The 57,671-nt window shown below is 43.1% G+C and carries 49 protein-coding genes, 1 tRNA gene and 1 riboswitch (2 of these 51 only partly in view); of the genes, 36 read left to right on the forward strand and 14 right to left on the reverse strand.

Features of this window, described 5'->3' with window-relative positions:
• Positions 1 to 487 carry the 5' end (the start) of a tetratricopeptide repeat protein gene (locus tag FO440_RS04735; RefSeq protein ID WP_144247066.1) on the reverse strand. 824 nt of this gene lie to the left of the window's left edge, so the window shows 487 of its 1,311 coding nt (coding positions 1-487); the start codon lies at positions 485 to 487; the stop codon falls past the left edge of the window.
• Positions 488 to 664: 177 nt separating this feature from the next.
• Here FO440_RS04735 and FO440_RS04740 point away from each other — a divergent pair, with 177 nt between their 5' ends.
• The 6 genes from FO440_RS04740 to FO440_RS04765 all read left to right on the forward strand — a co-directional run bounded on the left by FO440_RS04740 (position 665) and on the right by FO440_RS04765 (position 6,406).
• On the forward strand, positions 665 to 1,072 hold the full coding sequence (locus tag FO440_RS04740; protein WP_144247067.1) for a DUF4199 domain-containing protein: 408 nt from the start codon (positions 665 to 667) through the stop codon (positions 1,070 to 1,072).
• Positions 1,065 to 1,370 (forward strand): DUF2752 domain-containing protein, encoded by a 306-nt coding sequence (locus FO440_RS04745; RefSeq protein WP_246104173.1) that lies wholly within the window; start codon positions 1,065 to 1,067, stop codon positions 1,368 to 1,370. The genes FO440_RS04740 and FO440_RS04745 overlap by 8 nt, the downstream gene beginning before the upstream one ends.
• A 175-nt stretch (positions 1,371 to 1,545) precedes the next feature.
• Positions 1,546 to 1,908: a TM2 domain-containing protein gene (locus FO440_RS04750; RefSeq protein WP_246104174.1), complete on the forward strand. Its 363-nt coding sequence runs from the start codon at positions 1,546 to 1,548 to the stop codon at positions 1,906 to 1,908.
• A gap of 155 nt (positions 1,909 to 2,063) precedes the next feature.
• Positions 2,064 to 3,161, forward strand: coding sequence for a Nif3-like dinuclear metal center hexameric protein (locus FO440_RS04755; RefSeq protein ID WP_144247068.1), 1,098 nt, complete (start codon positions 2,064 to 2,066; stop codon positions 3,159 to 3,161).
• Positions 3,162 to 3,321: 160 nt separating this feature from the next.
• Positions 3,322 to 4,251: a ThuA domain-containing protein gene (locus FO440_RS04760; protein WP_144247069.1), complete on the forward strand. Its 930-nt coding sequence runs from the start codon at positions 3,322 to 3,324 to the stop codon at positions 4,249 to 4,251.
• Positions 4,252 to 4,861: 610 nt separating this feature from the next.
• The gene (locus tag FO440_RS04765) at positions 4,862 to 6,406 is read left to right on the forward strand and encodes a S10 family peptidase (protein WP_144247070.1); all 1,545 of its coding nucleotides are present in this window, start codon (positions 4,862 to 4,864) and stop codon (positions 6,404 to 6,406) included.
• Between the two features lie 18 nt (positions 6,407 to 6,424).
• On the opposite strand, the gene FO440_RS04770 is transcribed toward FO440_RS04765, so the two are convergent.
• Complete coding sequence (locus tag FO440_RS04770; RefSeq protein ID WP_144247071.1) at positions 6,425 to 7,750, reverse strand: sensor histidine kinase; 1,326 nt, start codon at positions 7,748 to 7,750, stop codon at positions 6,425 to 6,427.
• 207 nt (positions 7,751 to 7,957) lie between these two features.
• Entirely contained in the window at positions 7,958 to 8,863 is a 906-nt protein-coding gene (locus tag FO440_RS04775; RefSeq protein ID WP_144247072.1) for a VOC family protein, read from the reverse strand.
• 141 nt (positions 8,864 to 9,004) lie between these two features.
• On the opposite strand from FO440_RS04775, the gene FO440_RS04780 reads away from it, so the two are divergent.
• Together FO440_RS04780 and FO440_RS04785 are read left to right on the forward strand one after the other, a co-directional pair.
• The gene (locus FO440_RS04780; RefSeq protein ID WP_144247073.1) at positions 9,005 to 9,388 is read left to right on the forward strand and encodes a nuclear transport factor 2 family protein; all 384 of its coding nucleotides are present in this window, start codon (positions 9,005 to 9,007) and stop codon (positions 9,386 to 9,388) included.
• A gap of 36 nt (positions 9,389 to 9,424) precedes the next feature.
• Positions 9,425 to 9,712 carry a hypothetical protein gene (locus FO440_RS04785; protein ID WP_144247074.1) on the forward strand — a complete coding sequence of 96 codons (288 nt, stop codon included), beginning with the start codon at positions 9,425 to 9,427 and terminating at the stop codon, positions 9,710 to 9,712.
• Between the two features lie 361 nt (positions 9,713 to 10,073).
• Here the strand turns inward: FO440_RS04785 and FO440_RS04790 are convergent, their stop codons facing one another.
• Together FO440_RS04790 and FO440_RS04795 are read right to left on the reverse strand one after the other, a co-directional pair.
• A complete protein-coding gene (locus tag FO440_RS04790) occupies positions 10,074 to 10,697 on the reverse strand; it encodes a dihydrofolate reductase family protein (protein WP_144247075.1) in 624 nt (207 codons plus the stop codon).
• A 269-nt stretch (positions 10,698 to 10,966) separates the two neighbouring features.
• Positions 10,967 to 11,569 (reverse strand): peroxiredoxin, encoded by a 603-nt coding sequence (locus FO440_RS04795; protein ID WP_144247076.1) that lies wholly within the window; start codon positions 11,567 to 11,569, stop codon positions 10,967 to 10,969.
• A gap of 290 nt (positions 11,570 to 11,859) precedes the next feature.
• Between FO440_RS04795 and FO440_RS04800 the strand changes: the two genes are divergently transcribed.
• The 5 genes from FO440_RS04800 (at position 11,860) to FO440_RS04820 (ending at position 16,765) form a co-directional block, all read left to right on the forward strand.
• Positions 11,860 to 12,627 carry a hypothetical protein gene (locus tag FO440_RS04800; protein ID WP_144247077.1) on the forward strand — a complete coding sequence of 256 codons (768 nt, stop codon included), beginning with the start codon at positions 11,860 to 11,862 and terminating at the stop codon, positions 12,625 to 12,627.
• Between the two features lie 45 nt (positions 12,628 to 12,672).
• Entirely contained in the window at positions 12,673 to 13,374 is a 702-nt protein-coding gene (locus FO440_RS04805; protein ID WP_144247078.1) for a PspA/IM30 family protein, read from the forward strand.
• A gap of 14 nt (positions 13,375 to 13,388) precedes the next feature.
• Positions 13,389 to 14,138: a hypothetical protein gene (locus tag FO440_RS04810; RefSeq protein ID WP_144247079.1), complete on the forward strand. Its 750-nt coding sequence runs from the start codon at positions 13,389 to 13,391 to the stop codon at positions 14,136 to 14,138.
• Positions 14,139 to 14,306: 168 nt separating this feature from the next.
• Positions 14,307 to 15,920, forward strand: coding sequence for a hypothetical protein (locus FO440_RS04815; protein WP_144247080.1), 1,614 nt, complete (start codon positions 14,307 to 14,309; stop codon positions 15,918 to 15,920).
• Between the two features lie 269 nt (positions 15,921 to 16,189).
• Entirely contained in the window at positions 16,190 to 16,765 is a 576-nt protein-coding gene (locus tag FO440_RS04820) for a hypothetical protein (protein ID WP_144247081.1), read from the forward strand.
• Between the two features lie 76 nt (positions 16,766 to 16,841).
• Here FO440_RS04820 and FO440_RS04825 read toward each other — a convergent pair whose 3' ends face one another.
• Entirely contained in the window at positions 16,842 to 19,400 is a 2,559-nt protein-coding gene (locus FO440_RS04825; RefSeq protein ID WP_186292567.1) for a bifunctional YncE family protein/alkaline phosphatase family protein, read from the reverse strand.
• A gap of 241 nt (positions 19,401 to 19,641) precedes the next feature.
• Positions 19,642 to 19,714, reverse strand: a tRNA-Met gene (locus FO440_RS04830).
• 145 nt (positions 19,715 to 19,859) lie between these two features.
• On the opposite strand from FO440_RS04830, the gene era reads away from it, so the two are divergent.
• The gene (era, locus tag FO440_RS04835) at positions 19,860 to 20,735 is read left to right on the forward strand and encodes a GTPase Era (protein ID WP_144247083.1); all 876 of its coding nucleotides are present in this window, start codon (positions 19,860 to 19,862) and stop codon (positions 20,733 to 20,735) included.
• 128 nt (positions 20,736 to 20,863) lie between these two features.
• Entirely contained in the window at positions 20,864 to 22,165 is a 1,302-nt protein-coding gene (der, locus tag FO440_RS04840; RefSeq protein WP_144247084.1) for a ribosome biogenesis GTPase Der, read from the forward strand.
• A gap of 97 nt (positions 22,166 to 22,262) precedes the next feature.
• On the opposite strand, the gene FO440_RS04845 is transcribed toward der, so the two are convergent.
• The gene (locus FO440_RS04845) at positions 22,263 to 23,843 is read right to left on the reverse strand and encodes a S41 family peptidase (RefSeq protein ID WP_144247085.1); all 1,581 of its coding nucleotides are present in this window, start codon (positions 23,841 to 23,843) and stop codon (positions 22,263 to 22,265) included.
• A 132-nt stretch (positions 23,844 to 23,975) separates the two neighbouring features.
• Here FO440_RS04845 and murQ point away from each other — a divergent pair, with 132 nt between their 5' ends.
• From murQ to metF, 5 genes are all read left to right on the forward strand, one after another.
• Positions 23,976 to 24,788 carry an N-acetylmuramic acid 6-phosphate etherase gene (murQ, locus tag FO440_RS04850; protein ID WP_144247086.1) on the forward strand — a complete coding sequence of 271 codons (813 nt, stop codon included), beginning with the start codon at positions 23,976 to 23,978 and terminating at the stop codon, positions 24,786 to 24,788.
• A 46-nt stretch (positions 24,789 to 24,834) separates the two neighbouring features.
• Positions 24,835 to 25,401 carry a hypothetical protein gene (locus tag FO440_RS04855; RefSeq protein ID WP_144247087.1) on the forward strand — a complete coding sequence of 189 codons (567 nt, stop codon included), beginning with the start codon at positions 24,835 to 24,837 and terminating at the stop codon, positions 25,399 to 25,401.
• A 120-nt stretch (positions 25,402 to 25,521) separates the two neighbouring features.
• Positions 25,522 to 26,253, forward strand: coding sequence for a Bax inhibitor-1/YccA family protein (locus FO440_RS04860; protein ID WP_144247088.1), 732 nt, complete (start codon positions 25,522 to 25,524; stop codon positions 26,251 to 26,253).
• A 122-nt stretch (positions 26,254 to 26,375) separates the two neighbouring features.
• Positions 26,376 to 26,487, forward strand: a riboswitch (SAM riboswitch).
• 136 nt (positions 26,488 to 26,623) lie between these two features.
• Positions 26,624 to 30,310 carry a methionine synthase gene (metH, locus tag FO440_RS04865; RefSeq protein WP_144247089.1) on the forward strand — a complete coding sequence of 1,229 codons (3,687 nt, stop codon included), beginning with the start codon at positions 26,624 to 26,626 and terminating at the stop codon, positions 30,308 to 30,310.
• A gap of 92 nt (positions 30,311 to 30,402) precedes the next feature.
• Positions 30,403 to 31,356 carry a methylenetetrahydrofolate reductase [NAD(P)H] gene (metF, locus tag FO440_RS04870; protein WP_144247090.1) on the forward strand — a complete coding sequence of 318 codons (954 nt, stop codon included), beginning with the start codon at positions 30,403 to 30,405 and terminating at the stop codon, positions 31,354 to 31,356.
• Positions 31,357 to 31,462: 106 nt separating this feature from the next.
• Here the strand turns inward: metF and FO440_RS04875 are convergent, their stop codons facing one another.
• The 3 genes from FO440_RS04875 to mqnB all read right to left on the reverse strand — a co-directional run bounded on the left by FO440_RS04875 (position 31,463) and on the right by mqnB (position 33,522).
• Entirely contained in the window at positions 31,463 to 31,828 is a 366-nt protein-coding gene (locus tag FO440_RS04875; RefSeq protein ID WP_144247091.1) for a hypothetical protein, read from the reverse strand.
• A 102-nt stretch (positions 31,829 to 31,930) separates the two neighbouring features.
• Positions 31,931 to 32,782, reverse strand: a complete 852-nt coding sequence (locus FO440_RS04880) for a menaquinone biosynthesis family protein (protein ID WP_144247092.1) — start codon at positions 32,780 to 32,782, stop codon at positions 31,931 to 31,933.
• 74 nt (positions 32,783 to 32,856) lie between these two features.
• Complete coding sequence (gene mqnB / locus FO440_RS04885) at positions 32,857 to 33,522, reverse strand: futalosine hydrolase (protein ID WP_144247093.1); 666 nt, start codon at positions 33,520 to 33,522, stop codon at positions 32,857 to 32,859.
• A gap of 174 nt (positions 33,523 to 33,696) precedes the next feature.
• Here mqnB and FO440_RS04890 point away from each other — a divergent pair, with 174 nt between their 5' ends.
• The 8 genes from FO440_RS04890 to FO440_RS04925 all read left to right on the forward strand — a co-directional run bounded on the left by FO440_RS04890 (position 33,697) and on the right by FO440_RS04925 (position 45,421).
• Positions 33,697 to 34,113, forward strand: coding sequence for a 6-pyruvoyl trahydropterin synthase family protein (locus FO440_RS04890; protein ID WP_144248205.1), 417 nt, complete (start codon positions 33,697 to 33,699; stop codon positions 34,111 to 34,113).
• Positions 34,114 to 34,122: 9 nt separating this feature from the next.
• Positions 34,123 to 34,767 (forward strand): GTP cyclohydrolase I FolE, encoded by a 645-nt coding sequence (gene folE, locus FO440_RS04895; RefSeq protein WP_144247094.1) that lies wholly within the window; start codon positions 34,123 to 34,125, stop codon positions 34,765 to 34,767.
• Between the two features lie 92 nt (positions 34,768 to 34,859).
• On the forward strand, positions 34,860 to 35,744 hold the full coding sequence (gene fabD / locus FO440_RS04900; protein WP_144247095.1) for an ACP S-malonyltransferase: 885 nt from the start codon (positions 34,860 to 34,862) through the stop codon (positions 35,742 to 35,744).
• 66 nt (positions 35,745 to 35,810) lie between these two features.
• Complete coding sequence (locus FO440_RS04905) at positions 35,811 to 39,557, forward strand: ATP-binding protein (RefSeq protein ID WP_144247096.1); 3,747 nt, start codon at positions 35,811 to 35,813, stop codon at positions 39,555 to 39,557.
• Between the two features lie 97 nt (positions 39,558 to 39,654).
• Positions 39,655 to 40,287, forward strand: a complete 633-nt coding sequence (locus FO440_RS04910) for a hypothetical protein (protein WP_144247097.1) — start codon at positions 39,655 to 39,657, stop codon at positions 40,285 to 40,287.
• Between the two features lie 204 nt (positions 40,288 to 40,491).
• Entirely contained in the window at positions 40,492 to 42,636 is a 2,145-nt protein-coding gene (locus FO440_RS04915; protein ID WP_144247098.1) for a carboxy terminal-processing peptidase, read from the forward strand.
• 89 nt (positions 42,637 to 42,725) lie between these two features.
• On the forward strand, positions 42,726 to 43,805 hold the full coding sequence (locus tag FO440_RS04920; protein ID WP_144247099.1) for a ligase-associated DNA damage response exonuclease: 1,080 nt from the start codon (positions 42,726 to 42,728) through the stop codon (positions 43,803 to 43,805).
• Positions 43,802 to 45,421 (forward strand): ATP-dependent DNA ligase, encoded by a 1,620-nt coding sequence (locus tag FO440_RS04925; protein WP_144247100.1) that lies wholly within the window; start codon positions 43,802 to 43,804, stop codon positions 45,419 to 45,421. Before FO440_RS04920 ends, FO440_RS04925 begins: the two co-directional genes overlap by 4 nt.
• A gap of 286 nt (positions 45,422 to 45,707) precedes the next feature.
• Here FO440_RS04925 and FO440_RS04930 read toward each other — a convergent pair whose 3' ends face one another.
• Positions 45,708 to 47,210 (reverse strand): Gfo/Idh/MocA family oxidoreductase, encoded by a 1,503-nt coding sequence (locus FO440_RS04930; protein WP_144247101.1) that lies wholly within the window; start codon positions 47,208 to 47,210, stop codon positions 45,708 to 45,710.
• Between the two features lie 530 nt (positions 47,211 to 47,740).
• Between FO440_RS04930 and FO440_RS04935 the strand changes: the two genes are divergently transcribed.
• The 8 genes from FO440_RS04935 (at position 47,741) to pgl (ending at position 56,984) form a co-directional block, all read left to right on the forward strand.
• On the forward strand, positions 47,741 to 48,514 hold the full coding sequence (locus FO440_RS04935; RefSeq protein ID WP_144247102.1) for an ROK family protein: 774 nt from the start codon (positions 47,741 to 47,743) through the stop codon (positions 48,512 to 48,514).
• Between the two features lie 12 nt (positions 48,515 to 48,526).
• Complete coding sequence (gene tkt / locus FO440_RS04940; RefSeq protein ID WP_144247103.1) at positions 48,527 to 50,533, forward strand: transketolase; 2,007 nt, start codon at positions 48,527 to 48,529, stop codon at positions 50,531 to 50,533.
• A 96-nt stretch (positions 50,534 to 50,629) separates the two neighbouring features.
• A complete protein-coding gene (gene rpiA / locus FO440_RS04945) occupies positions 50,630 to 51,340 on the forward strand; it encodes a ribose 5-phosphate isomerase A (RefSeq protein ID WP_144247104.1) in 711 nt (236 codons plus the stop codon).
• Between the two features lie 102 nt (positions 51,341 to 51,442).
• The gene (tal, locus tag FO440_RS04950) at positions 51,443 to 52,534 is read left to right on the forward strand and encodes a transaldolase (RefSeq protein ID WP_144247105.1); all 1,092 of its coding nucleotides are present in this window, start codon (positions 51,443 to 51,445) and stop codon (positions 52,532 to 52,534) included.
• Positions 52,535 to 52,543: 9 nt separating this feature from the next.
• Positions 52,544 to 53,167, forward strand: a complete 624-nt coding sequence (locus FO440_RS04955; RefSeq protein WP_144247106.1) for an HAD family hydrolase — start codon at positions 52,544 to 52,546, stop codon at positions 53,165 to 53,167.
• Positions 53,168 to 53,169: 2 nt separating this feature from the next.
• Positions 53,170 to 54,591, forward strand: a complete 1,422-nt coding sequence (gene gndA / locus FO440_RS04960) for an NADP-dependent phosphogluconate dehydrogenase (protein ID WP_144247107.1) — start codon at positions 53,170 to 53,172, stop codon at positions 54,589 to 54,591.
• 32 nt (positions 54,592 to 54,623) lie between these two features.
• The gene (gene zwf, locus FO440_RS04965; RefSeq protein ID WP_144247108.1) at positions 54,624 to 56,138 is read left to right on the forward strand and encodes a glucose-6-phosphate dehydrogenase; all 1,515 of its coding nucleotides are present in this window, start codon (positions 54,624 to 54,626) and stop codon (positions 56,136 to 56,138) included.
• Between the two features lie 114 nt (positions 56,139 to 56,252).
• On the forward strand, positions 56,253 to 56,984 hold the full coding sequence (gene pgl, locus FO440_RS04970) for a 6-phosphogluconolactonase (RefSeq protein WP_144247109.1): 732 nt from the start codon (positions 56,253 to 56,255) through the stop codon (positions 56,982 to 56,984).
• 76 nt (positions 56,985 to 57,060) lie between these two features.
• Here the strand turns inward: pgl and FO440_RS04975 are convergent, their stop codons facing one another.
• Positions 57,061 to 57,624: a DUF922 domain-containing protein gene (locus tag FO440_RS04975; RefSeq protein WP_144247110.1), complete on the reverse strand. Its 564-nt coding sequence runs from the start codon at positions 57,622 to 57,624 to the stop codon at positions 57,061 to 57,063.
• Between the two features lie 14 nt (positions 57,625 to 57,638).
• Positions 57,639 to 57,671, reverse strand: partial view of an SPFH domain-containing protein gene (locus FO440_RS04980; RefSeq protein WP_144247111.1) — the 3' portion only. 915 nt of this gene lie beyond the right edge of the window; the window shows 33 of its 948 coding nt (coding positions 916-948); the start codon falls outside the window, past its right edge; its stop codon occupies positions 57,639 to 57,641.

Genomic DNA, 57,671 nt, shown 5'->3' on the forward strand with positions numbered 1-57,671 from the left:
CGCGGTTAAAATAAGCATCGACAAAATCCGGATTAATTTTGATAGCATGATCGTAATCCTTAATAGCATCGCTGTAGTTTTTAATTGCCGCTTTTGTTGTCCCCCGGTTATAATATGCTACCGAATTGGTTGAATCTAATGCTATTGCTTTATCATAATCTGCAATAGCGCCGGGTATGTCATTAGCGTAACGCTTTGCGCTACCTCTGTGGTCAAACATGATCGAGTTGTCATTTTTAATTGAAATGGCCGACGTATAGTCTTTTATAGCGCCCTGGTAATCTTTCAGTTCAAAACGGGCAAGGCCGCGGTGATAATAACTGTCACCGAATGACTTGTCGAGCGCAACTGCCTGGTCATATAATTTTATGGCTTCTGTATAGTCTTGTTTATCAAACTTTTCGTTTCCCTGCCTGACGTAATCTTCAGCTTTTTGGGCGGATGACAATAGGGGCAGAATTAGCAGTAAGAACAGTATTTTCTTCATGGGGATAACCTTATTAGATTCAATAAATTTAAAAGCCTTTTCTTATACCACCAAAAATATCGGCAGGTTAAAACAATATGCTGCTTTAATTCCTTTTTATGATAGTTTAAACAACGTATCATCATACGGGTACGTATTTAGATTAAACTCACAACTTTTAACCTAAATATTAATAAGATGAAAAATGCATTAACATGGGGCGTGGTAATTGGCGTCCTGAGTGCCATCTGGCTATTTGTTACACACGCGCTGGGCTATGATACTGTAACCGAAAAAACAGCGCCGTTTGAGTACATTTCAATACTGATACCAATAATAGGTTTGTTTTTGGGGATTAGCAACTACCGCGCTGTTGATTGCAAAGGAAATATGGGATTTTTAGAAGCGCTGATACAAAGCTTTAAAATATTGTTATTCGGTGGTATCCTGGCGGTTTTTGCGGGGATAGTTTACATTAACTATATACAGGTGGCCAATAATTTTGCCGTATTCTCCGGCCGTATGTTCGCTGCTTTGTTAATTGGATTATTATCGGCTTTAGCAGTATCTTTGATACTGGCAACAAAGTCAAACAAAGTTGATTAAGTTTTTAAGAGCAAATTTCGAGCTTATATTCTGGGTAACGGCCATCATAGCGCTGGCCGTTGCCGATCCTTCTATTGAATCGCAATACACCCTATGCCCGTTAAAATTGATGGGTATAACCTGGTGCCCGGGCTGCGGCATAGGGCATGCCATATCGTGGTTGCTGCATGGTAATCTTGCCAAGTCATGGCATGCGCACTGGCTGGGCGTACCGGCGTTGGGTATAATTGGTTACCGTATTTTTGTTTTGGGGCGACGTTTGTTTGTGCCAAAGCAGGAGTATAAATTTGATGTATAACGGCTAATTCACCGATACCTCTAAATAATCTAACCGTTTTCACCGTCCAAATTCCTTTCCTTACCGATTTGTTAGCTCACCCTGCCCATTTTGCGTAGGCCGATATTTAATACTATCTTAGTTTTGGGGTATAAATAATAAACAAATCACTCAAAAAAACTAAACTATAGAAATCATGGATATGAATCAAAACCCGTATATGAGCCTTTCAGGCATTTCATCTGAAGAATTAGCTCTGTTACAACAGGCTACTGCCGGACTTAATGACGAACAAAAAAAATATTTTTACATGGTTTACTCCGGTAAACGTAAAAGCCCCCAGGATATGCTGATATTCTGTATCATCGGCCTGTGTTTGGTACCGGGCCTGCAAAGGTTCATTACCGGCCAGATAGGAATGGGTATACTTTACTTGTTCACTGCAGGCTTATGTTTTATCGGTTCAATTGTCGACCTGGTAAACCATAAGAAACTGGCTTTGGAATATAACCAAAAACAAGCCTTTAACAGCTACAACATTGCCAAAATGAGCAGCTAATAACCTGTAGGGGCGCATGCCTGCGCTTCGATCTATCATATATTCGAAACTGTAAAGACGCAAAAAGACCTTGCGTCTTTTACTTGTTTAAGGATTTTTGATACTTTTATAAAACCATCTATGCAATCAAAAATCAGTCTTTTTAATCCTTTCAAATGAAACTATCCCAGCTCATCGCTCACCTTGAAACTATCGCCCCGCCTGCTTACCAGGAAGATTATGATAACGCGGGCCTGATCGTAGGTAATCCCGACCAGGATATCCACCAGGTACTGATCTCGCTGGATTGTATCGAGGCCGTAGTTGATGAGGCCATTGCCACCAATTGCCGGGTGATTGTATCGCACCACCCAATAGTTTTTAAAGGCTTGAAACGTTTTAACGGCAAAACCTATGTGGAACGGGTGGTTGAAAAAGCTATCAGGAATAACATAGCGTTATATGCTATACATACTAACCTGGACAGCGTGCTTGATGGTGTAAATGCTAAAATTGGCGAGACTTTAGGATTAGAGAACCTTCGCATATTATCGCCAAAACACGGTATTTTAAAGAAACTGGTTACCTATGTACCTACCAGCCATGTAGACCAGGTACGCAACGCTTTGTTTCATGCCGGGGCGGGCAATATTGGCAACTACAGCGAATGTAGCTTTAACGGCGATGGTACCGGCACATTTAAAGGCAATGAAAACAGCGACCCCTACGTTGGCGTACCCGGCGTGCGCCATACCGAAGAGGAAACCCGGATAGAAACCGTTTATCCCGCCAACCTGGAGAGCAAGATCCTGGTAGCGCTGGTATTGGCGCATCCGTATGAGGAAGTAGCTTATGACCTGTATAACTTGACCAACCAGCACCAGCAGGTGGGTTCGGGCATGATAGGCGAACTGGAACACGCCATGGATGCCGAAGAGTTTTTGTATCACTTAAAAGAAAAGATGCATGCCCATGTGATCAGGCATACCACGTTTACCGGCAGGCAGATAAAACGTGTCGCAGTTTGCGGCGGGGCGGGCGGCTTTTTGTTAAAGCAAGCCATCAGCGCGGGCGCGGATATTTTTGTTACAGCCGACTATAAATACCACGAGTTTTTTGATGCTGAAGGCAAAACCATCATAGCTGACATAGGCCATTATGAAAGCGAGCAGTTTACCCAGCAATTGTTATATGATCTGATCCGCAAAAAGTTTACTGATCTGCCCATGCGTTTAACCAGTGTTAACACCAACCCGGTTAAGTATTTTATGTAATGTTTTGATCGAGCAGGACTGTTGTTTTGATATTGGGTACGATTCTAAAGCAAATTGTTAACAAGGGTAATAACGTCATATCTGAACTTCACATTTGTAATATTTTTGTACGGCCGACCATCTCCCTACGCATTCCTGATCAATTAATTTACCTTTAGCCATGCGGATAAAGATCTGGTACGTATTGTTTGTAATACTCGGTTGCAGTTTCTATGCTGCAGCGCAGCGACATAAAAAACTGATCCGTGTGCTTATCGTCGATGGGTTTAGTAATCACGACTGGAAACAAACCAGCGCGTTAACCAAACAGATCCTCGAAGAATCAAAGCTTTTTACCGTGTCTGTATCCACAACTCCGGGCACTCCCGATGATCCCGCCTGGGAAAATTGGGATCCGCAGTTTGAAAACTATGACGTGGTGATTCAAAATACCAATAATATTCAAAGCCCTGCATTAAAATGGCCGGTGCGGGTACAACAGCACCTGGAGCGATATGTACGGGATGGCGGCGGCCTTTATGTGCTTCATTCTGCCAACAATGCCTTTCCGGACTGGCCGGCTTATAACGACATGATCGGCCTTGGCTGGCGATCAAAAGATGTTGGGTATGCTTTGCAATTTGATGCTAATAACCATATTGATTCCATCGCGCCCGGACAGGGCGAGGGCACCAACCACGGTGAACGGTTTAATGCTGTCATCAATATAATCAACAGGCATCCCATCAACATGGACTATCCGCAAAAATGGAAAACTGTTTCTATGGAAGTGTACAGGTACGCGCGTGGGCCTGCAAAAAACTTAACCGTACTGTCTGTAGCTACCGATAGTGTAACACATAAAATATGGCCGGTTGAATGGATTGTTAAATATGGCAAGGGCCGGGTTTATGCGTCCAGCATGGGGCATTTATGGCCCGGTGACGTATACCCGCCGGCATACCGTTGCGTCGGCTTTGAAACTACCATGATCCGCGTAGCGGAATGGCTGGCAACTAAAAAAGTTACCTATGCTGTCCCGGCTAATTTCCCAACTGCAGCAAATATAAGCTTGCGCCCTGAAACCGATTTCCCGCTAAAGAAAAACTAGTCTGACGGGATGCTTGTCTTTGCGATGGGCGCAAAACTTAACAAAGGCTTAGGTATAAACCGGGCGATGCACCGCTTGCATTGGGCCATAAAAATAATGTTTTGTTTCACTCGAGTGTGAAACAAATGAAACATGTGAAACAAGATGTTAAGCTAATCGTTTGGTTATTAGTCTTTTAAAAAAAGACAGTGAAACAAAATGAAACAACTTATAAGTCAGTAAAATGTAAGTTAAATGCCGATAAATATCTGATAATAAAAGCATTATAATGAAAACTCTTGCTTTGCGGATCTCTCGGATAGGAACTGCGGGACAGCAATATAGTCCGTTGGTATGGATAAATGTTGGTCATCCCCATCCTTTACTAGCATATTTAAATAATTACGGAAAGTTTTCTTTGTTAAATATTTATCTATATTTGCATTGTCTATAAGAACTATAGATTTAATATAAATTGATAAACGTATTATTAAATAGAACGCTGTTCACTACCCGAATGTCCTTTTCTCAAAAGGTCATGTGTAGCTGTTGTTGTTAAATTTTTAAGCAAGGCTATACCCTATCAGCCCTGCTGCAATAACAATCGAGTTTTCTATTTAATAAAGTTTCCATGTCAACGTCACATCGTCAACCATCAAAACGGTTGATATCGCTCATAAATCACCCCCACAATAGCTTAAAAAGCAACCTGGTATTGTTAGTGTTCATCGCAGCTGTCACCCTATTATTTAGCTCGTGGGGCAATGCCAGGTATAGCATGGGGGGCTATAATGCCGGGCAGTTGGCTATAACTGATCATGTGCTGCATACAGGCAAAAACGTTTTAAATTATAAGGCAACAACAGGCTATATGCCACTTGTTGATAAGCAAAGTAAACCGCTGGCCAATATATTTTATGTGGCTTACACGGCAGGTAACGCTACAGATAATACCCGCCCGGTAACCTTTGTTTTTAATGGCGGCCCTGGTTCTGCGGCTATCTGGTTACATATGGGATCCTTTGGGCCGGTGCGCGTATTGTTTAAGAATGATAAAGGCGATGCGCCCGAAAAATCAGAGGCCTATGCCGATAATCCGTATTCGTGGCTGGGCTTTACCGACCTGGTTTTTATTGATCCGGTGGCTACCGGTTACAGCCGCGCGCAGGAAGATGTAAACGTTAAACAGTTTTATAGCTATAAAAATGACGTGGCATCTATAGGTGAATTTATCAGGCTATACTTAGAAAAAAACAACAGACAAAACAGCCCTAAGTTTTTAGCCGGCGAAAGCTATGGTGCCGTACGCGCTATTGGCCTGGCCGAATATTTACAGGATAATTATAAGGTAACATTAAACGGCATTACGCTTATTTCGCCGGCGCTTAACTACCAGCTCATTAAATTTAATGATACCAATCAGCAACCTTATAGTTATTACCTGCCATCATACGCGGCAGCGGCACAATACCATCACCGATTAGCACCGGCACTACAACAATTGCCTGTTCAACAATTGGTTGCCAAAGTAACGGCGTTTGCCCGGGGTTCTTACAGTTTGTTTTTAAGTGAGGGTAATTCTGCGCCGGAAAGCCTAACCAATAAAGTGATCGATTCGCTTCATTATTTTACCGGGTTATCTGAAGAAACACTTCGCCGTGCACACGGTCGAATTACTGATAACCAGTTTTGCCGGGCATTATTAAGGTCAGACAGTTTGACGATAGGCACATTTGATAGCCGCTTTACAGGTGCTGCCGCTAACGCAGACCCCAGCGAAAATAACTTGCGCGGTTTATTTACCCACGCGTTTAACAATTACATTGTCAACGGCCTGCAGTATCAAAATAACCTGCCCTACAAAGCAACGGTCGCAATTGGCGACTGGGATTATGGTACCCGCAAAACAAACAGTTACCTGGATATTTCTGAGACATTAAAAAAGGTGATGGTCCAAAATCCCCTGCTTAAAATAAATATAGCTGCCGGTTATTATGACCTGGCAACACCGGTTAACACAACCGCTTATGTGATAGATCACCTGGGGTTGTCGCCTCAACTACGCGGCAATATCAGCATAGATCACTATGAATCGGGGCACATGATCTACATCAGCAAAACGGCTAATCATCAGTTCAGGCAAAATGCCGAAAAGTTTTATCAGACCGCCTTATAAATAGCTAAGCAAATCATCTTAAACAGCCGACGGTATATACACAAAGAAACTTGAACCCTGTCCCGGTGTGCTTTCAAAGCCTATACTACCGTTTTGCCGCTCTATAAACTCTTTGCATAAGGTAAGGCCCAGGCCAACCCCTTTTTCGTTATCTGTACCAAAGTCGGGCTGGGCAGTTAAAGAAAATATTTTGTCCTGTTTATCAAGTGCTATCCCCTTGCCGTTATCGCTGACGGTTATCTTACAAATCTGCCCCTCCGGTTGCGCGGTAATGTTGATCATGCCATTGTTGTGGGTAAATTTAATGGCATTACTGATCAGGTTACGTACTACCAGTTGCAGCATATTTACATCAGCAACTACCACCAGCGCCGGGTCAATTTCGTAGTTCAATGCAATGCCTTTTTTGTTAGCCTGCATAATACCCATGTCTAATGTGCTTTTCATGATTTGCAGCAGATTTGTAGGTGCCAGGTTAACCATCGGGCCTTCCATTTGCGATTTAGACCATTGCAGCAAATTGGTAAGCATATCCATTGTGCTGTTGGTGGCGGCAAGCAGGTCCTGTTCTATCGCTACGCGTATTTTGCTGTCTAAATGATTTCCGTTAAGCAATTGCAGGTAACTTTGAATGTTATGCAGCGGTGCCCGCATATCATGCGATATGATGGACATCAGTTTATTCTTTTCGGCATCGCTTGTTTCTATCTGCTCTTTTTGAAGTAATATTTGCCGGTTCTGGGTTTCAATAGCTATGGCTTTTTCTTCGGCTGCTACGCGCTCTTTATCGTAGTTTTTGCGCAGGTATTTAATAACGATGTAGATGGTTATCACCGGCATCGGGAAAGCTGTGATCCTGTCAATCAGTTCCCCTTTTCCGGCAGTGAACGGGTGCTTTACCCACATAGGGTTACAGTAAGCCACCAGGTGTAAAACCAGGAAAAGCACAATGTAAGCAAGTAACCACGCCAGGTGCTGACGGTAAGGTGAAATGGCAAACACCAGCAGCAAATAGGCCGGCCATATAATATCAGTTGAGCCATTAATGCCCGAATTAGCAAAATAATTAATTGAAAATATGACTATCGCTGTTATGCCGAATAAAATGCTGCTGTGGGGGTTTTGCTTAAAACGCGAATTGTAGTATTGATACAAAAAGATCAAACTAACCAAAAGCGCGGACAAGGCAGCCACATAAAGACCGGCGAAAAGATTATAAGGAATATAGAGCGCAGCCAGCACCATTAAACCCATGCTAATGGAGTGAAAGATCCTGCTTTCTAAAGAAAAAACCGACGAATTACCTATTAGCTTAGCCCAGGCCCCATTTATTGTTTCAATCATAGTCTAATAGAAGCGTCTAAATTAATGATTTCATTTTTAAACACGCTCCTTATGCACTACGCAGATATGAATATATTAATTGCCTCGAATGAAGAAAATAATTCCATCGCCTGCCCTTGATTATAGAAAACAGGTAACCATATACAAAACAGGCCTTTCAGATCATCTCTGAAAGGCCTGTTGGTTTAAAGCGATTAAAAAGATGCTTTAAGCCTTATCATAAGCCTGTTGCAGCGCGCCGGCATCAACCTTTGTCATGCTCATAAAGACTTTCAGGACACTTTCTACCTGCTCACGGTTGCCATTTTTCAGCGCATCAAACATTACTGTGGATGCAACCTGCCATGATACACCATATTTATCTTTCAGCCAGCCGCATTGACCGGGTTTACCCCCTTCTGTAAGCGCCGACCAGTAGTGATCTATCTCTTCCTGTGTTTCGCAGGGTATCAATAGCGATACTGCATCGCTAAATGCAAAACCGTGTGGGTGAGCGCTATCCATAGCGGCAAGCCATGTACCGTTTACATAAAAATCAGCATACATGAGTGTTCCGGCTTTGTCAGGCCCCATGTCTTCAGGGCGCGGAGCGGTGGTGCCGCGCTTGCCGTCTTTAAATACCGAGCAATAAAAGTCCATTGCCTTGCCTGCATCGCCGGCTACGTCGCCTGTAAACATCATACATGGAACTATCACCGGCCTTTCCTCGCCCGTTGGGTTGGTAAGAATCAATTGCCATGATACGCCGTATTTATCAGCCACCCAGCCATAACGTTCGCTAAATGGATAGCGGTCAAGCGGCATCATTATATTTCCGCCTTCGGTTAATTTATTCCATACTTCATCGATGCGTTTTGCGGCATCAGGATCGCGCGAGGGGTCGAAGTTGATCATGAATGAGATAGAAGGATCTATTTTTAGCCCCTGTCCGGCACTTATCCCCAGAAAAGGCTGGCCCGCAAGGGTAAATTCCACTATTTCGCATTCTACGCCGGGTCCCGGGAAATGGTTAACATAGTCAACCGCCGAGCCGGGCATTAGCGATGTATAAAATTCAGCTGCTTCTTTAGCTTTGTCCTGGTCGAACCAGATGTGTGGTTTAATGACTGCCATAAGTAATTGATTTATTATTCAAATTTAAACGAATAAGCAGAAAGCAGTCGGGGGTATACGGGACATTTAAAGGGTTAATTGCGACAAATGCAATAATTCATATCTGTATGGCTTAATTTAGATCTGGAAAAACAACAAGCCATGGAAGAAAAGCAAATACGCGAAGCCCTGAATGCACACTGGCATGCATCTGCAGCAGGAGATATAAACGCGGAACATGATATTTACGATGATGGCGTGATCTGTGATTACCCGCAATCGGGAGAGCGTATCATGGGAAGAAGCAATTTACAGGCATTACGGAGCCATCACCCGGGAAAGCCATCGGGTTTTAAGGTTAAGCGTATTGTGGGTCAGGGTGATGTTTGGATTACAGAGTATACCATCAATTATCAGGGTCAATCAGCATATACAGTAAGCATTATGGAGTTTAATAACGGTAAGGTGGTGCATGAAACACAATATTTTGCAGACGCTTTCGAGGCGCCAGCCTGGCGAAGCCAATGGGTTAAGCGGATGGATTGAGAAGATAAATTGTAATACAATAAACAGTAGTGCCTTATGAAAACATTGGCAAAATTTAAAGAATCATTGAGTTTGGCACAACCGGATAATGGCCTATCCGTACCGCTAAAAAGCCTTTGGTATGATGGCAAAGGCGATTGGCAACGGGCTCATGCCCAAGTTGATCATTTAACAGACCGCGAATCGGCATGGGTGCATGCCTACCTGCACCGTAAAGAAGGAGATATATGGAACGCTGATTATTGGTATAGCAAGGCACATAAAACCCGCCCTAATGTGTCTTTACAGGAAGAATGGGAGCAATTAGTGCTGCACTTTCTATGATCGGCTTTGGGCTTGTGTTTCTTTTCAGAAATACCTTGTCGCCATTTTTAGACAACAAGATAATTTCTGAAAAACTTGAAAAGGTTTAAGGTGATAATATCTATTTATAAGTGTACGTGTAGTTAAACGAGAAGTGCGTAGTAACAGCGGTAAAATAAGTTTCTTTTGATGGGCACAAAGAAACAGGAAGCGCCGAAAAAGTACTTACGATTTTGTTGCAAATGCTTTTGATTTTGTTGCATTTGAAGGTAATTTTTGGATGTTTTTATATACAAACCACCTTAACGCAAAAAGCCACCAATTGAAAGATTGATGGCTTTTGAATATCACTGTCCGTAAGTAATTTTAACGATAGTTGTTTTTACTTCCTGGTTAGTTTGTATCGCAGGTGCGTTGTCAGGTCAGACGGTATTACCTCTGCAATTTGAATGTCGTATTTGTCTTTGTCAATACCTTCAAACAACCGGATACCGATCCCTAAAAAAACAGGGGCAATGTGAATTAGAAATTCGTCCACAAGCCCGGCATTCAGGTATTGTTGAATAGTATCTGCACCACCCTGTATCCTGATGTCTTTGCCTTTGGCCGATTGTTTTGCTTTCTCTAATGCGCTTTCTATACCGTCATTAATAAAGTAGAAAGTTGTGGTTCCTTTCTGTACCCATGGTTCCCGTTCTTCGTGTGTTAGTACATAAACATCCGTTTTGTACAGATCTTCTGCCCAATGTACTTCGCCTTCTTCAAACATCCGTTTCCCCATAATGTATGCGCCTGTCCTTGCAAACACATCGTCAATTATTACGCTGTCCGCGCCGTATTCTTCACCGCGGCCATCCATATTAATATTTTTCCAGAATGCCTTTTGTTTAAACATCCACGTGTGGATTTTTGGCGAAACGCCGCCCATCGGGTTGTCCGGTCCCCTGTTATCACCTGCAAAAAAGCCATCAAGTGAAATTCCGCTGTCAAATATGATCTTGCTCATTATGTTACTATGGTTTATTAAAGTTAATGTTATTTGCCGGTATGGCTTTGAATGTTCTTGGTGCAAACTTAAATAATACCCCGTACAGATATGCGGGCCACGCGGGACAATGTGCAGGGGCTAACAGGACTTAGCAATATATGTTGGCAGAAACGGCACAAGTATCGTATCAGAATAAACAATCCACTTAATACGAAAAGCCTCTGATCTTTTGATCGGAGGCTTTTAATTTGGTAGGCGCAGGGCTACTGTATAAACTTGAATTGTCGTTATAACCCCTTTACAATTGCCAGGGATTTTCCAACATGGTCTGTAGGCGAAATGTGATCGGTTGCTGATGAAAACACAGCTATGATTTTACCGTCTTTGCCGATAACATAAGTAGTACGGGGGATAAAACCGTGATTAACCTCCAGGCCTTGAACATCTTTCATTCCAATTTTGGGCGGCGACATCACCAATCCATAGGTTTGTGCAATTTTGCCCCCCTCGTCTGATGCTACCGCGAACTTGCCTGCACAATAACTCGGGTCAGAAGAAAACTTATTCAGTCGTTGAATATCATCTCCGGATACACCGATAATGGTAGTTCCGGCAGCGGTGAATTTTTCTTTTTGTTCGGCAAATTCGTGCGCTTCGGCATCGCAGCCACCAGTATAAGCCGACGGATAGAAGTAAACTACAACCGGCCCTTTAGCAAGGGCTTTCTTTAATGAAAAGCTAAATTCGCTGCCGGCCAGGCTGGCCTTGGCGGTAAATACAGGTGCTGCATCTCCCTTTGTCAGCATCTTTGTTTGGGCAAAGCCGGATTGGGTAATCAGTAGTGAAAAGCCGATAACTAAAAGCAGCAGTTGATAATATTTTTTGATCATGGCAGATGGTTTTAATTTGTTAATGTTGTTGTTATCAAAGCTACGATACTCTGCAGGATTAGGTTGTCTGTCATTAAAATTTTACCGGGGGTAATACAATAGCATTGAATCCATGCAATTTACCGCCGGTTACCTCCGCGTCACCGTTTTTATGACGCATTTCGCCGATAATTTATTTGCTTATGATCTGGCTGTGTGTACATTTGGATCATAAACTCAAAACTATCGACCACGTTATCATCTGTAACATTAACCGCGTAAGCAACTCTAATATTCAATAAACACCTACCATGAAAAAAGCTATAGCAGCACTTTTAATCTCGGCAACAGTTTTTGCCGTTGGCTGTAACCAGGATCGCCCTGCACAAAACAACGTCACCGTAGAAAGCAGTAATACACCGGCTGGTTTTGACGTAAACAAACTGGCACAACTGGTAAAAACCAGCACCGACCCGCAAACTTTAGAAAAAGGTATTAACAACCCATCAAACCATATCAATAACCTTGACCTGGATAAAGACGGCAATGTGGATTATCTGAAAGTTGTAGAGGGCGACCGTAACCGTTTAGACGTAATTGATAATGTAAGCAATACAGATTCGGTAACCATTGCACGCATTAAAGTTGACCCAAGCGCCGACAATAATACGGCCGATCTGAGCGTACGAGGTAACCCTGATTATGTGGGCTATAATAACTACTACCACTCGTCATTTACCTTTACAGACTTTTTATTGTTAAGTTATTTGATGCGCCCGCATAGCTATTATATGCCGATGTATCATTACGGTTATTACCCATCCTATTATACCCGTACCCGTACCATTAGCACATTCAGGCCAACTACCTCATCTGCTATGTCAACAAGAAGTTTCCGTGGTAGCTTAAGCAACCCGGGCAGGTCGCAACGGTCGTTCGGTGTTCGCAGCAGCGGTTCCCCGGTACGCAGTGGTGGTTTTGGCAGCAGTTCAAGGCGTTCAAGCGGCTTTGGTAGCAGCAGTGGCTTTGGCCGCAGAAGCTTTGGCGGCAGCCGTGGCGGATTTGGCCGCAGAAGATAATTTTAATCAGCAGTAAACTTTAAAACACATATAAAAATTAACACAATGAGCATATTTGATAGACTATTCCGCATAGGCAAAGCAGAAGCTAACGCCGCGGTTGACAAAATTGAAGACCCTTCAAAAATGGCCGCGCAGATTTTACGCGAACTACGGGAAAACTACCAGCAGGCAATACAGGGCGAAGCCGAAATTAAAGCGCTTGCCTTACAACATCGCGCCAGCGAACTGCAATACTGTAACAGCGCTGCCGACTGGGAAAAGAAGGCAAACGATTTGTTAGACCGTGTTGAAAGCAAGCAATTGGATGAAGCAAAAGGTAACGAGCTGGCCATCAAAGCGGCCGAAGCACACCAAGCCGCTTTAAACGAAGCCGACCAGTTTGCAAAAATGGCCGAGAAAGAAGAAAGCGCCGTAGCGGTAATGGATCTGAAGATAAAACAAATTAAAGACCAGATAGCCGAAACCGAAAACCGCGCTCAATTGATCAACTCAAGGGCAAAAACTGCCGAGGTATCTGAAAAGATAAACAAAACGCTTTCTGATGTAGACACCGATGGCTTAATGGCAACCTTGAACCGAATGGATGAAAAGGCATCGGCGCAAGAATTCCGCGCGGCTGCTTACGCACAGATAGATGATTCAACTTTATCTACTGAGCAGGAGATCAATAAAGTTTTAAATAACAGCAGTTCATCAAGCGCGCTTGATGCAATTAAAGCTAAAAGAGCTCAGGCACAGAATTAATATACAGCACCATCATGTTTTTAACAGACGATAATAAAAAGTCATTTAAGGCCATTATCCTTTTAAATGAGATGATCAATGGCTCGCATAAATTCCAGACGGTAGGCAACGGCGATGACAGCGTACTGGAGCCCTTGTTTATTGAATTGATGAGTAAGGGGTATGTACAAACATCGGGCATGTATTACCAGCCTACAGCCAAAGGCCAGGATGTCTTTGACGTTTTTATGAAACGTTATACAGAGTATCTGAAGGTATATGATATCTATTCGTACGTTGACCTTGAAAAAGGCGAGTTTGCTTTTGCCCGTTTTTTTGATTTTGACACCGACGAGGCCTGGTTTGATTTTGCCGGCGCAGAGCGTTTTGACGATCTGCGTATAGCAGTTGCCTTGTTTAAAAAAGTTGACCCGGCCGAGATCGTGTTTATGTCGTTCATTAATGAGAATAGGTTTGACACCACATCAAACGGGTGGCAAATGGACCTAATATCAGACAATGGATGGGACGAGATAGAAGAGATTTGCAGAACTGCCATCAAACCCGATGAAGTTGGCGAGGATGCCATGGTTGACATGATAAGCCAGGGATCAGACCTGATGATAAAACTACTGGAAGAGGAAAGGCAACAACAGCAAAATGACGCTAATTACAATAATAACAGCGGCGAAATAATAGAAGAAGAAACCGTTGAATATTACCAACCGTATTACGACCCCTATTATGTATCGCCAATATGGTTGCTGCCATTGTTTTTGTGGTAGAGTGATTCATCGTTTTGAATATAATCACAAAGCCTCAGTCGTAAGATTTGAGGCTTTGTGATTTTAGTGTGCCAATACTGATCGAGGTTTTTAAACTTTGACCAGTTGAAGCGATTATTTTTATTGGAAATACTAATATATTTATTGACCAAGCCCGGAATACTAAATTTGAAACGAATATCCTTTTTATCGGCTATACAAAGACTAAAAATTAGCATAACCTGTTTTTTTGGTACAGTTCTTCTTTCGATAGGTTTAAAAGTTAATGCACAACAAATAAATAATCGCATAAATCTTCCGGACTCATTAATCGTAGAGGCTTATGAAAAAGCGGCAGATCAAAACATTTTGGCCGCGGTTAATCCAAAAATTTTCTTCGGATATTTTTCTGTTTGTGCGGATGGACAGGGCTTTGGTTATGGTAATACTTATCCTTCGCTTGATGGTCACCAAATGAGCGATGCATTATTGTGGTTAAACCGCCCCGATGTTGTAAAAGCCAACTGGGCCTACGTCAAATCGTTTCAGAAAGCAAAGGGGGAATTGCCTATCGCGATCATGCCAACTATGGCCGGAAAAGAGATAGGGCCAAAAGGTTTTGAAACCAAGGTTGACGGCAATGGCGGGCTTTATAAACATTGGGTGCCGGGCAATCCGCTTAGGGCCCTGGCAGGAACAACTTATATTCAAAATGCTGATGTGATTTATCGTTTCACACAAGATAAAAATTGGTTAAAGAAACAAATTTCATCGGTCAATCTATCGGCCGATTATTTGAGCAAAATGGTCACCAAAGAAGGCCTCGTCGGGGGAGCGGGGTATTATTTGGAACGGCCGACGAGGATAGAATTTGACGGCGTAGCGCAATGTCATGTGGCCGATGCGTTTTTTCGTTTGTCTGTGCTGAATAAAGTTGTAAAAGATGATAAGAGCGCTTTTAAATATAAACGGATAAGTGATTTGATACGAGCCAATTTTAGAAAAAGATTTTGGGTTGGAGATCATTTTGCGGAATATATCAACCCGGATAAAGGCATTGTGTCAAATCATGGCCTGACAGATTGCGATTGGAGTGCAGTGGCATTTGGACTTGCATCAAAGCAACAGCAGCAAATTTTATGGAAGCTATTACAGCACGAGAAACAATTTTATTATGACGAAATGCCTACTGGTATTGCGACAAAACCGGATAGCTATGAAAAGTGGGAAAGCACTTATTCCGACAATCAGGATTTGGCAGCTATGGGCAGGGTTTGGTACATTGAAGCTTGTGCAAGAGCAGCTATGAACGATCCGGAGGGGTTGATCGAAACATTACTTATGGTAAGTAAAAAAGGCGAGGCTAACAATTGGTATTGGCGAGAGCGTTATAATAAAACCGGGGGATACGGTGCTGAGAAATACAATGAATATCCTGCTAACCTGGTAAGAATTATTCAGCGATTTGTTTTTGGTGTAAACTTTGATGTTAATGGTACTTTAATTATGGCACCAATTGCACCGGAACGATATTGGCAAAAAGGGTTTGGCCAAACATTATCATGGAATAATAGATCCATTACTTATATGCTTTCCAAAGACAAGATCCAAGGGTCATACGTTGGATCGCAACCACAAAAAATAACGATAAGGTTAAGAAAAAATATAACTGCTGACAAACGGGTATATGTTGTTATAAATAAAATAAAACACTTAACCGAGGTCAAAAACGGCTGTATTTCTTTCAAGCTTCCCGGCGGAACATCCGGTAAGCCATCTTACTTTTATGTTATTCGTTCTTAGACGCGCTTGGCATCAGGTTGCATAATCGGTGCAAAATATACCTCCGATCTTCGAAGTTTTTAATAATTCGGATTAAAATAAACCTTTAGTGGCCGCAAGTCCAGGAAATAGATAAATCCGAAAAGGTACTTCTCTTTCCAAACGGTTGGGTTTTTGGTAAGAAGCATTATGTCAATATTTTATTTACAAAGTTTACATTAACATTTACAATCCAGATTCGTCAGGCTGAAAGGTATCAAAGTAGATTCGCTAAATAAATTTTAATAGATATGAAAAATAAAAGAAATGTTTTGTATAGCCTGGTTATCATGCTGGTTGGCGTAATTTATTTTCCCGTAAAGGCTCAGCAAAAAAAGGATACTCATCGCGCTAACTTTTCCGGCGAATGGAAAGCTAAAGAGTCGATAAGCATGGGCGGAAATATTGTTTGCACATACGTCGAGGGGGATCGTATGCTATATAAAACGATGAAGATAGCACAGCAGGCAAATTTTCTAAATATACAGGTATCTGATCCGTCTCCCCGCTATGGTCCGGCTACAAGCCAGGAAAAAATTATCTTTAACAGTAAAGCAAGCGACATAGATCGTGGCCACAGTTTCGGAAAAAAGTATACCGTAAACTGGTCAGATGATGGCCAAACCATGACCGTGAACTCAATTGTACGTTTGGTGGCTGCTCAAAAACCAGCATTTATTTACGTAACAGAGGTTTGGAAGTTGATCAATAATGGCAATTCTATTGCTGTTCAAACCAATGCAAGATCTGGCTTATTGGGCCGTGACCGTGAACGTTCCTGGACGACCGTATTCGAGAAAGCCAGCTGGTATTCAAAGTTTTTGTAAAAGCCGGACCTGGTTAGGGCATAGCCGTTGTTTGGTGTTATTTACATACTAGTATTAAAGCCTATGCAAAATGTTTTTAATCGTCGTCATCCTTGAACTGCGGGTCAATTTTCAGGCCGAGCGCTTTTAAACCTTTTCCATGCGGCCCAAAATACGCTTTTGGAAATGGCAGATCGCCATGGACCGTCGACCATAGATACTCGCTAAATATCAACGCGTCTTTATCATTAAGATCGGGTTTTGAAAAGTCCATTCTCGCTGTTAACGGCGCCAATTTTAAAGTGTTTTTACTTGTTATTTTCTTCTTTGGCAGATTCATCTCGTTTATGGCAATAGCCGGCGTTAAAGAAGTATAACCAGTATAATCTGGGGAGTCTTTAAAGCACTCTGTCATTAAAGGCGCCATTGCCACTAACTGATTCATGGGCTGTACGCCAAAAATCTGGCAGATTGTATGCAGCACAGACGATTGGTTATAAAATTTGTTAATAACGGTATGGCGTTTTACATAAGGCCCCGCCACAAAACAAACCGACCTGTGTCCATCTACATGGTCAGTTCCGCTTTGCGGGTCATCTTCATTTACAAATATGGCCATGTCTTTCCAAAAAGGGCTTTTTGAAAGCGCCTGGATGACCCTGCCCGTTGCCTGGTCATTATCTGCTACATAGGCGCGTGGAACAGGCAGATGCTCGTCATACCCGCTGGTGTGATCGTTAGGCAGATAGATGATGGTAAAATCAGGAAAACTGCCTTTTGCTTCGTACTCATTCAGCGCTTTAACAAATACATCGGCCCTTATCTGGTCGGGGATAGTTAAGTTCCAACCCGGGAAACGCAAGTCGCTGTATTTTTCCAGGCTTTTTACCTGGTATCCACACTTATACCATGTAGAATCAGTTTGATCTTTCCATCCGTTGTATAAGTCCGTCCAAGTTTTACCTTTTGTTACATCTGCCAGATCAAACTCCCCAAAATTTCTGAAAGATATCCCTTTACGCAACAGGTGATTCCAGATAAAACCACAACCTGCATAACATAAAGGATCTGTACCAAAGTCATACGCGCACCGCCCGTTTGAAAAATCTTTTTCGTGATAGGGCGAAGATATGCCCTGGGTTGCCCATTGATGGCCGTCACTTGAGTTAACCCCATTACAATAATAATTGTCCAGTAACACAAATTGTTCTGCAAGGCTGTGCGCGTTGGGAGTTACCGGTTTGGCATATTCAACGAGTGCCGAGTCGCAATTTCCTTTACCAAAATCGCCTAATTCCTGGTCAAATTTTTTATTTTCCCTGATGATGTATACAATATGCTTGATTGCAGAAGGCTCACCTACGTTTACCGGAACCGGCTTTGGCCTGGCGTTTAAATTCGCTTCAGCCTGCGCTCTCAGCATTTCGATAAAATGAAAGCCTTTCTCTGCTTTTGCAGTATAGTTGTCTAATTGAGTTTTATTGGCGGGCAGTACAACCTTTTGTAAAGAACCCTGCTTCAGCGGAGTTACATTACCAATAAACAGGTCATGCGTTGTAACACACACCGCGCCCGGAAATCCGCCACCGGCAATAAACCCATACGGACCTTTTTGCGGCTGCTTAGGGTCAATAAGGGCAATTGAATTATTACCGGCATTGGCTGCATATAACACTTTGCCGTTTGGGCTAAATGCTAACCCTGTTGTAAGGCTTCCGTAAGGAAGTGATGGATCAGGTTTGGTATCGATGGTATGTAACACGCTGAATTTTTGGGCATCTATAACACTTATACCGTCACCGCTATCGTCGGTTACATAAAGTAAGTTGCCGTCCGGCGACAAAACCATTGATTCAGGGTAAATGCGGGTTTTTATCTCATGGATTACTTTTCTTGATTGAATATCTATTACCGTAACAGACCCTCGCAAAGCTACAGAACAGTCATCAACGGCAACTTTTGTTCCGGCAGATTCTTCAGTTCTGTCTTCTTTTTTAGGGTTGGGGCCGCCGAAATTGCTAACAAACGCGTACCTTTTGTCCTTGCTGATAACGATAGCGTAAGGGCAAACGCCTACCGGTATTTTGTCCAGCACTTTACCCTTATCAATAGCCACAACAGCAACCTGGTTTGGAATTGCAAGCGCTACATAAGCAATATGATCATCAACTAATCCTATTCCTAAAGGTGTTGTTGTTTTCTTGTCAACAGATAAATCAATTTCTTTTGTCAGTTTAAATCCGCCGGATCTGCTAATGTTTCCTATATATAAATTTCTTTGTGCACCGGTGAAGTAAACTGTCGAATCGTCGCTGCCAACAGCCAGGCCGTACATTGAACCCGATTCGCCTTTTTCATATTCAAACTGATTAAGTACCTTAAAGTTGTCGGCATTGATAACAGCCAGGCCTTTGTTGCTTTTTGAAATGAGCAATTTATTTTGGTAAGCTAATTCCAGATTCAATATTCGGGTTCCTTTGGCTAAATCCAGGCTTAAACCTGCCGGATTGAAGATCTGGCTGTTCACAAACATTTTATCACCTGCAGAAAGTTGGTTCCATGAGGTGTCAGCCGGTGCTTTAACGTCTTTTCTTCGCTCTGGTGTTGCTGGCGCCTGGGCTGCCAGGTATTGACTAAACAAAAGTAAAAAAGGCAAGCATAAGCTTTTTGTCAAAAAAGATTGTGGAACTTTCATATCTATCAGATGAATACATAAATGTAGGTAGTAATTTCTACAATCAAATAATTGTAAATACGTGGATTAAAATTTATCGGTAATGCGTTTTCTACGTGATGCCCGCAATTATAAATTGGGGACGAATATGCCGGCACTTTTCCACTAAAGAATATAAACAAAAAAGCCTCAAATCGAAAGATTTGAGGCTTTTTTGTTTCGGTAGCGGGAGCAGGACTCGAACCTACGACCTTCGGGTTATGAGCCCGACGAGCTACCAACTGCTCCATCCCGCACTATTTTTGTTGGTATTACATAACGGTCATAACATCCGAAATGTTGTTTCCAATTGTAAAAAAGCAATTTGTGCCTCCTTTTAATTGGACTGCAAAGATATAATTCGTTTCTTTGCAGTCCAAATATTATTTTAATTATTTTTCAATGGGTCATAAAGCAGGTTTTGTAAGCATAATTGGTAAGCCAAACGCGGGTAAGTCAACTTTGATGAACGCGCTTGTAGGCGAAAAAATGTCTATCATTACCCCTAAGGCCCAAACTACCCGTCACCGTATCCTGGGTATTGTTAATACAGACGATTACCAGATCGTTTTCTCAGATACCCCCGGCATCATCAAACCGCATTATGAACTGCATGAGCGCATGATGCACCAGGTGGAAGGCTCGATTGAAGATGCCGACCTGATTTTACTGGTTACCGACATTTACGAGGAATATGACGAAGAGGATGTAATTAAAAAACTGGCCGGATCACAAGCGCCGCTGTTGGTACTGATCAATAAGATCGATCAAAGCGACGAAGAGACAGTTAAGAAAAAGATAGAGTACTGGCAGGAAAAACTAAACCCTAAAGCGGTTTTTGCCATATCTGCCCTGCATGGCCATAATGTTATAGCGGTAATGAACTTCGTGATCGAGCACCTGCCTGAGCATCCGGCTTATTATGAAAAGGACGCGCTGACAGACCGTAACGACAGGTTCTTTGCTTCAGAAATGATCCGTGCGCAGATACTGAAACAATATAAAAAAGAGATCCCGTACAGTGCCGAGGTAATTGTGACCGCTTTTGTTGAGGGCGAAAAACTACACCGCATCAGCGCCGAGATCATTGTTGAGCGCGATAGCCAAAAGAACATTATTATTGGCGAAGGCGGTAAAATGCTCAAGATAGTAGGCACTTATGCCCGCAGGGATATGGAAGATTTTTTTCAGCGGAAGATCTTCCTGGAGATGTTTGTAAAGGTTATACCCGACTGGCGCAGCAAGAAAAATTATCTTAAAAAATTCGGGTACGAGTAAGAGAGTCAAGAATCAGGATTTAAGATTCAAGACACAATAATTTATAATAAACGTATATTAGAATTAAGAAATATCAGGGCGGCAAATGTCTTGGTCCTTGTCTCTTGATTCTTGCATCTAATAAAAACATGAGTAACATAGTAGCCATAGTTGGCCGCCCCAATGTAGGCAAGTCGACCTTATATAACCGTTTAACCGAAACCCGCAAAGCCATTGTGGACGATTTTAGCGGCGTAACCCGCGACCGTCATTACGGCACATCCGAGTGGACACACCATGAGTTTACCGTTATTGATACCGGTGGCTACGTAGCAAACTCAAACGATGTGTTTGAGGCCGCTATCCGCGAGCAGGTGGTTATAGCCATTGAAGAAGCCTCTGTTATTTTGTTTTTGGTGGATGTTACTACCGGTATTACTGATCTTGATGATGAGATAGCGACCATATTACGAAAAGGCAACAAGCCTGTATTTGTGGTGGTTAACAAGGTTGATAACAACAGCCAACAGTCGGACGCTACGGTATTTTACAGCTTGGGGTTAGGAGAGATCTATAATATCTCATCTATGACCGGCTCGGGAACTGGAGAGTTGCTGGACGAAGTAGTAAAACATTTCGACGAAGAAAAACTGGAAGAAAACACCCGCCCAAAATATGCTATTGTGGGCAGGCCTAATGTGGGTAAATCATCCATCATCAACTCTTTAATTGGTAAAGACCGTAACATTGTAACGCCTATAGCAGGTACCACGCGCGATTCTATCCATATCCATTATAATCAGTACGGTCATGATTTTATGCTGATAGATACTGCCGGGATGCGTAAAAAAACCAAGGTTAAAGAAAATATCGAGTTTTACTCGGTAATGCGTACCATTAAGGCTTTGGAAGAAGCCGATGTGGTTATCCTGATGATCGACGCGGTTGAAGGGATTGAGTCGCAGGACATCAATATTTTCCACCTGGCCGAGAAGAATAAAAAAGGCGTCATGATCGTGGTGAACAAATGGGATCTGATCGAAAAAAACAATAAAACCACCAAGGTTTTTGAGGACATGATTCGCCAAAAGATAGCGCCGTTTACAGATGTGCCTATCATCTTTACATCAGTTACCGAAAAACAACGGGTACTAAAAGTGATTGACGTGGCAAACCAGGTTTATGAAAACCGCGCCCGTAAAATTTCTACCTCTAAACTAAACGAGGTGATGCTGCCTATCATCGAGCATTATCCGCCGCCATCGTTAAAAGGCAAATACGTTAAAATAAAATATATCACACAAATTGCAGGCTCATCGCCCATGTTCGCATTCTTTTGCAACCTGCCGCAATACGTTAAAGAACCGTACTATCGCTTTATAGAAAATAAACTAAGAGAAAACTTTGACTTCAGCGGCGCGCCAATACAGGTGTGGTTTAGGCAGAAGTAGGTTGATGTGCGGATATGCAGATGTGAAAATGTGCAGATGAGATTTGTAAATAGATGCTTAGATGACTTGATTGACAGGTTAATTTATCATCTGCACATTAATTAACCGCCTCTATTGCTTTTTTCAACGCGGGGTCATTGGCGTTTACGGTTTTAAAGTAGGCTTCGTCGCCCCATTTAAAACGTGCGGCATAGGCTTTAAGCAGCGTTTTGATGTTCTCTTTGGCTACAAATATCTCTTTCGCATCCATATCTTTTACAGTATGTGACGAGTATAGAATAAAGTTGCCAAAGTCGGCATCAGTAACTGTGTAATGATTACAAAAATCATCGGCATTGTACTTGCCCAGCACGGGTTGCATATGGTCGATCACGTAGGCCGAAAAAAGCTGTTTGCTGCTTAATACGCGTGCCACATACGTATTTTGTACGGTATCCTCAGGTACAAAAATGTCCGGCATTATGCCGCCACCACTAAATACTTTGCGGCCCTGCGCGGTATGAAAATTGGTCGGCTTGTTAAAAGCGCTATCCTTTAAGTTACTTTCTTCAGAAAACAACTCGCCTTTTTGCATCCGTTGTGCAAGTTCATTACGGTAGCTCTCTGCGCCCTGGCTGTATGATTTCTGGATTGACCGTCCTGATGGGGTGTAATACCTCGCCACGGTTAGGTTTATCGCGGAGCCATCACCAAACGGAAACTGCTCTTGCACCAAGCCTTTACCAAACGACCGTCGGCCGACGATAACCGCGCGGTCAAGGTCTTGCAGGGCACCTGCCAGGATCTCACTTGCCGATGCCGAATATTCATCTATCAGCAAAGCCAGTTTGCCTTGTTGAAAATTACCAGAGTCGGTAGCAAAATAATCGGTTCGTGGTTCGTGTACGCCTTTGGTATAAACTATCAGTTGTTTTTTGGTTAAAAACTCATCAGCAAGCGCTGTTGCAGTATTCAGATACCCGCCGCCGTTGCCACGGATATCAAGCACCAGTTTTTTCAGGCCGTTTGTTTTTAGTTTGCCTAATGATTTCCTGAAATCGGCATCAGTGGTTGATGCGAATTTGCTTATTTTGATATAACCCGTGGTTGGATTAAGCATATATGCCGCGTCAAGGCTGCTCAGGTCAACGTGGTCGCGTTTTACATTATAAAATTTGGTGATCTTGCTGCCAGCCGGGATAATGGCCATCAACAATTGCGAATCTTTCGCGCCCCTGAACGCTTTGCCCACCTTTGCGACGGTCAGGTGTGTGCCGGCAAAATTTTGATGGTCCACCCCTATCACCTTATCTCCCGGCCGTATGCCGGCTTTATAAGCCGGTCCGTCATAATTAGCCTGGGTGATAACCAGCGTATCGCGCAGCAAAATATATTCTACACCAATGCCGGTAAAACCACCTTCAAGGCGTTCGTTGATAGATGTTGCCTGTTGCGCAGGCAGGTAAACAGAATGCGGATCAAGGTTTTGCAGCAGGTTGTTAACCGTTGAGCCTTCAATGCTATCTACATTTACCGAGTCGACATAGTTATGCCTAACCAGGTCTAAAACCTTGGATACCTTACTTTGGTCAAAATCGATATGCTCGCCAATATGATCACCACTTATGACCAAGCCAATGGTGATACCTGCCAAAACAAGTATAACAGACCTGAAGATTATAGCCGTCGCTTTTTTCATAAATTATGATCACACAAAGTTACTGATTTGCTGCGAGAGCTTTACGCCATTTTGTAAATGTTGTTAAGAGTAACAACCAATAATTAATCACTCTCAAATATTTTACCGATTTTTGCCAAAAATTAATTAAAAATGCAAACCACTACCGAAAAAGAGTCGCATTACAACCACCTGGAGCAGATGAGCGTATTGGAGATCCTTCAAAATATTAATAAGGAAGACCAGACGGTTGCGGTATCAGTAAATAAAGCCCTGCCGCAGATAGAAAAGCTGGCCACGGTAGTTGCCGAACGCATGAAAGCCGGCGGGCGCTTGTTTTACATAGGCGCCGGCACCAGCGGTCGTTTAGGCGTAGTTGACGCCTCAGAATGTCCGCCTACATTTGGTGTGCCGTTTGACTGGGTAGTTGGCATTATTGCCGGTGGCGATGGGGCTATCCGCAAGGCGGTAGAGTTTGCGGAGGACGATACCGAACAAGCCTGGAAAGACCTTTCGGCATTTGATATTAATGATAAAGATGTGGTGGTAGCCATAGCTGCATCGGGCACTACGCCATACGTTATTGGCGGATTAAAGGCAGCCAATCAAAATAAAATAGTTACCGGCTGCGTTGTTTGTAATAGTGGCAGCCCTGTAGCCGCCGAAGCCAATTATCCCGTAGAAGTAGTTACCGGCCCTGAGTTTTTAACCGGCAGTACCCGTATGAAAGCCGGTACCGCGCAAAAACTGGTATTGAATATGTTAACCACCGCGGTTATGATCAGGCTGGGCAGGGTTAAGGGTAATAAAATGGTGGACATGCAGCTGTCAAACAATAAACTGGTTGATCGCGGCACCAAAATGGTAATGGCCGAAATTGGGGTTGACGAAGCTACCGCCGCCGACCTGCTGAAGAAAAACGGCAGCGTAAGGAAAGCCGTAGATTTTTACAATCAAAATAGATAGCCTTAACGGCTTTTTAATTTTGACTTTTTAATTTTGAATTGAGAAAATGCACGAAATAGAACCATATTATAAGTGGCGGGATGACTACATAGCAGCAGAGGACGAGTACTCGCCTTTTTATGCTACGCAGTACAGTGAGTTTGAATTTGATAAACAGGTTTATAATTTTCTGCTGCACCCGCAATGGGATTCGTTCGGCTCAAATACTTTATACATGAAAGTATTGTATGCCGACTACGACCGGTCGTACGCCATTATTGAGTTTATAGGCGAGTGGAACGACGCGATCAATAATGACATTATGCTGTTAAAGCGCGAGATCATTGAATTGATGGTTGACAACGGGATCACCCAATTTATCCTGATAGGTGAAAATGTGCTGAACTTCCACTCATCCGACGATTGTTACTACGAAGAGTGGTTCCAGGATGTAGAGGATGGCTGGATTGCCGGCATTAATTTCAGGCCGCATGTTATCGAGGAGTTTAAGCGCAACAATATTGATTATTATATCAATTTTGGCGGCGAGCTGGACGATCTGAACTGGCGGGCCTTAAAACCTTTACAGCTATTTAAAAAAGTTGAAGAGCAGTTAACAAAGAGGTTGAATTAGTTTTGAGATTCAGGATATAGGTTTGAATTTGTAACATTTAAACTATTTCTCAAGTCTCATGTCACAAATCTCATATCTATAAAGTAAATTCGTATAATTATTAAATTGAATAAATAAAAAATGGAAAATAATAATCCAAACTACGTTTACGAAAACGTAATACAAATCAATGAGGCCGATTCGTCTCGTAAATTTCTTGCCAATGTATTTTTATGGATGTTTATAGCTTTAGGTGTATCTGCATTTTGCGCTTATGCTTTTGCTACCACGCCATCATTACTACAACTAATGATTGATACTACCACAAACCAACTTTCTACATTTGCATACGTTGTTATGTTTGCACCACTGGCGTTTGTGCTTTTAATTCGTTTTGGCCTTAATAAAATATCTTACCCAATTCTTGCGCTGTTATTTGTGGCTTATGCAGCCGTAACAGGTATGAGCTTAAGCTTTATCCTGTTAATTTACACAGCGGGATCAGTAGTAAGCGTATTCTTAACCGCATCTTTATTATTTGGTGTAATGGCAGTTGCCGGTTATACAACACACCAGGACCTTACAAAATTTGGTTCGATCATGGTGATGTTACTGATAGGGATAGTAATTGCCAGCCTGGTGAACATGTTTATGCACAGCAGTGGTTTAGATATGATCATCGCTTATGTAGGTGTGGCGGTATTTGTGGGCCTTACAGCTTATGATGTGCAAAAGCTAAAACGTATTGGCGCCGGTATTGAATACGGAGACGCGTCATCTAAAAAAATGGCATTAATGGGTGGCTTAACCCTGTACCTTGATTTTATCAACCTGTTCTTAATGTTACTGCGCGTTTTCGGCAGAAGAAGATAATAATCAGATAACTCATTATTAAAAGCTGCCTCCAAAAAAGGCAGCTTTTTTTATTACATAAATAGGATATTAGGGCTTACATAAGCTATTGCACTTTACAACTTTATTACGCACCTTTGCACTGCTTATAGAGAAAGACGGAGGGATTAGACCCTGCGATGTCTTAGCAACCTGTTACTTAACAAGGTGCTACATTCTACTCGGGCCGCTACAGCCACCCGGGACAGATAAGTGAAAGTCAATACAACACCCGACTTTTCGAAATAAGCTTTTTTACAGTTTGCAGTTTTAAGTACGCAGTTTGCAGTTTTTTGCTATTTAAAAAGACGGTTGCTGCCAACTGAAAACTGGCTACTGCCAACTGATGCAAATGAACATAAAAGAAGAATTAAAAAAACGCATTCTTATTATTGACGGGGCAATGGGTACCATGATACAGCGGTACCAGTTAACCGAGAAGGATTTTCGTGGAGAGAGATTTAAAGATCATCCGTCAGACCTGCAGGGAAATAATGACCTGCTTAACCTGACGCGCCCCGACGTGATCAAGGCCATCCATGCCGAGTACCTTGATGCCGGCGCGGATATTATTGAAACCAATACATTCAGCACACAGGTAATTTCATTGGCCGATTACCACATGGAAGAACTGGCTTATGAAATGAGCTACGAAGGCGCGCGCATTGCCCGTGAGGTTGTAGACGAATATAATTTAAAAACACCTAATAAACCGCGTTTTGTGGCCGGCGCTGTTGGCCCTACTAATCGTACCGCTTCGTTATCGCCTGATGTGAATGACCCGGGTTACCGTGCCGTTACGTTTGATGATCTGGCCAATGCTTACTATGACCAGATCCGTGGTTTGGTTGATGGCGGATCTGACTTGTTACTGATCGAAACCATTTTTGATACGTTAAACGCCAAAGCAGCCTTGTTTGCTGCCGACAGGTATGCCCAGGAAAGCGGCAAGCACTTACCTATCATGATCTCGGGCACTATTACAGATGCATCAGGCCGTACCCTTTCAGGGCAAACGGTTGAAGCATTCTGGAACTCTATCCGTCATGCTAATTTATTGTCGGTAGGTTTAAACTGTGCCTTGGGTGCGCGCGAAATGCGCCCGCATATCCAGGAGCTTTCTGAAAAAGCCAATGTGTTTATTTCGGCTTACCCTAATGCCGGCTTGCCGAACGAGTTTGGCCAATACGACGAAACCGCGCACGAAACCGCGCACCAGGTTGACGATTTTATGAAAGCCGGACTGGTAAACATTGTAGGTGGTTGCTGCGGTACTACGCCTGATCATATCCAGTGTATTGCCGAAAAAGCCGCTAAATATCCGCCGCGCCCTGTCCCTGAAATTGAACCGTACATGCGTTTAAGCGGACTGGAAGCAATAACTATTACGCCCGAAAGTATTTTTGTGAACGTGGGTGAGCGTACCAACATTACCGGGTCGCCAAAATTCTCAAAGCTGATACTGGCCGAGAACTATGAAGAAGCCTTGACCGTTGCACGCCAGCAGGTGGAAGGTGGCGCACAGGTTATCGACATTAACATGGACGAGGGGATGATCGACTCGGAAGCGGTGATGGTGAAATTCCTGAACCTGGTAGCATCCGAGCCGGATATTTCAAAACTGCCCATCATGATCGACTCGTCAAAATGGACGGTTATAGAAGCAGGATTGAAATGTATCCAGGGAAAAGGTATAGTCAACTCCATCTCGTTAAAAGAAGGCGAAGAGAAATTTAAAGAATATGCCCGTAAAATATTAAGCTACGGCGCTGCCACAGTGGTAATGGCTTTTGACGAAACCGGCCAGGCCGATTCATTGGAACGCCGTAAAGAGATCTGCGAACGCTCCTACAGGATCCTGGTAGATGAAGTTGGTTTCCCTCCGCAGGATATCATTTTCGATCCGAATATCCTGACTGTAGCAACCGGGCTTGAGGAGCATAACAACTACGCGGTTGATTTTATTGAGGCAACCCGCTGGATAAAACAAAACCTGCCTTACGCTAAAGTAAGTGGCGGTGTAAGTAATATATCGTTCTCCTTTAGGGGGAATAATGTTGTTCGCGAAGCGATGCACTCGGCATTTTTATACCATGCCATTAAAGCAGGTATGGATATGGGTATTGTTAACGCCGGGATGCTGGAGGTTTACCAGGAAATTGACAAGCAACTACTTGAACTGGTTGAAGACGTATTGCTAAACCGCCGCGACGATGCTACCGAACGGCTGGTTGAATATGCCGATACTGTAAAGAGCAAAGGCAAAGAAATTGTGCGCGACGAAGAATGGCGCAAAGGGCCGGTTGCCGATCGTTTATCGCACGCGTTGGTAAAGGGTATCATTGAATACCTTGATGCTGATGTTGAAGAGGCTAGGCAGCAATACGCCAAACCGCTTGAGGTGATAGAAGGCCCGTTGATGGACGGGATGAACATTGTAGGCGATCTGTTTGGTGCGGGTAAGATGTTTTTGCCACAGGTGGTAAAATCTGCCCGGGTAATGAAAAAAGCGGTGGCTTACTTACTGCCATTTATCGAGCTGGAGAAACAACGTGTTATTGACGCAGGCGAAGATTCGAGCGGAAGCCGTGCCAATGCAGGTAAAGTGTTAATGGCGACTGTTAAAGGCGATGTGCATGATATCGGCAAAAATATAGTAGGCGTGGTACTGGCCTGTAACAATTTCGAGGTGATAGACCTTGGGGTGATGGTACCCGCGCAACGTATTATTGAAGAAGCAAAGAAACAGGAGGTAGATATCATAGGATTAAGTGGCTTGATCACACCATCCTTAGACGAAATGGTGCATTTTGCCAAAGAGATGGAACGCGAAGGTTTTACTATTCCGTTGATTATTGGCGGCGCTACCACGTCACGGATCCATGCCGCGGTTAAGGTTGCGCCAAACTATTCGGGCGCGGCAATACATGTGCTGGATGCTTCAAGAAGTGTTACCGTTTGCAGTAACCTGATGAACCGCGATACCCGCGATAGTTACATACAGGGCATTAAAGACGAATATGAAAGAGCCCGCGAGGCTCATGCCAATAAAAAATCAGATAAAAGATTTGTAACATTAGAGCAGGCCCGTGCTGATAAGTTTAAGATAGACCTGGATAAGATAGCGCAAAAACCTGCTTTTACCGGCACTAAGGTTTTTGAGGCCTATCCGCTAGCAGAATTGGTTCCATATATCGACTGGACACCTTTCTTCCACACTTGGGAACTGCGCGGCAGCTTTCCAAAAATATTTGACGATAAATTTGTAGGTGTTGAGGCTAAGAAGCTGTATGACGACGCGCAGGTACTGTTAAAAGAGATTGTAGATAATAACCTGTTGCAGGCAAACGGCGTTATCGGTTTCTGGCCGGCAAATGCGGTTGGCGATGATATTGAGTTATATACTGACGAGAGTCGCACGCAATTATTATCCCGCATTCATACCCTGCGCCAGCAATCAGAAAAAGTAAAAGGCGAGCCCTATTACGCTTTATCTGATTTTGTTGCTGATAAAGAAAGCGGCAAGGCTGATTATTTCGGCGGATTTGCCGTAACCACAGGCATTGGCTGCGATGAACTGGTTGCCCGGTTTGAAAAAGATTACGACGACTATAACAGCATTATGGCCAAAGCTTTAGCAGACAGGTTAGCCGAAGCATTCGCCGAAAAAATGCACGAACTGGTACGTAAAGAATACTGGGGATATTCAAGCAACGAAGCCTTAACGGTTGAAGAATTGGTGAAAGAAGAATACCAGGGCATCCGTCCGGCACCGGGTTATCCGGCTTGCCCTGAGCATACTGAGAAGATCACACTGTTTGACTTGTTGAAAGCCGAAGATAACGCGCATATGCACTTAACAGAAAGCCTGGCCATGACACCGGCAGCATCTGTTAGCGGGTTCTATTTCGCGCATCCCCAGGCAAGGTATTTCGGCCTGAACAAGATCAGCAAAGACCAGATAGAAGATTACGCGCACCGCAAGAGCATGAGTGTAGAAACAGTTGAGAGATGGTTGGGGCCAAATTTGAATTATTAGCCCTCGACCCCCTAAAGGGGGAGAAAAAGATCAAAAATTTTATAATATTTAACCATTAAACCAAAAATTCCCCCTTTAGGGGGTTAGGGGGCATGAAGATTACCGAACATATAGCAAACGCCAAAGGAAAACCTCTTTTCTCGTTTGAGTTATTACCACCAATTAAAGGCCAGGGCATCCAGGGGATTTATAACGCCATTGACCCATTGATGGAGTTTAAACCGCCGTTTATTGACGTTACCTCGTCGCGCGAGGAACCTGTTTATAAAGAGCATGCCAACGGTTTGCTTGAGAAAGTGAGCTACCGCAAGCGCCCCGGCACTGTTGCCCTTTGCGCCGCCATTATGAATAAGTATGGGGTCGACGCCGTACCGCATTTAATTTGCGGTGGCTTTACCAGGGAAGAAACAGAATATGCTTTAATAGACCTGCAGTTTTTAGGTATTGAAAATGTGTTAGTGCTACGTGGCGATGCCCGTAAAACAGAATCGTCTTTTGTGCCTACCCCCGGCGGCCATAGTTATGCAACAGACCTGTTAGAACAGGTAACCAACATGAACAAAGGTAAATACCTGCATGAAGACCATGAGGCTGTAAAGTCTGATTTTTGTATCGGTGTTGCGGGTTACCCCGAAAAACATTTTGAGGCGCCAAACCTGAAAACAGATTTTAAATACCTGAAACAGAAGATCGACAACGGTGCGGACTTTATTGTAACCCAAATGTTTTACGATAACAGCAAGTACATAGAGTTTGTTAAAAATTGCCGCGATAACGGCATCAACGTACCTATCATACCGGGACTTAAACCTATTACGTCATCAAAGCAATTGATCAACTTGCCGAAGATCTTCCACATAGATATTCCTGATGCTTTAAGCGATGCGGTGCATGCCTGCAAATCAGAAGCGGACGTAAAAGAGGTTGGTATTGAGTGGATGATCAGCCAATGCAAGGAACTGATCCAAGCCGGTGCACCGGTAATGCACTTTTACACCATGGGTAATCCCGGCCCGACGAAACGGATAGCAGAAGCGATATTTTAAAAAACAGTTATTTTGGGGTGTCACCCTGAGGCCCTCGAAGGGTAAGCGTAAAGGCCGGCGCACATACTTCGACAAAGCTCAGTATGACACCCTTTTCTTTGCGCCTCTACTTTTTATCGGTATGCTCGTAGATCTCAAACTTTGTAACCACTGAGTCTTTGCTGAAATATACGATCAGGCTTTTCTTGTGAGCCGGTTTCTTACGGTTAAAGTCAAAGCTGTCATCCAGGATCTGGTAGGTAAACTGTAGTGAATCCCGTCTTTGCGGTCTGCCCAACGAATCGATCACCTGCCTGTAAGTAAGCCCTTTGATATGATGGTTTTTCATTAGATCGTCTACAATATCATCGCGCAGCGGGTAAGTAAGGCCATCGCCATAACTCCATTTCTGGCGGTCAAACTTACTCCCGCTTAAACTGCAGCCGGCTAAGGCTATAAACAACAGAAATAGTAAATATGGCTTCTTCATCATGGCGCTAATTTAAGCCAAAACTAACAAAGCCTTTTGGATGGCTCAAAAATTAATTTTGAATCACCTTGTTGTACTGTTTATGGGACTTTGTGCTTAGAGGGATTAAAGCGCAAGAAAGATCTCATTTTTAATTTCCGGTATTATCCTCTTCTCCAAAGCGGTGTCAAATAATAGCTGTATAGCTTTCCGGCCCTCGTCGCCTAAGTCAACCGAGTATTTGTTTACATACAACTCAATGTGTTTATACATCACTTCTTCGCTCATTTCCTGCGCATGCTGACGGATAAAGTCGAGGCCTGATTTAGGGTTGGCAAAGGCAAATTCTACAGATCTGCGTAATACCCGGTTGATCTTATGCTGAATATCCAACGGTAAATTACGATTGGCTACGATACCACCCAGCGGGATGGCGCAGCCGGTTTCTTTCTCCCAGTAATCGCCCAGGTCGATGATCTTCTTCAGGCCCTTATCCTGGTAAGTGAAACGGTTTTCGTGGATGATGAGCCCTACATCCACCCTGCCCTCTAAAACCGCGTTCTCAATATCAGAGAACATAAGCTCTACCTTGTTGGTAGCGTTAGGGAATGCCAGTCCCAGTAAAAAATTGGCTGTAGTGTATTTGCCGGGGATACCGATCTTCAGCTTGCAGTTTTCAGTTTTTAGTTGTTCCTGTAATTTTTCGGGATCGTCCTTGCAGATCAGCATCGGACCCACACCGAAGCCCAGCGCGCTGCCGGCACCCAGTAAAACATATTTATCTACAATGTAGGCAAAGGCGTGATAGCTTAGCTTGGTAATATCCAGTTCGCCGCGAAATGCCTTTTGATTAAGCGTTTCCACATCATCATAAAACACCTCGAAATCCAGTCCTTCGGTATCAATTTTATGGTGAATTAAAGCGTCGAAAATAAAGGTATCATTAGGGCATGGCGAAAAGCCGAGGGTTAGTTTCATTGGGTCAGAGATTAGTGGCTGGTTGATCAGAGATTAGGCTTAAACATTCACTAATTCGCTCATTAATAAACGACCTATAACTCCCTGATCAGTTCCTGCGCAAATGTATTCAGATTTTTAACAGCAAGCCCTATCTGCCAGTTATCGCGGTTGCGTTTTTCTACATAATTTGACACTGCCCTGATCTGCACACAAGGCACTTTAAGGGTATGGCAGGCATAAAAGAAAGCCGCGCCTTCCATACTTTCCAATTGCGGATTAAGGCGGTTGGTAATTGCCGCTATATTGGCCTCATTGCCATGCACTGTATTTACAGTAATGGCTGATACCTTATTCAAATTTATTTTTCTGGTAAAATGTGCAAGGCTGCCGGTGGGTGCAAAGATCCCTGCGCCTAAACCTAATTGTTCAATGCTGATAAAACGGGTATCGTCTTCGGCCCCAAGTTCGGCAAAGGTGTCTTTGGTTATCTCTACCACGTCGCCCAGTTTGATATTATGGTCAAAACTGCCAGCAATACCCAGGTTGATCACCAGGTTATACACGTTATGCGGTAAATGCCTGCCCAAGGCGAAAGCCGTAGGTACCATTCCTGCCCCGGTTATCAAGACCGAGCAGTTAGCTACCGACGCATGCCGCGGTACAAACAGGTTATCGTCTTCGTCAGACTTTTGCATACCCAACGCATCCATTAAAGGCTGTACTTCGGGCTGGGTAGCGGCAACAATTAGTATGCGCATGTCATTTTTTGTTTAGGCTAATATACTATTTTAAGTTTGCAGTGGGCAGTTTGCAGTTTACAGCAATGTTAACATTCAATCCTGCAAACTGTTTATTACCTTCTGCAAACTGATCCCTGCCAACTATTAACTGCAAACTTAAAATAAGTATATTTGCATCCATTAAATATTATGATGATACACATTACGCGCAAGGAACATTTTAATGCAGCCCATAAAATGTACCGTGATGAATGGAGCGCAGAGAAAAACGCCGAAGTATTTGGCAAATGCGCCAACCCCAATTGGCATGGCCATAACTATAACCTGTTTGTAACCGTAAAGGGCGAGGTTACACATGCCACCGGCTATTTGATCGATTTAAAAGAACTGAAAATTATCATAAACGATTACGTGATACAAAAGCTTGATCATAAAAACATTAACCTTGATGTTGAATTTATGAAAGGTAAAATGGCATCGACAGAACTGCTTTGTATTGAGATTTTTAACCAGCTAAAAGCACCTATTGAAGCCTATGAGGGCGTGTTTTTACACTCGGTAAGATTACATGAAACTGAAAACAACTCGGCAGAGTATTTTGGTGATTAAACCTGCACAATGATCTACGACGACGACGACAACATTCCGGACAGGAATGAAGACATTAACGGTTACGAAAAAGTTGACCGATACAATCCACAGCTTATTGAAAATCTGTCGGGACATTATAAAGAGGTACTGAAGCAACTAGGCGAAAATCCGGAACGCGAAGGTTTGTTAAAAACCCCCGAGCGTATTGCCAAAGCTATGTTGTACTTAACGCATGGTTATGACCTTAATCCCAAGGAAATATTAAACTCGGCTTTATTTAAAGAAGAATACAGCCAGATGGTGGTGGTTAAGGATATAGAGGTATATTCTATGTGCGAGCACCATATGCTGCCGTTTTTTGGCAAGGCGCACATTGCATACATCCCTAACGGGCATGTGGTTGGGCTAAGCAAGATCCCACGAGTAGTTGATGCTTACGCACGCCGTTTACAGGTTCAGGAACGTTTGACCAATGAGATCCGTGATTGTATCCAGGATGCACTGCAGCCCGTTGGCGTTGGTGTGGTAATTGAATGCAGGCACCTTTGCATGTGCATGCGTGGCGTACAAAAACAAAATTCGGTAACCACAACGTCCGCATTTTCGGGTGGGTTTTACCATGAAAAAACAAGAGCTGAGTTTTTACATTTAATTTCTTCGAAATTAAGTTAGGCCCCCCGGCCCCCTAAAGGGGGAGTAATGGTGGCTAAAAATATTTGATTATAAACTTTAAAAATTCCCCCTTTAGGGGGTTAGGGGGCAACATGAAAGCATACATTTTTCCAGGACAAGGCGCGCAGTTTGTAGGTATGGGTAAAGACCTGTACGAACAGTCTGACAAAGCACGCCAATTATTTGAGCAGGCAAATGATATTTTAGGTTTCCGTATTACCGACATAATGTTTAACGGTACCGACGAAGATCTTAAGCAAACCAACGTAACCCAACCGGCTATTTTTTTACACTCGGTTATATTGGCTAAAGTACTGCCTGATTTTGCGCCGGATATGGCGGCAGGCCATTCTTTAGGCGAGTTTTCGGCTTTAACAGCTGCAGGTGCTTTATCTTTTGAGGATGGTTTACGCCTGGTTGCGGCGCGTGCCAATGCTATGCAAAAAGCCTGCGAGATCCAACCGTCAACTATGGCTGCAATTTTAGGTTTGGATGATTTTACTGTCGAGGATATTTGTCACCGCATAAGCGACGTAGTAGTACCTGCAAATTACAACTGTCCGGGGCAACTGGTTATCTCGGGTACCATATCAGGTATCGATCAAGCCTGCGAATTAATGACTGCGGCCGGCGCTAAAAGAGCCTTAAAGCTGAATGTTGGCGGCGCGTTCCATTCTCCTTTAATGGAGTCGGCCCGTGTTGAGCTTGAGCATGCCATTGTGCATACCACCATTAACCAGCCTGTTTGCCGCATTTACCAGAATATTGATGCCAAACCTTATACAGATCCTGAGCAGATAAAACACAACCTGATAGCGCAGCTTACAGGCCCGGTAAGGTGGACCCAAACCGTGATGCATATGTTAGAAGATGGTGCTACATCATTCACCGAAGTTGGCCCGGGTAATGTTTTACAGGGGCTAGTTAAAAAGGTAGACCGGGCAATGCCCACGGCGAGCGCCTCACTACAACAATAATTTTTAAAGCCGCAAACTAAAGCGGCTTTTTTTTATTGTAAGTTTACATAAGTCTATTATACACATTTGAGTTACGCAGGAAAAATACGTATAATGCTGGCGTTACTGGGCGCCAGTTTATTATTAACGGCAATAATTGTACGTTCAACTTACACACCTGCTAACAACCTGGCCCAAACTGCAAAAATCCTCGAAGACAATCTTCAAAAAAAAGAAAGCTACGTTGGCCGTGCCATCGGTACCCCTGAGGGCCTTTACCGTTTCAGAAGCCTGGATAATAATGATGAAGAGGCGCTAAAGTGCATTGAAGAATTTACGGTTGACCATAACATTAAGGTATTAACCTATAAAAAGGATACCCTTAAATTTTGGAGCGACATATCTTATATCCCTGATAACCCCAAAGCAATAAAGCTTGGGTATTCATTTATTAGAGGCAACAATGGCTATTATGAGGCTATCAAGCAGGTAAAGGATAACTTCTGTGTGATCTTTCTCATCCCGGTAAAGATCAATTACAGCGTCAAAAACCAATACCTGCAAAACACTTTTGCCAAGGACCTGCTTGAGGATAACAATATTGAGATAGCAGACTTTACCGATAAAAATACCTACGCTGTTCACAGCGTTGCAGATACCTATCTTTTTTCTGTTAAGGTAAAGTATAATGAGGTTAATTTTCGGTTCTTTTATTTCGAGCTTGTTTTATGGATCTTAACGCTGATAGTTACCTGTACCCTGGTACAAAACATATCCAACTATTTAGCCAATAAGGGGCAAATAGTTTTGTCACTCCTTTTACTTGCTTTTTTTATAGTAGGTGTACGGTTTGTTAACCTGTATTATAACTGGCCCAATTTTACTTACAAGCTGGCTGTTTTTAAACCAGAGATCTATAAAGCAAGTGATGTATTTCCGTCATTAGGAGATCTTTGCATCAACATACTGGCGGTAAGTTGGTTTGTGGCATGTCTTTACCGGCAGCGTTTTAAGCTGCTTAAATATGCGCCGGGCCGGGTTGCAAGCTATACTATTGTTATTTCTTGCATAGTGATGCTTATTGCTACATCAACAGCCTTGCTAAATGTGTTTTACGGGCTTGTGGTTAAGTCGCAGATCAATTTTGATGTAAATAATGTTTTAAACCTGTCGGGCTACAGCTTATGCGGCATTTTAATGCTCTGTTTTAGCTTCCTGATATTCTATTTACTTGACGAGGTTTTTTTAACCTTTTGCAGTAAGCTGGCAGTATCCGCCAGGCACCAGTTTTTATTACTGGGCGCTGGTGTTTTACTGGCAACAGTTTATTACACCTTTTATCGTGGCGAACTTATCCTTTTTTATATATTGTGGTTTTTCATAGTCCTGATTAGAGGGTATGCTTATTTTTACACCAACGCCCGCATCACCACATTAAAATTTGCTGCCATCCTTTTTATTTGCTCGGTGATATCTTCAGTAAATCTCAATCACTTTGAGGATATTAAAGAGCGAAAGATCCGCAAATTGCTGATAACCAAACTGGAAAAGCCTGACGATAAAACGGCTGATAGCTTATTTAGAGAACTGGAAGACCAGATTGCTAAAGACCCGCTTGCTATCAGGTACTTTAATGATACTGTACACAATGATGATTACCTGAAAAACCATTTCCAAAAGCTTTATTTTGATGGTTACTTGTCTAAATACAATTTAACGATCCATGAGTTTAACAGCTTCGGAAAGTCCATCTCAAACGATAAAAATGACTTGTTGGACAACTTTAAAGCCATGGTGCTTTTTAGCTCCATCAAAGTATCCAAATACTTTTACCGGGAAAATGAATCTTTTGGTTTCCAGAATTATTTCGCCATCCTTCCTGTTGTAGACGGCAATCAGCTCCGAGGTTCAATTGTTATCGAGTTAAAGTCAAAAACACTTCAAATTGCCAGTCATTTCCCTGAATTATTGATGGATGGCGAGATAAAAAATGATGACGAGTTAAAAAACTATTCGTATGCCTTTTACTCTGACGATAAATTAGTGGCACAAAGCGGCAGTTTTGTCTACAAAATAGTAAGGGATAAAGACACTACAAAAAAGTTTTTGCCTAAAACCTACAAGTTTAAAATAATACCCGTAACTAATGCCCCCTGGTACCACCCTTTTCAAACTTATAGTCATTTAATTTATAAACAAAGCAGCCGTAACATCATTGTTATCAGTAAAGAAGAGAATACCGTTTTTTACAGTGTAACTTCTGTTACTTTCTTTTTTGTAATACTGCTTGCATTTAGCTTGCTCACTTTAGCAGGCAGTTGGGCGTGGCTGCGCATTAAAATATTAACCATTACAAACAATAAAATTAAGTGGGGTTTTAAAATAACGCTTGATAAGATCCTTTATAAAACCCGTATCCAGTTTTCAATGGTTTTTGCTGTTGTGATCACATTGATATTGGTGGGTATAATCACCTATATATCAATAAGTACACAATACCAGACACAGCAGGAAAGAGGAATCCGTGAAAAGCTGATCAAGATTACCGACGCTTTTGAAAGCAGTCTTTTTGATAAATACATGGTCCACATAAACGAGCAAAGCCTGGTTACATTTGATGCGTTAGCGGCCTCTTCATCGTCAGACCTGGTATTATTTGACCGCGAAGGCAATTTACTGATCACCACACAGCCTCGGATCTATGGTTATGGCCTTATTGCCAGGCGTATGAATCCCAAAGCGTTTGTTACCCTGCATAGCCAGCTACGTTCAGAATACGTTAACGATGAAACCATAGGCAGTCTTAATTATAAAACCGTTTATGCGCCTATAAGGATCAAAGGCCAAACAGTAGCCTTTTTGCAGCTTCCCTATTTCTCGAACGAAACGGATTACCGCGAGCAGATTGGATCATTGCTTAACATCATGATCAATATTTATGCACTGATATTTATAGCAATTGGCCTGTTTGCAGTGGTAATTGCCCGCCAGATCACCTATCCTTTAAACTTTATCCAGGAAAGCCTGAGTAACACCATTTACGGTAAAAAGAATGAGCCAATAACTTGGGATAGGGACGATGAAATTGGTTCGCTGGTAAAAGAGTATAACAAAATGATAGCCGCCCTGGAAGACAGCGCGACCCGCTTGGCCCAATCAGAACGTGAAAGCGCATGGCGTGAAATGGCCAAGCAGGTAGCCCATGAAATTAAAAATCCGCTTACACCGTTAAAGCTTGGTTTGCAGTTGCTTGAAAAATCATGGCGGGAAAAAGACCCACGGTTTGACCAGAAATTTGAGCGCTTTAGCAAGTCATTTGTCGAGCAGATTGAAAGTTTATCGTCCATCGCGTCTGAGTTTTCGGCTTTCGCTAAAATGCCGGACACCCGCATGGAACGTTTTAACATTTTTGACGTGATCGACCAGGCGGTGATCATATTTAAGCAAACAGACAACTTTAATATCATCTATAAAACACCCGGCCGGGCATTTTTTGTCAATGCCGACAGGGACCAGTTATTACGGTGCTTTAACAATCTCTTAAAAAATGCAATTGAGGCTACCCCGCCGGATAGGTTTGGTCTATTAGAGATAAAAAATGAGGAAACTTACAATAACATACTGCTTACAGTTAAGGACAACGGTAACGGCATACCTGAAAATATGCGCGAAAAAATATTCGAGCCCAATTTCACCACCAAAAGTTCTGGCACCGGGCTTGGCTTGGCCTTTGTGAAAAACTCTATTGAAAATGCCGGCGGCAAAGTCTGGTTTGAAACGGAGATAGGCCGGGGAACTACATTTTTTCTTAGCCTGCCTGCTGCTAATAGTTAGATTAATTTTTTAACTTGCAGATAATTACCTAAACATACACATACTATTCGTTAAAATATATCGTTATATTTGACTTAATTAAAAAAAATAAAAAATCTTGATGAGATTTACCCTGCTTTTTATTTTGTGCTTTGTAGGATTGACAGCATCTGCACAATTGCAATTACAATTCTGGAAACGCAAACCGAAGCAACCTGTGGTTTTAACGGCAGTACAAGCCCTTCCCTCACAAATAAATATAGGCACCACAAAATTACCTAATACGTTACCCGCTCAAAATTTAGCTTATTCTTTTTTTTCCATAGAAATTGCCGAGGACGCGCTTTTGGCAGAAGCAAAACATAATATGCGTTTCAGGATCTACAATATGGCCAGTTATAATTTTAGTGACCTGGCTGCTTTGTATCTGAAACAAAACAGATTTTCTGAAGCTAAATGGTACCTGCTGCAAAGCAATACCATAGCACGCGAGGCAGGCAACTACAGGCATTTGTTAGATAACTTGTACATTCTGGCGGATATAAAAAGCAAAATAGGCGAAGTGCCTTTGGCGCTTGCCGACCTGCAGGAGGCACATGACGCTGCCGTTGATAAGGGCATGCTGTCAGACCTGACCATCATCAACAAAAAAATAAAGTATCTGCAAACCAATAAGACCCTAACTACTAAAGCCGAACTGCGTTATGCCGACGCGGTAGAGGCAGCTAATAGTAAAACCGCAGTAAATTAGCCTCTGTTTATAACAATTACGTAAAATACTTGGTGTATTAACAAAACAGTAAAACATTATTGTAATATTGTTACTTGTTATTAGTCTTACAGTATAAGCGACAGATATTTTGCTGTCGCTGATTTTTTTATATTAGCAATTTACAATAAGGCACAAGTATTGATGTACCCAATAAAAACACCCGAATTAACGTTAGTAAAAGATATGTTTAAAAGATTTTATTTTGTGTTGGCTGTTGGCGCAGCACTTGCGTGTAAAGCCGCCCCTTCAAAACCGATAAAAGTACCCGGCTCAAACGACCTGCAGCCTACCGAGCAGCAAAGTACCGTTTGCAAAACCGTAGCTAAGTTTATATCTCAATACAACTATAAAAAAGTTGATCTGAACGATTCGTTGTCGGCAGTGATATTTAACCGTTACATTAAAAGCCTGGACGAAGGCCATAATTATTTATTGGCAACCGACATACAGGATTTTGATAAATATAAAAGCGCGTTGAGCGACGATATCAAAAACGGAAACCTTAATGATGTTTATTACATGTTCAATGTGTTTCAAAAAAGGTACGAAGAGCGTGTAAAATATTCTATTGCGCAATTGGATAAAACATTTGATTTCACACAAAAAGAGTCTTTCACTTATGACCGTTCTGACCTGCCATGGGTCGCCAATGAAACAGCGATGAATAATGAGTGGACCAAGCGTGTAAAATACGACCTGCTTAACTTAACGCTGGCCAGCAATGACGTAGCCAAAAATAAAGAAAAGCTTAAAAAACGTTACGAAGATCTGTTATCACAAAATTCAAAATTGAACACTAACGATGTTTTCCAGATCTTCATGGATGATTTTACCGAGGCTATTGACCCGCACACCAATTATTTTGATCCGTTCCATGCGGCACAATTCAATATGGAAATGTCAAGGTCATTGCAAGGTATCGGTGCTACGCTTGAAAGCAAGAACGAATACATCTCTATATCCTCGCTGGTTGCCGGCGGCCCTGCCGACAAAAGCCACCAGGTTAACAATGGCGACAGGATCCTGGCAGTAGCGCAAGGCAAAGACGGCGAGTTCCAGGATATTATAGGCTGGAGGATAGATAATGCTATCAAATTGATCCGTGGTACAAAAGGCACGGTAGTAAAACTTAAAATATTGCCGCAAGGCAAAGCGGTTTCTGATCAGCCTAAAATAGTTGAACTGGTACGTGAAAAAATTGTATTGAAAGATCAATTGGTTAAACAGGAAGTAAAAACATATAAAAACAATGGCAAAACCTATAAAATAGGGGTAGTTAACGTACCTGCTTTTTATGCTGATTTTGCAGCTTACCGTGCCGGCGATGCCAACTATCAAAGCACTACGCGCGATATGAAACTGGCTATTGATACGCTTAAAAAAGCCAACGTTGATGGTATTGTTATCGACCTGCGCGAGAATGGTGGTGGTTCATTGAACGAAGCTATATCATTAACCGGCCTGTTCATTAAAACCGGCCCTGTTGTTCAGGTTAGAGATACCCAGGACCAGATAGATGTTAATAAAGATGAAGACCCGTCGGTAGCTTATGCCGGGCCGCTTGCCGTATTGGTTGATCGTTTCAGTGCTTCGGCATCTGAGATCTTCGCAGGTGCTATACAGGATTATGGCCGCGGATTGATCATCGGTACGCAAACTTACGGTAAAGGTACTGTACAAAGCGAGATCGACCTGGATAAAGTGATCACGCCGTCAATTGCAGAGAAGTTAGGTATAACTTCAAGCGGTGATAAAACTAAGCAGGTATCAACCGGCAGTGAAAACCAGTTTGGCCAGTTAAACCTGACTATTGCTAAGTTTTATCGCATCAGCGGTAACTCAACCCAGCATAAAGGTGTAATTCCGGATATTCAGTTCCCGTCATTGATCCCATTGGATAAATATGGTGAAGATACAGACCCGTCTGCATTGCCGTTTGATATTATTCCAAAAAGCGATTACGTAAAAGCCGGCGACTTTGCAGCCGTTATACCGCAATTAACCAAATTGCATGAACAGCGCATGGCCACCAGCCCAAGCAATAAAGCCTTTATGGAAACCATCGCTGATTACAAAAAGAGTGAAAAAGAGAAATCGGTGACGCTTAACGAACAGCAGCTTAAAAAACAACGTGATGAAGACGAGTTAAAAACGCTTAACCGCGATAACGAACTACGGGTTGCTATGGGCTATAAACCTTTAAAGAAAGGCGAGACAAAACCTAAGAAAGAAGATCTTGATCCGCTGAAATTGGAAGCTGGCCAGATCCTGATAGATTATATTAATTTGGATAGCAAGGTTAGCCGCGTAGGCACAACTATTAAATAAACTATTTATATAAAGATTAACAAAAGATCCCGGTTACAGCCGGGATCTTTTGGTTTAAAACCAATTTGGGTTATAAAGGTTTATCTATCATGGCTAAGAAACCGTTGCTTGAATTTACCGACAGGGGCATCTATTGCGATAAGGGCAAATTTTATATTGATCCCTGGAAACCGGTTGACTATGCCGTAATCACCCATGCCCATGCCGACCATGCTTACTGGGGGCACAAGCATTACCTGGCACACCATTTATCTAAAGAAGTTTTACTGTACCGTCTGGGCGAGATCCAGTTGCAAACGGTTGAGTACGGCGAAACCGTGATGAAAAACGGCGTGGAAATTTCGCTTTACCCTGCCGGGCATGTTATTGGTTCGGCGCAGATCCGGGTTGCTTACCAGGGCGAGGTTTGGGTAGTATCAGGCGATTACAAAACGGAAGACGATGGCATCTCAACCCCGTTTGAGCCGGTAAAATGCCATCACTTTATATCTGAATGTACCTTTGGGATGCCTGTTTACCAATGGAAGCCGCAGGTACAGATTTTTGACGAGGTAAATAACTGGTGGCGCAATAATGTAAACAACGGTTTGGCTACCGTTATTGTGGGTTACTCGTTGGGTAAGGCGCAGCGCATCCTGCAAAATTTAGATCTGTCTATCGGCAAGGTTTATACCCATGGTGTAATTGAAAACACCAATGAGGCGCTACGCCGTAACGGGGTTATTCTTAATCCCACTGAAAGGATCACCCAGGACACCCCAAAAGACGAGGTGCGTAAGGGCATTATCATAGCGCCGCCTTCGTCTGTAGGTACGCCGTGGATGCGCAAGTTTCAGCCTTATAGTTTCGGGTACTGTTCAGGATGGATGGCTATCCGCGGAGCGAAAAGAAGGCGAGCCGCAGACCGCGGATTTATATTATCAGACCACGCCGACTGGGACGGGCTGATCAGCGCCATAGATGCTACCGGGTGCGAGAAAGTGTACCTTACCCACGGCTACACAGCCAGCTTTACCCGCTATTTAAATGAAATAGGGTTTGACGCGCACGAGGTGCATACTTTATATGGGGATGATGAGGCATTGGAAACAGTTCCAACTGAAGGACCTGATGGCCAAAAAGTCTCCCCCTTGGGGGGAGATTTAGAGGGGGTGGAGGCCACATCATGAAAGCTTTCGCCCAACTATTCCTCTCGCTCGACGAGACCAACAAAACCAATGAAAAGGTTAGGGTCTTAAAGGACTATTTTAATAGCGTACCCGATACCGATAAGATGCACATGTTGGCACTGTTTACCGGGCGTAAACCTAAAAGGGTGATCAATGCCACGCAGATCCGCACCTGGGCTACAGAGATAACCAATATACCGATATGGCTGTTTGAAGAAAGCTACCATGTAGTTGGCGACCTTGCTGAAACTATGGCATTATTGATGCCTCAAAATACCAGCTCGACCACCAATAAAACTTTAACCGACTGGATCGGCGAACTCAACAGCTTAAATGATAAAACCGAAGAAGAACGTAAACTTTGGCTCATTGAATCATGGGCGATGCTGGATACGCAGGAACGCTTTGTATTCAACAAGCTGCTTACAGGGAGCTTCCGTGTGGGTGTGTCGCAAAGCTTGGTTATTAAGGCGCTTGCCGATATTACTAAGCTGGACGCGCCTACCTTAACCCACCGGATTATGGGTAACTGGATGCCCGAAACCTATACGTATGAGCAGTTGGTGCAAGAACAGGGAGCGTCTGATGATATCTCGCGGCCTTACCCTTTCTTCCTGGCTTACCCTATACAAGAGACGTCAGAAAAACAAAAATCGGCAGACGACCTGAAAAGCGCCTTGGGTGATGCAGGCGAATGGCAGGCCGAATGGAAATGGGACGGCATCCGCGCGCAGCTGATCAAACGTGATGGCAAGATCTTTATCTGGAGCCGGGGTGAGGACCTGGCTACCGAGAAGTTCCCCGAGTTGCACCCGTTTTTAAATGCGCTGCCTGATGGTACCGTGCTTGATGGCGAGATACTAAGCTTCCAAAACGGTTTACCTATGCCCTTTAACGTTTTGCAAACCCGCATAGGCCGCAAGAACTTAAGTAAAAAGATATTGGAAGAAAGCCCGGTAGCACTGATAGCCTACGATTGCCTGGAATACGCCGGCGAGGATATCCGCGCCAAAACACAAAGCGAAAGGCGGGTGATATTAGAACAGTTGCAGACGGGAACAGCATTTCCTGAGATCTTCCGCATTTCAGAGTTAATAAAGTTTGATAACTGGGATAAGTTGGCCGGTATCCGCGAACAATCAAGAGCTATGGTAGCCGAGGGCATTATGCTTAAACGCAAAAGCGCCACTTACCAGGTGGGCCGTAAGCGCGGCGACTGGTGGAAATGGAAGATAGACCCGCTATCGGTCGACGCGGTGATGATCTACGCGCAGAAGGGCCACGGCCGGCGCGCCGACCTGTACACAGATTACACCTTTGCCGTTTGGGATGGCGATAAGCTGGTGCCGTTTGCCAAAGCTTACTCGGGCCTTACCGATGCCGAGATCAATAAGGTGGATTATTTTATTAAACGCAACACGCTCGAAAAATTCGGGCCGGTACGCACCGTAAAACCCGAACTGGTTTTTGAAATAGGGTTTGAAGGGATCAACCGTTCTACACGCCATAAATCGGGCATAGCGTTGCGGTTTCCGCGCATACTGCGCTGGCGGCATGACAAGCCTAAAGAAGAGGCAGATACATTGGATAATTTGAAGGCTTTATTGGGTGATTAAGTGTGCAGGTGATCCACTTAAGAATATGGATCACCTGGATCACCATTTTTATCTAAGCTACTGTAAATAAACGTTTTGGCAAAATGAGTGAATCACTTTTGGATCACCATAAAAGTCAGTGTGCTTGTGTGTGAAATTGAGCTATCATTTTGATAATCAATTCATTAGAAACCGATCTTTTTTGGATCTCTTTTTAGCGAGTGGATCACCAAATTGAATCACCCCTAAAATAAAAAGGAGGCTACTTTTTGAGTGCCTCCTTTTTGTTATCAGAATTAACGGTCAATTAAATGCCGCTAAGTTTCCATGGTGCTCTGTACTCGCGTTTAACATACTGGTTGATCTCATCAACGTTTGTAACTTTCATATTAGCAGCGTCATAGATCAGGTCGATGTATGCAGCAGGATTTGTATTACGTGTATGTTTATTACCGTCTCTGCCTGTTACTTCCTTGCTGGTGGTTAAATTAACGCCCCTGATAGCCAGGTTACACATCAGCATAGCTTCGGTTAATAAAGCAGCTTCCTCAAATGGCGAGCTGGTTTTCATATTACCGTAGCCTGCTAAACAAGCCTCAACCCATTGTGCATAGTGGTTCTCGTCTTTAACACGTGCGTATTTTTCAGGAACGTTTACATCGTCCATTCTTGATACAGGTAATAAACGAGCACGTGATGCGTAGCAACCGGCAGTCATTTTACCTTTTGTACCAATAAACAACATACCGCCGTCACCTTCTCCCCAATGTTCAGACGGATCCAGTTCTTCAGGACGAGGAGGGATCATACCGCCATCAAGCCAATGTACTTTTACCGGGCCGCTGGTTTTATCAGTTTTAGGGAATGTCATGGTAGTGAAGCTTGATGCAGGGCCTGTTTCCAATGTGCCGCCCTGGCCAACGCTTGTTGATACTTTCTCAACATATTTAAGGTTCAGCACTTTCATTGGGCCATGCAAAATATGCGCACCCATGTCGCCTAATACACCGGTTCCGTAATCCCACCAGCCTCTCCAGTTAAACGGCAATACTTTTATGCCACCCGGGGTGTCTGTTGTTGCAGGGAACGGTTTTTCTTTAGCGGTACCTTGCCATAAGTCCCAGTTAAGGGTGCTTGGCGGGGTAGCGGTTTCTTTTGGCCAGCGTAACCCGTTAGGTGTGTTAGCACCGTACCAGCCTTGCGGCCATACCGGGCGGTTGGTCCAGCACCAAACCTCGGTAACGTCACCAATAACACCGGCATCATACCATTCCATCATCTTTCTAACGCCATCGCTTGATGATCCCTGGTTACCCATTTGGGTTTGTACTTTATATTTATTACCCATGTTGGCCATCATACGTGCTTCATACACATCATGCGCCATTGGTTTTTGTACGTAAACGTGTTTTTTAAGAGACATTGCAGCCGTAGCAACTACCGCGTGGGTATGGTCAGGCGTGGCGCAATGCACGGCGTCAAAGTTTTTATGCTCTTTATCCAGCATCTCTCTCCAATCCACATACTTTTTAGCATCCGGATAAGTGTTGAAAACGTGAGCCGCGTAATCCTGGTCAACATCACATAAAAATGCAGATTTTGCTTTTCCGCTTTTCACAAATGCCTCAATATCGCTTGTTCCTTTTCCTCCCAGTCCCACACTCGCAATATATAAGGTATCGCTTGGCGCGCGGTAACCTTTACCTAATACAAACCGGGGTACTATGGTAAATCCGGCAGCAGCAAGGGCACTCGTTTTCACAAAATCTCTGCGTGAAGGAGCGCTTGCCTTTTCTTCATTTTCTTTCATGTTAATAGTTTTATTGTTTGGTTTTATAGTTTTTTATTCAGTATCTCTTGCTATGGCGTATCGGTCAGATCTCTAACTTAATGGAACGCGTTTTATGCAGTGGTAAAATTGGCTTTATATTTCCTGCTATTGTTCGATCACGATCAGACAAAGGTTGAAATTATAAAATTAAATACGAATAACTAAAAAAAATCAGCTAATAAATCGTAACATTTTTAATATATATTTACAACACGTATATACAAGCAGGTTTTTGCCCGAGCTTGTTTTTGTAATTGATCAATGCTGTAAATCAGCATCAGACCGGGAATGAGTGGCAGGGCCTTGTTTATTATAGGTAGATATGTTAACAAATTATGATTTTTTCGTGTCGGTTTAACACTTAAAGGTCAAAAAATGCCCCATTATGCAGTATTAAAGCCTTTTAGTCTACATTGCCTGTCAACTATCTGTTGAAATACCTTATATATTGACCAAAAGATTGTTATATATTACAAAATACATATTACTTTTGCCGTCCATAACAATTTATGAGCAAAGCATCTCCACAACTTAAAGTCCTTTCTATTGACATAGGCGGATCGCATATAAAGGCCACAGTTTTAGATAATAATGGTGCGCTTTTAGTGCCTTATTCTAAAGTAGAAACCCCGCAGCCGGCTAATCCTGATAATATTGTAAAGGCAATAAAAAAACTTGCTGCAACACTTACCGACTTTAATAAGATCTCGGTTGGTTTTCCCGGATATGTGCGCGACAGTATTGTTAAAACCGCGCCAAACCTGGATAATGCCGCATGGGCTAATTTTAACCTGGGCCAAAAACTGGAAGAAGAGTTAGGCCAGCCTGCACGTGTTGTAAATGATGCCGATATGCAGGGCTTAGGCGTGGTAAACGGCAAGGGACTTGAACTGGTACTGACATTAGGTACAGGATTTGGTACTGCTGTATTGCTTGATGGTAAGCTATTGCCCCATTTAGAAATTGGCCAAAGCCCTATTACCCGCCACAACAGTTATGATGCCTATGTAGGTGACAAAGCCTTTGACCAGGCTGGTAAAAAGAAGTGGAATGAGCGCATGGAAAAAGTTTTGCAAGTTTTAAAAACACTATTCAATTACGACTATTTGTATATAGGCGGCGGCAACGCCCGCGAGCTTACTTTTAAGCTTGACAGTAATGTGAAATTAGTAACCAATCAAGACGGTATAAAAGGTGGTGCAAGGCTATGGTCAACAGACCCGGCACCTGAATCAGATATGCCATCATCATCAAAAAAAAGTAAATCATCTAAACATTCATAAAAAAAGAGGAAAATGGATTCAAATAGTAAAAACATCGAAGAATTAGCAATTGATACGGTAAGAATATTGTCGGCCGACGCTGTGCAAAAAGCTAACTCGGGCCACCCGGGTACTGCCATGGCGCTTGCGCCTGTGGGCCACGTACTTTGGAAAGACTTTATTAACTTTAATCCTAAAAATCCTGACTGGGCAAACCGCGACAGGTTTATTCTTTCTGCAGGCCACGCTTGTATCTTACAATACAGTTTCCTGCACCTTTTAGGTTATGATCTTTCTTTAGATGATATTAAAAACTTCCGCCAGCTGCACAGCAAAACCGCAGGTCACCCTGAGTACGGTTTGGCACCGGGCGTTGACGTTACCACCGGTCCGTTAGGCCAGGGTTTCGCTAACGGTGTAGGTTTCGCTATCGCGCAAAAACATTTGGCAGGCTATTATAACAAACCTGGTTTCGACCTGTTTAATTACCATATCTACGCTATCTGCAGCGATGGTGATATGATGGAAGGCGTAACTTCAGAAGCTGCTTCATTAGCAGGCCACTTAGAGCTGGGTAACATCATTTATTTATATGACGATAACAAGATCTCTATTGAAGGCAGCACCGATATCGCCTTTAATGAGAATGTTGACGAGCGTTTTAAAGCATACGGATGGCATGTACAATCTGTTGACGATGCCAACGACATCCATGCTTTACACCAGGCATTAGTTAACGCGAAAGCCGAAACTCAAAAACCATCATTGATCCGCGTACGCTCATTAATTGCTTACGGCAGCCCTAATAAATCAGGTACCGCAGGTTCACACGGCTCACCACTTGGTGCAGATGAGATCAAACTGGTTAAAAAATTCTTTGGATTTGATGAGGATAAATCATTTTACATACCTGCCGAGGTTGAAAAATATTACCATGAAATTGGCTCAAGAGGTATAGCTTATGAGCAAAAATGGAATGAGCTATTTGATAAATACAAAGCTGAATTCCCTGAACTGGCTGCCGAGTATGAAGCTGCTATTAAAGATGAATTACCGGCAGGCTGGTTAGATAAGATCCCTACATTTAAGGCATCTGATCCTAAAATGGCTACCCGCCAGGCATCTGGTAAGGTATTAAATGCTATCGCTGATAGCTTCCCTCACCTGATAGGTGGTGCTGCGGATTTGGCCCCATCAACAGAAACTAACCTGAAAAAATACGGTTCATTTACTTCAGAAGATCGTAACGGCCGTAACTTCCACTTCGGTATCCGCGAGCATGCTATGGGTTCTGCCCTGAATGGTATGGCTTTGACCAAAGGTATCAAACCTTTTGGTGCAACATTCCTGATGTTCTCTGAGTACATGCGCCCGCCAATCCGTTTGGCTGCTATCATGAAAGTGAGCCCGATATTTGTTTACACTCATGATAGTATAGGTTTAGGTGAGGACGGTACTACCCACCAGCCTGTTGAGCAACTGATCTCTTTACGTTCTATTCCTAACATCACTGTTATCCGCCCCGCTGATGCTAACGAAACAGCACATGCATGGCGCGTAGCTATCGAGAAAAAAGGCGGCCCTACTGTATTGGTATTTACCCGCCAGGGCTTACCTATCCTTGACCAGGATACTTTGGGCAGCGCAAGCCAGTTAGAGAAAGGTGCTTATATCTTATCCGACTCAAAAGGCACGCCTGATGTTATCCTGATGGCGACAGGTTCTGAAGTTGCTTTGATCATGGATGCAAAAGCTAAACTGGAGGCAGAGGGTGTTAACGTACGCGTGGTAAGCTTCCCGTCATGGGAGTTGTTTGAGAAACAAGACGCTGCCTACAAAGAAAGCGTGTTGCCTAAGGCGGTTAAAAAACGTTTAGCTGTTGAAATGGCATCGCCACTGGGCTGGCATAAATATACTACTGACGAAGGTGATACTTTATGTATGACTACTTTCGGCGAATCTGCTCCGGCTGATGAGCTGTATAAATACTTTGGCTTTACTGTTGATAACGTAGTTAACAAAGCGAAAGCCTTGTTATAGAGACCAGTGGTTGGAGAATAGTGATTAGTTGTCTATTCATTATTCTCCAATCTTTAAACTGATCTCTAATCACTGATCACCAACCACTACCTCACAATGAACTGGAACAGCGACATCATCAAAAACCTTAGTTGGGCGGGCAACATCAGTAATGTAGCCGGCAAGCAAAAGGTGGCCGATCAAATTGTTGCCAAACTGAAAGATGGCGATGTGATAGGCGTAGGCTCGGGCAGTACTGTTTTTTTAACACTGTTTGCCATTGCCGAGCGCATTAAAGCCGAGCGACTAAATATCGCTGCTATTCCGACGTCTATCGAAATATCGCTATTCTGTACCAAGCTGGGTATCCCATTAACAACTTTATTTGAGCATAAACCTGATTGGTGCTTTGATGGTGCCGACGAGGTTGACCCCAATAAAAGCCTGATAAAAGGCCGCGGCGGCGCGCTGTTTAAAGAAAAGCTTTTAATAAGCAGCAGCCCGGTAAGCTATATTATTGTAGACGATAGTAAACTGGTTGACCGCCTGGGCTCAAAGTTCCCGGTGCCGGTTGAGGTGTTTCCGCAGGCATTAACGCATGTTGAACAGGAATTAAGCCTTTTAGGCGCTACATCCATTCAATTGCGCCCGGCGGGCGGTAAAGACGGGCCGGTGATCACCGAGAATAATAACTTGCTGCTTGATGTTAAATTTGACAGGATAGACCTTGATATGGAACGCAAAATAAAGTCGATAACCGGTGTAATTGAAAGCGGCCTGTTTATAAACTATAATATAGAAGTTTTAGTAGCGGCAAACATTGTTTAATAGTAATATTGTATGACAATTATAGCAATAGGTGGTACACTTATTGCCGACAAAAAGATAACCAACTCACAATAATAAAATTGATATTAAAAATTAATTATAATGGAAACTAATAAAGTAAAACAAATACACAGCTTCGGTCAAAGCATCTGGCTTGATTTTATTGATCGCGCGTTTATTGGCAATGGTAAATTAAAAGCACTTATTGATGATGACGGTGTTAGAGGTGTAACTTCAAACCCTGCTATTTTTGAAAAAGCTATTAGCAGCAGCGATATGTATGATGCTGATATTGCAGCATTGTCTGACGGTAAAAGAACCACAGAGGAAGTGTTTTTTGGTTTAGCTATAAAAGATATCCAGGATGCTTGCGATCTGTTTAAAGATCTTTATACCGAAAGCGAAAAAGGCGACGGCTATGTAAGTTTAGAAGTTTCTCCGTTTTTGGCTTTGAAAGGTGAAGAAACTTTTGAGCAGGCAAAATTACTTTGGAAACAAGTTGATCGCGAAAACGTAATGATCAAAATCCCGGGTACACAACCTGGTTTAGATGCTATTCGCAAATCTATCGCGCAGGGCATTAACATCAACGTTACTTTATTATTCGGCTTGCCACGTTATGAAGAAGTTGCTTTGGCATACATTGCAGGTTTAGAAGACCACCTGGCAGCAGGACACGAAATTGCGCACATTTCATCAGTAGCAAGTTTCTTCCTGAGCCGTATCGATGTTTTGATCGACCCGATATTAGAAGAAAAAGGTTTAGGCGAATACAAAGGCGAAGTAGCTATCGCGTCAGCTAAAAAAGCTTACGAGATTTATAAAAGAGTATTCAGCGGTGAGCGTTGGGAAAAATTAGCAGCTAAAGGCGCTAAACCACAACGTTTATTATGGGCAAGCACCAGCAGCAAAAATCCTGCGTTTAAAGACACTAAATATGTTGAAGCATTAATTGGTCCGGATACTGTTGATACCGTTCCGTTAGAAACTATCGTAGCATTCCGTGATCATGGTATCGCTGCCAATACTTTAGAGCAGGATACTGACAAAGCAACCGAGATATTGGATAAAGTTAAAGCTGCCGGCATTGATATCGATGCGTTGACTCAGCAATTAGAAGACGAAGGCATTGAGAAATTCAACCAGCCTTTTGAAAAATTATTACAATCTATCGAAGCAAACAAGGTAAAATAATTCCGGACGATGGAAGCTAACAACCTTAAGATCCTTTTCTTCGATATTGGCGGTGTGATGCTCAGCAATGGCTGGGGTCATGAAAGCCGTGAAGAAGCAGCCAGAAAATTCGGCCTCGACTATGAGGAAGTAAATGGCCTGCACAATTTCATATTTAACGTTTATGAGATAGGTGGCGTTACGTTAGACGACTACCTGGACACGGTGATCTTTAATCACCCGCGTGATTTTACACGAGAGGATTTTAAGGAGTTTGTTTACCAGCAGTCGGTTGAGTTGCCCACTTTAGAGTGGTTAAAAGAATGGAAAAAAGATTGCGGCTTCCGCATCATTTCTGTTAACAACGAGGGTAAGGAACTGAATGATTACCGTGTAAAAAAATTCAAACTGCACGAGTTTTTTGATGCCTTCGTATCGTCGTGCGAGGTTGGTTTGCGTAAACCCGACCCGGCTATCTGGAAACTGGCTATGGGTATAGCCCAGGCACAGCCAAACCAGTGCGTGTATTTTGACGACCGTATTATGTTTGTTAACGCGGCACAAAACTTGGGTATCAGAGCATTTCAGCACAAAGACCTTGAATCGACCAAAAAAATATTACAACAACTAAAAGAGGAAAACCACAACAAATAACTATGAGCACACCAACTAAATATGATTTCGGCATGATAGGCCTTGGCGTAATGGGTCGCAGCCTTTTGTTAAACATGGGCGACCATGGCGTAAAAGGTGCCGGATTTGATAAAGATGCCGAAAAAGTTAAGGCATTGGGCGACGAAAGCACGACCGGAAACCTTAAAGGGTTTAGCGATGTAAAGGAATTTGTAGACAGCCTGAACAAGCCGCGTGCCATTATGATGTTGGTGCCTGCCGGTAAAATTGTTGATGATGTTATTGAAGAGCTGTTACCACTGATTGACAAGGGCGACCTGATCATTGACGGTGGTAACACTTATTATACCGATACCAATCGCCGTTTTGATTACCTGAACAGCAAAGGGGTTCACTTTTTTGGTATGGGTGTATCAGGCGGTGAAGAAGGTGCGCGCCGCGGCCCAAGCATGATGCCGGGCGGCGACGAAAAAGCCTATGAAGTTGTAAAACCAATCTTTGAAGCTATCGCGGCTAAAGTTGATGGCGAGCCTTGTGTTACTTATTGCGGTACCGGATCGGCCGGTAACTTTGTTAAAATGGTGCACAACGGTATCGAATATGGTGTAATGCAGTTAATTGCAGAAACCTATGAGATCCTGAAAAAAGGTTTAGGCCTGAATAACGAAGAAGCAGGCAAGGTATTTACCGACTGGAACAACGGTCGCCTTAAATCATTTTTGTTAGAGGTTACCAGCGATATTTTTCAATACAAAGCACCGGGTACAGATCATTTATTATTAGATGATATTAAAGACGAAGCCCGTGCTAAAGGTACCGGTAAGTGGACATCGCAAGTGGCTATGGATCTTCAGGCACCTATCCCAACGGTAGACTCATCGGTTGCTATGCGCGATTTGTCAAAATACAAAGAAATGCGTGTTAAAGCCGAAGGTATTTATGGTGGTGTTGCCGCGCAGCTTGATGTAAATAAAGAAGAGTTTTTGGCCGCTTTAGAAAATGCCTTCTACTTCAACATGATCATCAGTTACGCGCAGGGTATCCATATGTTAACCCGTGCGTCTGTCGAGTTTAATTACGGCTTAAAGCTTGCAGAGATCGCTAAGATCTGGAGAGGCGGCTGTATCATCCGCTCACTATTCTTACAGAATATTTACGAAGCATTTACCGCTAACCCGGCCTTAGAGCACCTGTTGTTAGACGGTGGCGTAGCCAATGAGGTTAAAGGCTCTATAGGCGGCGCACGTACTGTAGTATCAGCAGTTACTGCTGCCGGTATTGCTGCGCCATGCTATGCTGCTTCATTAAGCTATTTTGATGCTTTCCGCAGCGGCCGTATGCCATCAAACCTGATCCAGGCACAACGCGATTATTTTGGCGCGCATACTTATGAGCTGATAGGTAAAGAAGGAACCTTCCACACCCAATGGTCAGCTAAAAATTAAAACTTAAACAAGAAAGTTTAACATAATAAATTATGTCAACAATAAAATCAGAGCCTACCGTATTTGTTATATTCGGTGGCACAGGCGACTTGAACGCGCGCAAACTTGCGCCCGCGTTATATAACTTATTCCTTGACGGATGGTTGCCAAAACAGTTCTCTATCATTGGTACAGGCCGTACCCAGCTTACAGACGAACAATTCAGAAAAAACCTGAACGAGGACATCAACAATTTTTCACGCAGCGGAAAAGCTGATAAAGAGAAATGGGCAGAGTTTCAAAAGAATGTGTATTACCAGGTGTCGGATGCAAAAGATGCTGAAACTTATAAAGAATTTGGTAAACGTGTAGAGGCCCATGCTGCCGAATGGAAAGTTAGACCTAACGTTATTTACTACCTGGCGGTATCACCTACCTTCTTCCCTATCATTACTTCTAACCTGGCTAAGGCTAAATTAACAGATGATGTTGAACACGTACGTGTGGTAATTGAAAAACCATTTGGTCATGATCTTGAATCTGCTAAAGAATTGAACAAATTACTGGCAGGTTTATTTGACGACAAACAGATCTACCATATTGACCATTACCTGGGTAAAGAAACCGTACAGAATATTATGGCGTTCCGTTTTGCCAACTCTATTTTAGAGCCGATATGGAACCGGAATTACATAGAGCACGTACAGATCTCTGTTACCGAGCAATTGGGCGTTGAAGATCGCGGCGACTATTATGACGGATCAGGCGCTATGCGCGATATGATCCAGAACCACTTGCTGCAATTGTTATGCCTTGTGGCTATGGAAACCCCGGTTAGTTTTAACGCCGATGAGATCCGTAATCGTAAAGTTGATGTATTACATGCCATGCGCAGGTTCTCACCTGAGGATGTGCGTATGTCGGCTGTAAGGGGCCAATATGCTAAAGGCTGGATGGAAGGTAAAGAAGTACCGGGCTACCGCGAGGAAGCTAAGGTTGACCCTAACTCAAATACGGAAACTTTTGCCGCCATAAAATTCTTTGTAGATAATTGGCGTTGGCAAGGTGTGCCGTTTTACGTACGTACAGGTAAAAGGCTGCACCAGTCATCATCAGTGATCACTATCCAATTTAAGGATGTGCCGCATAAAATCTTCCCTACCGAAGCGGCAGAAAGCTGGCAGCAAAATAGGCTGATCATCAGTATTCAGCCGGAAATGAGTATCCGTTTACAAGTTCAGGCAAAACGCCCGGGATTAGATATGATCCTAAACACCGTTGATATGGTGTTTGACTACAAAGGCACTTACACTAACCAGGCACCAGAGGCTTATGAAACCTTATTGCTGGATACCATGCTGGGTGATCAAACCCTGTTTATGCGTGGTGACCAGATAGAAGCTGCATGGGATCTGATCATGCCAATACTAAGCACCTGGACCAACAAAAAGAGCTTAAACTTCCCTAATTATTCTGCATACTCATGGGGCCCTGAAAGCGCCGAGGCATTAATTGCCCGCGATGGCTTTACCTGGTTCTCATTACCGTTGAAGAATACAAAGAAGTAAATATTAAATAACAAACAGGGGTGTCGCCCTGAGGCACTCGAAGGGTGAGCGTAAAGGCCCAACCGCATGCTTCGAGAACCTCAGCATGACACCCTTTGTTAAAACACGTTACCCATGACATTAAACATTTTTGACACCCCAGACGAAGTAGTTGACGGGCTGGCCCAATACTTTGTTAAAATAGCTAATGAAAGCATCGCGGCGCACGGTAAATTCTCTGTCGCGTTATCAGGTGGCAGTTCTCCTAAAAAGTTATATGAACTATTGGCTTCAACCATTTATGCCGACAGCATAGACTGGACCAAAGTTTATTTCTTTTTTGGCGATGAGCGTAACGTACCGCAAACAGACAGCCAGAGCAATTACCTGATGGCTAAGAAAGCTTTGTTTGAGCCATTGTATATTGATGCCGCTAATATTTACCCGGTAGATACTACGTTAACACCCAAAGAAGCCGCGCAAAAGTATGCTGAAACCATTGCCGAGTTTTTTGATGATGATGAAATGAGCTTTGACCTGGTGTTGTTAGGTCTGGGCGATAACTCGCATACCGCGTCTCTATTTCCATATACACCGGTGCTGCATGATGTAACACCATCTGTTAAAGAAGTTTGGCTGGAAGACCAGCAGGTGTATCGTATTACCCTTAACGCCCCATTAATTAACGAAGCTAAAAATATAGCGTTCTTGGTATACGGCGAAGGCAAGGCAGAAGCTGTGCATCATGTTTTAGAGGACGATGAGGATATTGAAAACTATCCAGCCCAGCTTATTGATTCAATTACGGGCGATGTGCAATGGTTCCTGGATGAACCGGCAGCGGCTAACCTGGAAGAAGAATATTAAGAGATACAATTAGTATTGTAAATAAAAAGGCTTCATCAGAGGCCTTTTTTCGTTTATAGGGGTATCAGTACAGGAATTAATAACCCGTTTGTTCTACAGGCGGCATATAGGCTAATCTGCGCTGAAAGTAAACATCCCAGCTATGCTGTTGTGCAACATCAAGCATATGCCGGGTATCGGCATCATAATTGGCATTTAGTACCTGGTATTTGGCGTGGATTCGGTTAAACATGGCGCTGGCCTCTGCCTGGTAATTGTAGTCAAAGCGGGTACGGGCGGCGACACGCAATATTTCCTGTTGCTCCATGTAGGCTATATTATAATGACCCTGTTCATGTTTCAATACTTCGGCCAGCATTTTTTGCGATGTGATGCGGCTTTTATCCATCCATGACCTGTCGCGGTTCATAGTTAGCGGCACATCAAAAACAAGGCGGTACACTCCATTTTCATGATACGCCTGGTAACGAAAATGAATAGAGCAGTTGGTGTAAGCAATGGCATTATCCCCATTAACATGAGGTGTCCCCATAAAGTCATCAGCAGTAAGCCGGCGATAATTTCCATCTTGGGCCAAAGCAAAATTGCTGCATAGCCATAAGCAGGCAGCGGCCATCCCTCTCACAAAACTTACCTTCATTTCATATTAATGGTTTAATCCTTTTTGCCTTTGACTTTGTCAGATTG

Source organism: Mucilaginibacter corticis (assembly GCF_007558865.1).
Taxonomy (GTDB): domain Bacteria; phylum Bacteroidota; class Bacteroidia; order Sphingobacteriales; family Sphingobacteriaceae; genus Mucilaginibacter; species Mucilaginibacter corticis.

Coding starts and splice junctions, on each gene's coding strand:
- FO440_RS04790 (WP_144247075.1), bottom strand. CDS start 10,697: ATGAGCAAGATCATATTTGACAGCGGAATTTCACTTGATGGCTTTTTT.
- FO440_RS04930 (WP_144247101.1), bottom strand. CDS start 47,210: ATGAAAGAAAATGAAGAAAAGGCAAGCGCTCCTTCACGCAGAGATTTT.
- folE (WP_144247094.1), top strand. CDS start 34,123: ATGATCTACGACGACGACGACAACATTCCGGACAGGAATGAAGACATT.
- FO440_RS04915 (WP_144247098.1), top strand. CDS start 40,492: ATGTTTAAAAGATTTTATTTTGTGTTGGCTGTTGGCGCAGCACTTGCG.
- FO440_RS04975 (WP_144247110.1), bottom strand. CDS start 57,624: ATGAAGGTAAGTTTTGTGAGAGGGATGGCCGCTGCCTGCTTATGGCTA.
- era (WP_144247083.1), top strand. CDS start 19,860: ATGGGTCATAAAGCAGGTTTTGTAAGCATAATTGGTAAGCCAAACGCG.
- mqnB (WP_144247093.1), bottom strand. CDS start 33,522: ATGCGCATACTAATTGTTGCCGCTACCCAGCCCGAAGTACAGCCTTTA.
- fabD (WP_144247095.1), top strand. CDS start 34,860: ATGAAAGCATACATTTTTCCAGGACAAGGCGCGCAGTTTGTAGGTATG.
- FO440_RS04935 (WP_144247102.1), top strand. CDS start 47,741: ATGAGCAAAGCATCTCCACAACTTAAAGTCCTTTCTATTGACATAGGC.
- FO440_RS04755 (WP_144247068.1), top strand. CDS start 2,064: ATGAAACTATCCCAGCTCATCGCTCACCTTGAAACTATCGCCCCGCCT.
- zwf (WP_144247108.1), top strand. CDS start 54,624: ATGTCAACAATAAAATCAGAGCCTACCGTATTTGTTATATTCGGTGGC.
- tkt (WP_144247103.1), top strand. CDS start 48,527: ATGGATTCAAATAGTAAAAACATCGAAGAATTAGCAATTGATACGGTA.
- metH (WP_144247089.1), top strand. CDS start 26,624: ATGAACATAAAAGAAGAATTAAAAAAACGCATTCTTATTATTGACGGG.
- der (WP_144247084.1), top strand. CDS start 20,864: ATGAGTAACATAGTAGCCATAGTTGGCCGCCCCAATGTAGGCAAGTCG.
- FO440_RS04770 (WP_144247071.1), bottom strand. CDS start 7,750: ATGATTGAAACAATAAATGGGGCCTGGGCTAAGCTAATAGGTAATTCG.
- FO440_RS04765 (WP_144247070.1), top strand. CDS start 4,862: ATGTCAACGTCACATCGTCAACCATCAAAACGGTTGATATCGCTCATA.
- pgl (WP_144247109.1), top strand. CDS start 56,253: ATGACATTAAACATTTTTGACACCCCAGACGAAGTAGTTGACGGGCTG.
- metF (WP_144247090.1), top strand. CDS start 30,403: ATGAAGATTACCGAACATATAGCAAACGCCAAAGGAAAACCTCTTTTC.
- tal (WP_144247105.1), top strand. CDS start 51,443: ATGGAAACTAATAAAGTAAAACAAATACACAGCTTCGGTCAAAGCATC.
- FO440_RS04805 (WP_144247078.1), top strand. CDS start 12,673: ATGAGCATATTTGATAGACTATTCCGCATAGGCAAAGCAGAAGCTAAC.
- rpiA (WP_144247104.1), top strand. CDS start 50,630: ATGAACTGGAACAGCGACATCATCAAAAACCTTAGTTGGGCGGGCAAC.
- FO440_RS04855 (WP_144247087.1), top strand. CDS start 24,835: ATGCACGAAATAGAACCATATTATAAGTGGCGGGATGACTACATAGCA.
- FO440_RS04740 (WP_144247067.1), top strand. CDS start 665: ATGAAAAATGCATTAACATGGGGCGTGGTAATTGGCGTCCTGAGTGCC.
- FO440_RS04880 (WP_144247092.1), bottom strand. CDS start 32,782: ATGAAACTAACCCTCGGCTTTTCGCCATGCCCTAATGATACCTTTATT.
- gndA (WP_144247107.1), top strand. CDS start 53,170: ATGAGCACACCAACTAAATATGATTTCGGCATGATAGGCCTTGGCGTA.
- FO440_RS04785 (WP_144247074.1), top strand. CDS start 9,425: ATGAAAACATTGGCAAAATTTAAAGAATCATTGAGTTTGGCACAACCG.
- FO440_RS04775 (WP_144247072.1), bottom strand. CDS start 8,863: ATGGCAGTCATTAAACCACACATCTGGTTCGACCAGGACAAAGCTAAA.
- FO440_RS04800 (WP_144247077.1), top strand. CDS start 11,860: ATGAAAAAAGCTATAGCAGCACTTTTAATCTCGGCAACAGTTTTTGCC.
- FO440_RS04820 (WP_144247081.1), top strand. CDS start 16,190: ATGAAAAATAAAAGAAATGTTTTGTATAGCCTGGTTATCATGCTGGTT.
- FO440_RS04875 (WP_144247091.1), bottom strand. CDS start 31,828: ATGATGAAGAAGCCATATTTACTATTTCTGTTGTTTATAGCCTTAGCC.
- FO440_RS04890 (WP_144248205.1), top strand. CDS start 33,697: ATGATACACATTACGCGCAAGGAACATTTTAATGCAGCCCATAAAATG.
- FO440_RS04795 (WP_144247076.1), bottom strand. CDS start 11,569: ATGATCAAAAAATATTATCAACTGCTGCTTTTAGTTATCGGCTTTTCA.
- FO440_RS04955 (WP_144247106.1), top strand. CDS start 52,544: ATGGAAGCTAACAACCTTAAGATCCTTTTCTTCGATATTGGCGGTGTG.
- FO440_RS04860 (WP_144247088.1), top strand. CDS start 25,522: ATGGAAAATAATAATCCAAACTACGTTTACGAAAACGTAATACAAATC.
- FO440_RS04760 (WP_144247069.1), top strand. CDS start 3,322: ATGCGGATAAAGATCTGGTACGTATTGTTTGTAATACTCGGTTGCAGT.
- FO440_RS04780 (WP_144247073.1), top strand. CDS start 9,005: ATGGAAGAAAAGCAAATACGCGAAGCCCTGAATGCACACTGGCATGCA.
- FO440_RS04845 (WP_144247085.1), bottom strand. CDS start 23,843: ATGAAAAAAGCGACGGCTATAATCTTCAGGTCTGTTATACTTGTTTTG.
- FO440_RS04810 (WP_144247079.1), top strand. CDS start 13,389: ATGTTTTTAACAGACGATAATAAAAAGTCATTTAAGGCCATTATCCTT.
- FO440_RS04750 (WP_246104174.1), top strand. CDS start 1,546: ATGGATATGAATCAAAACCCGTATATGAGCCTTTCAGGCATTTCATCT.
- murQ (WP_144247086.1), top strand. CDS start 23,976: ATGCAAACCACTACCGAAAAAGAGTCGCATTACAACCACCTGGAGCAG.
- FO440_RS04920 (WP_144247099.1), top strand. CDS start 42,726: ATGGCTAAGAAACCGTTGCTTGAATTTACCGACAGGGGCATCTATTGC.
- FO440_RS04925 (WP_144247100.1), top strand. CDS start 43,802: ATGAAAGCTTTCGCCCAACTATTCCTCTCGCTCGACGAGACCAACAAA.